General features: G+C 61.1%; 47 protein-coding genes, 1 tRNA gene and 6 pseudogenes (1 of these 54 only partly in view). 25 read left to right on the top strand and 29 right to left on the bottom strand.

Annotation, left to right across the window (positions count from 1 at the left end):
* Nucleotides 1–188: 188 nt before the first annotated feature.
* A pseudogene (locus tag HHJ18_RS19190) lies at nt 189–857 on the bottom strand (IS6 family transposase).
* 60 nt (nt 858–917) lie between these two features.
* Here HHJ18_RS19190 and HHJ18_RS19185 point away from each other — a divergent pair.
* Nucleotides 918–1159: pseudogene (locus HHJ18_RS19185) on the top strand (hypothetical protein); the annotation flags it as partial.
* Nucleotides 1160–1379: 220 nt separating this feature from the next.
* Here HHJ18_RS19185 and HHJ18_RS19180 read toward each other — a convergent pair.
* Nucleotides 1380–2243, bottom strand: a pseudogene (locus HHJ18_RS19180) (IS3 family transposase); the annotation flags it as partial.
* A 294-nt stretch (nt 2244–2537) separates the two neighbouring features.
* On the opposite strand from HHJ18_RS19180, the gene HHJ18_RS19175 reads away from it, so the two are divergent.
* From HHJ18_RS19175 to HHJ18_RS19165, 3 genes are read left to right on the top strand one after another with little or no spacing between them, the layout of a single operon-like run.
* On the top strand, nt 2538–3434 hold the full coding sequence (locus HHJ18_RS19175) for a tripartite tricarboxylate transporter substrate binding protein (protein WP_296917840.1): 897 nt from the start codon (nt 2538–2540) through the stop codon (nt 3432–3434).
* Nucleotides 3435–3467: 33 nt separating this feature from the next.
* Nucleotides 3468–4238 carry an SDR family NAD(P)-dependent oxidoreductase gene (locus HHJ18_RS19170; protein WP_296917838.1) on the top strand — a complete coding sequence of 257 codons (771 nt, stop codon included), beginning with the start codon at nt 3468–3470 and terminating at the stop codon, nt 4236–4238.
* 4 nt (nt 4239–4242) lie between these two features.
* Nucleotides 4243–5745 carry an aldehyde dehydrogenase family protein gene (locus HHJ18_RS19165; protein ID WP_296917836.1) on the top strand — a complete coding sequence of 501 codons (1503 nt, stop codon included), beginning with the start codon at nt 4243–4245 and terminating at the stop codon, nt 5743–5745.
* A 29-nt stretch (nt 5746–5774) separates the two neighbouring features.
* Here the strand turns inward: HHJ18_RS19165 and HHJ18_RS19160 are convergent, their stop codons facing one another.
* Together HHJ18_RS19160 and HHJ18_RS19155 are read right to left on the bottom strand one after the other, a co-directional pair.
* Nucleotides 5775–6932, bottom strand: a complete 1158-nt coding sequence (locus HHJ18_RS19160; protein WP_296917834.1) for an SNF2-related protein — start codon at nt 6930–6932, stop codon at nt 5775–5777.
* Between the two features lie 241 nt (nt 6933–7173).
* Nucleotides 7174–7263 (bottom strand) — tRNA-Ser (locus tag HHJ18_RS19155).
* A 284-nt stretch (nt 7264–7547) separates the two neighbouring features.
* Between HHJ18_RS19155 and HHJ18_RS19150 the strand changes: the two genes are divergently transcribed.
* From HHJ18_RS19150 to HHJ18_RS19140, 3 genes and pseudogenes are all read left to right on the top strand, one after another.
* Nucleotides 7548–7916: an IS66 family insertion sequence element accessory protein TnpB gene (locus HHJ18_RS19150; protein WP_296917832.1), complete on the top strand. Its 369-nt coding sequence runs from the start codon at nt 7548–7550 to the stop codon at nt 7914–7916.
* Nucleotides 7917–7988: 72 nt separating this feature from the next.
* Nucleotides 7989–8252, top strand: a complete 264-nt coding sequence (gene tnpB, locus HHJ18_RS21025; RefSeq protein ID WP_366558863.1) for an IS66 family insertion sequence element accessory protein TnpB — start codon at nt 7989–7991, stop codon at nt 8250–8252.
* A gap of 148 nt (nt 8253–8400) precedes the next feature.
* Nucleotides 8401–9921 (top strand): annotated as a pseudogene (locus tag HHJ18_RS19140) (IS66 family transposase).
* Nucleotides 9922–10576: 655 nt separating this feature from the next.
* Here HHJ18_RS19140 and xseB read toward each other — a convergent pair.
* The 4 genes and pseudogenes from xseB to HHJ18_RS19120 form a co-directional block, all read right to left on the bottom strand.
* Nucleotides 10577–10852, bottom strand: coding sequence for an exodeoxyribonuclease VII small subunit (xseB, locus tag HHJ18_RS19135; RefSeq protein WP_296917828.1), 276 nt, complete (start codon nt 10850–10852; stop codon nt 10577–10579).
* A 9-nt stretch (nt 10853–10861) separates the two neighbouring features.
* Nucleotides 10862–11101: an exodeoxyribonuclease VII large subunit gene (locus tag HHJ18_RS19130; RefSeq protein ID WP_296917825.1), complete on the bottom strand. Its 240-nt coding sequence runs from the start codon at nt 11099–11101 to the stop codon at nt 10862–10864.
* Nucleotides 11102–11256: 155 nt separating this feature from the next.
* A protein-coding gene (locus HHJ18_RS19125) for an IS6 family transposase (RefSeq protein WP_296917823.1) occupies nt 11257–11974 on the bottom strand; the annotation gives its coding sequence in 2 pieces (ribosomal slippage) (nt 11257–11898 and nt 11900–11974; 717 coding nt in all).
* Between the two features lie 489 nt (nt 11975–12463).
* A pseudogene (locus tag HHJ18_RS19120) lies at nt 12464–12613 on the bottom strand (transposase); the annotation flags it as partial.
* A gap of 48 nt (nt 12614–12661) precedes the next feature.
* Here HHJ18_RS19120 and sulP point away from each other — a divergent pair.
* The 9 genes from sulP to fusA all read left to right on the top strand — a co-directional run bounded on the left by sulP (nt 12662) and on the right by fusA (nt 24939).
* Nucleotides 12662–14452: a SulP family inorganic anion transporter gene (sulP, locus tag HHJ18_RS19115; RefSeq protein WP_296917822.1), complete on the top strand. Its 1791-nt coding sequence runs from the start codon at nt 12662–12664 to the stop codon at nt 14450–14452.
* A gap of 331 nt (nt 14453–14783) precedes the next feature.
* A complete protein-coding gene (locus HHJ18_RS19110) occupies nt 14784–15794 on the top strand; it encodes a sulfate ABC transporter substrate-binding protein (RefSeq protein WP_296917820.1) in 1011 nt (336 codons plus the stop codon).
* A 507-nt stretch (nt 15795–16301) separates the two neighbouring features.
* Complete coding sequence (locus HHJ18_RS19105) at nt 16302–17606, top strand: aminotransferase class I/II-fold pyridoxal phosphate-dependent enzyme (RefSeq protein WP_296917818.1); 1305 nt, start codon at nt 16302–16304, stop codon at nt 17604–17606.
* Between the two features lie 542 nt (nt 17607–18148).
* Nucleotides 18149–18739, top strand: coding sequence for an alpha/beta hydrolase (locus HHJ18_RS19100; protein ID WP_296917817.1), 591 nt, complete (start codon nt 18149–18151; stop codon nt 18737–18739).
* Nucleotides 18736–19737 carry a sulfate ABC transporter substrate-binding protein gene (locus tag HHJ18_RS19095; protein ID WP_296917815.1) on the top strand — a complete coding sequence of 334 codons (1002 nt, stop codon included), beginning with the start codon at nt 18736–18738 and terminating at the stop codon, nt 19735–19737. Before HHJ18_RS19100 ends, HHJ18_RS19095 begins: the two co-directional genes overlap by 4 nt.
* 14 nt (nt 19738–19751) lie before the next feature.
* Nucleotides 19752–20636 (top strand): sulfate ABC transporter permease subunit CysT, encoded by an 885-nt coding sequence (gene cysT, locus HHJ18_RS19090; RefSeq protein WP_296917813.1) that lies wholly within the window; start codon nt 19752–19754, stop codon nt 20634–20636.
* The gene (gene cysW, locus HHJ18_RS19085) at nt 20633–21646 is read left to right on the top strand and encodes a sulfate ABC transporter permease subunit CysW (protein ID WP_296917811.1); all 1014 of its coding nucleotides are present in this window, start codon (nt 20633–20635) and stop codon (nt 21644–21646) included. Before cysT ends, cysW begins: the two co-directional genes overlap by 4 nt.
* 11 nt (nt 21647–21657) lie before the next feature.
* Entirely contained in the window at nt 21658–22734 is a 1077-nt protein-coding gene (locus HHJ18_RS19080; RefSeq protein ID WP_296917809.1) for a sulfate ABC transporter ATP-binding protein, read from the top strand.
* A gap of 150 nt (nt 22735–22884) precedes the next feature.
* Complete coding sequence (gene fusA / locus HHJ18_RS19075) at nt 22885–24939, top strand: elongation factor G (RefSeq protein WP_296917807.1); 2055 nt, start codon at nt 22885–22887, stop codon at nt 24937–24939.
* Between the two features lie 53 nt (nt 24940–24992).
* Here fusA and HHJ18_RS19070 read toward each other — a convergent pair whose 3' ends face one another.
* The 8 genes from HHJ18_RS19070 to pssA form a co-directional block, all read right to left on the bottom strand.
* Nucleotides 24993–25706: an aspartate/glutamate racemase family protein gene (locus HHJ18_RS19070; protein ID WP_296917805.1), complete on the bottom strand. Its 714-nt coding sequence runs from the start codon at nt 25704–25706 to the stop codon at nt 24993–24995.
* Nucleotides 25707–25775: 69 nt separating this feature from the next.
* Complete coding sequence (locus tag HHJ18_RS19065; RefSeq protein WP_296917804.1) at nt 25776–27041, bottom strand: FAD-binding oxidoreductase; 1266 nt, start codon at nt 27039–27041, stop codon at nt 25776–25778.
* A 56-nt stretch (nt 27042–27097) separates the two neighbouring features.
* Nucleotides 27098–27823, bottom strand: a complete 726-nt coding sequence (locus HHJ18_RS19060; RefSeq protein WP_296917802.1) for an amino acid ABC transporter ATP-binding protein — start codon at nt 27821–27823, stop codon at nt 27098–27100.
* A 43-nt stretch (nt 27824–27866) separates the two neighbouring features.
* Entirely contained in the window at nt 27867–28511 is a 645-nt protein-coding gene (locus HHJ18_RS19055; protein WP_296917801.1) for an amino acid ABC transporter permease, read from the bottom strand.
* Between the two features lie 2 nt (nt 28512–28513).
* Nucleotides 28514–29173, bottom strand: coding sequence for an amino acid ABC transporter permease (locus tag HHJ18_RS19050; protein WP_296917799.1), 660 nt, complete (start codon nt 29171–29173; stop codon nt 28514–28516).
* Between the two features lie 109 nt (nt 29174–29282).
* On the bottom strand, nt 29283–30119 hold the full coding sequence (locus tag HHJ18_RS19045) for an ABC transporter substrate-binding protein (protein ID WP_296917798.1): 837 nt from the start codon (nt 30117–30119) through the stop codon (nt 29283–29285).
* Between the two features lie 22 nt (nt 30120–30141).
* Entirely contained in the window at nt 30142–30678 is a 537-nt protein-coding gene (locus HHJ18_RS19040; RefSeq protein ID WP_296917796.1) for an Lrp/AsnC family transcriptional regulator, read from the bottom strand.
* Between the two features lie 461 nt (nt 30679–31139).
* Nucleotides 31140–31766, bottom strand: coding sequence for a CDP-diacylglycerol--serine O-phosphatidyltransferase (gene pssA, locus HHJ18_RS19035; protein WP_296917794.1), 627 nt, complete (start codon nt 31764–31766; stop codon nt 31140–31142).
* Between the two features lie 170 nt (nt 31767–31936).
* Between pssA and HHJ18_RS19030 the strand changes: the two genes are divergently transcribed.
* From HHJ18_RS19030 to HHJ18_RS19020, 3 genes are all read left to right on the top strand, one after another.
* Nucleotides 31937–33553 carry a spermidine synthase gene (locus tag HHJ18_RS19030; protein ID WP_296917792.1) on the top strand — a complete coding sequence of 539 codons (1617 nt, stop codon included), beginning with the start codon at nt 31937–31939 and terminating at the stop codon, nt 33551–33553.
* 137 nt (nt 33554–33690) lie between these two features.
* On the top strand, nt 33691–34578 hold the full coding sequence (locus tag HHJ18_RS19025; protein WP_296917790.1) for a tetratricopeptide repeat protein: 888 nt from the start codon (nt 33691–33693) through the stop codon (nt 34576–34578).
* 277 nt (nt 34579–34855) lie between these two features.
* Entirely contained in the window at nt 34856–35335 is a 480-nt protein-coding gene (locus HHJ18_RS19020) for a hypothetical protein (RefSeq protein WP_296917789.1), read from the top strand.
* A 213-nt stretch (nt 35336–35548) separates the two neighbouring features.
* Here HHJ18_RS19020 and HHJ18_RS19015 read toward each other — a convergent pair.
* Both HHJ18_RS19015 and HHJ18_RS19010 read right to left on the bottom strand, forming a co-directional pair.
* Nucleotides 35549–35788 (bottom strand): annotated as a pseudogene (locus HHJ18_RS19015) (amidohydrolase family protein); the annotation flags it as partial.
* Nucleotides 35789–35817: 29 nt separating this feature from the next.
* Nucleotides 35818–36213, bottom strand: a complete 396-nt coding sequence (locus HHJ18_RS19010) for a VanZ family protein (protein ID WP_296917787.1) — start codon at nt 36211–36213, stop codon at nt 35818–35820.
* Nucleotides 36214–36393: 180 nt separating this feature from the next.
* Here HHJ18_RS19010 and HHJ18_RS19005 point away from each other — a divergent pair, with 180 nt between their 5' ends.
* The 3 genes from HHJ18_RS19005 (at nt 36394) to HHJ18_RS18995 (ending at nt 39152) form a co-directional block, all read left to right on the top strand.
* On the top strand, nt 36394–38043 hold the full coding sequence (locus HHJ18_RS19005; protein WP_296917785.1) for an AAA family ATPase: 1650 nt from the start codon (nt 36394–36396) through the stop codon (nt 38041–38043).
* A 4-nt stretch (nt 38044–38047) separates the two neighbouring features.
* Nucleotides 38048–38740: a general secretion pathway protein GspB gene (locus HHJ18_RS19000; RefSeq protein ID WP_296917784.1), complete on the top strand. Its 693-nt coding sequence runs from the start codon at nt 38048–38050 to the stop codon at nt 38738–38740.
* A 250-nt stretch (nt 38741–38990) separates the two neighbouring features.
* Nucleotides 38991–39152: a helix-turn-helix domain-containing protein gene (locus HHJ18_RS18995; protein ID WP_296917782.1), complete on the top strand. Its 162-nt coding sequence runs from the start codon at nt 38991–38993 to the stop codon at nt 39150–39152.
* A 37-nt stretch (nt 39153–39189) separates the two neighbouring features.
* On the opposite strand, the gene HHJ18_RS18990 is transcribed toward HHJ18_RS18995, so the two are convergent.
* Nucleotides 39190–40653 carry a bifunctional aminoglycoside phosphotransferase/ATP-binding protein gene (locus HHJ18_RS18990; RefSeq protein ID WP_296917780.1) on the bottom strand — a complete coding sequence of 488 codons (1464 nt, stop codon included), beginning with the start codon at nt 40651–40653 and terminating at the stop codon, nt 39190–39192.
* 336 nt (nt 40654–40989) lie between these two features.
* On the opposite strand from HHJ18_RS18990, the gene HHJ18_RS18985 reads away from it, so the two are divergent.
* A complete protein-coding gene (locus tag HHJ18_RS18985; protein ID WP_296917778.1) occupies nt 40990–42171 on the top strand; it encodes a fumarylacetoacetate hydrolase family protein in 1182 nt (393 codons plus the stop codon).
* A gap of 16 nt (nt 42172–42187) precedes the next feature.
* Here HHJ18_RS18985 and HHJ18_RS18980 read toward each other — a convergent pair whose 3' ends face one another.
* The 4 genes from HHJ18_RS18980 to HHJ18_RS18965 are packed head-to-tail and all read right to left on the bottom strand — an operon-like array spanning nt 42188 to nt 46082.
* Nucleotides 42188–42955, bottom strand: a complete 768-nt coding sequence (locus tag HHJ18_RS18980; protein ID WP_296917776.1) for an ABC transporter permease — start codon at nt 42953–42955, stop codon at nt 42188–42190.
* Nucleotides 42952–43893: an ABC transporter ATP-binding protein gene (locus HHJ18_RS18975; protein ID WP_296917774.1), complete on the bottom strand. Its 942-nt coding sequence runs from the start codon at nt 43891–43893 to the stop codon at nt 42952–42954. Before HHJ18_RS18975 ends, HHJ18_RS18980 begins: the two co-directional genes overlap by 4 nt.
* Before the next feature lie 13 nt (nt 43894–43906).
* Nucleotides 43907–45106 carry an ABC transporter permease gene (locus HHJ18_RS18970; protein WP_296917772.1) on the bottom strand — a complete coding sequence of 400 codons (1200 nt, stop codon included), beginning with the start codon at nt 45104–45106 and terminating at the stop codon, nt 43907–43909.
* Between the two features lie 49 nt (nt 45107–45155).
* Nucleotides 45156–46082, bottom strand: coding sequence for an ABC transporter substrate-binding protein (locus HHJ18_RS18965; protein WP_296917770.1), 927 nt, complete (start codon nt 46080–46082; stop codon nt 45156–45158).
* 242 nt (nt 46083–46324) lie between these two features.
* Between HHJ18_RS18965 and queC the strand changes: the two genes are divergently transcribed.
* Entirely contained in the window at nt 46325–47065 is a 741-nt protein-coding gene (gene queC, locus HHJ18_RS18960; RefSeq protein WP_296917768.1) for a 7-cyano-7-deazaguanine synthase QueC, read from the top strand.
* A gap of 556 nt (nt 47066–47621) precedes the next feature.
* Here queC and HHJ18_RS18955 read toward each other — a convergent pair.
* From HHJ18_RS18955 to HHJ18_RS18940, 4 genes are read right to left on the bottom strand one after another with little or no spacing between them, the layout of a single operon-like run.
* On the bottom strand, nt 47622–48554 hold the full coding sequence (locus HHJ18_RS18955; protein ID WP_296917766.1) for an isocitrate lyase/PEP mutase family protein: 933 nt from the start codon (nt 48552–48554) through the stop codon (nt 47622–47624).
* Complete coding sequence (locus HHJ18_RS18950; RefSeq protein ID WP_296917764.1) at nt 48551–49069, bottom strand: hypothetical protein; 519 nt, start codon at nt 49067–49069, stop codon at nt 48551–48553. Before HHJ18_RS18950 ends, HHJ18_RS18955 begins: the two co-directional genes overlap by 4 nt.
* Nucleotides 49062–50348: a 3-isopropylmalate dehydratase large subunit gene (locus tag HHJ18_RS18945; protein ID WP_296917763.1), complete on the bottom strand. Its 1287-nt coding sequence runs from the start codon at nt 50346–50348 to the stop codon at nt 49062–49064. Before HHJ18_RS18945 ends, HHJ18_RS18950 begins: the two co-directional genes overlap by 8 nt.
* A 52-nt stretch (nt 50349–50400) precedes the next feature.
* Entirely contained in the window at nt 50401–51381 is a 981-nt protein-coding gene (locus tag HHJ18_RS18940; RefSeq protein WP_296917762.1) for a tripartite tricarboxylate transporter substrate binding protein, read from the bottom strand.
* 210 nt (nt 51382–51591) lie between these two features.
* On the opposite strand from HHJ18_RS18940, the gene prpR reads away from it, so the two are divergent.
* The gene (gene prpR, locus HHJ18_RS18935; RefSeq protein WP_296917760.1) at nt 51592–53559 is read left to right on the top strand and encodes a propionate catabolism operon regulatory protein PrpR; all 1968 of its coding nucleotides are present in this window, start codon (nt 51592–51594) and stop codon (nt 53557–53559) included.
* A 143-nt stretch (nt 53560–53702) separates the two neighbouring features.
* Here prpR and HHJ18_RS18930 read toward each other — a convergent pair whose 3' ends face one another.
* On the bottom strand, nt 53703–55313 hold the full coding sequence (locus HHJ18_RS18930; protein ID WP_296917759.1) for an MFS transporter: 1611 nt from the start codon (nt 55311–55313) through the stop codon (nt 53703–53705).
* Nucleotides 55306–56134: the 3' end of an ABC transporter ATP-binding protein/permease gene (locus HHJ18_RS18925; protein WP_296917757.1), read on the bottom strand. 1037 nt of this gene lie beyond the right edge of the window; the window shows 829 of its 1866 coding nt (coding positions 1038–1866); the start codon falls outside the window, past its right edge; its stop codon occupies nt 55306–55308. The genes HHJ18_RS18930 and HHJ18_RS18925 overlap by 8 nt, the downstream gene beginning before the upstream one ends.

Raw genomic sequence — 56134 nt, 5'->3', positions numbered from 1 at the left:
CCTACCTTCGATTTGTGTTCGAAGGACCAACGGTAGCCCCGCCTCCCGGACCCGCCCGGTGTAGGCCTCTAACCGGCCAACATAGTTGTCGTCAACCGGCCAGGGTAATTGTCGTCAACCAGCCACCGCGGGTTCTGTCGCGTTATCCACTGATGAACGTGATTTTGACGGGGACGAGTGCCAGTCCCTCAAACAAGACGGATTTTCCCTGCCAACGCATAAAACTGGTCGGCAAACGACAACTCGCTGCAGCCTTGCAGCAGGAGCTGACCTTTACGGATCATGTGCATGAGTTCGATGCCGGCCAGGATATTTCTGGCTGCCCGAAATGACTTGAAGTTGAGCATCGGCTTCGTGATGGGTTTGATGGTTCGGTGATCCTGCTCAACGATGTTGTTCAGATATTTGACTTGCCGCACGATGATGCGCGTTTCGCCTCTGCCATTGATTTCACCCACGGCCGCCTTGTTAGCACCGCTCTTGTCCATCGTGACCTTTTCGAGAACACCGCGGGCCTTCATGGCTTTCCTGTCGCGCCCGGCCGTCAGCAATAAGTCAACCGTCTTGCCTTCCTTATCCACGGCTCGGTACAGGTATTTTCAGGCGCCCTTGACCTTGATGTAAGTCTCGTCTGTGCGCCAGCTGCCGCCCACCGGGCGCTTGTGCTTGCGAAAGACCTTTTCAAGCAAAGGCAGAAACCGGATCGCCCAGCGGTTGATCGAGGAATGGTCGACAAACACGCCGCGCTCCTCCATCATCTCCTCGAGATGGCGGTCGCTCAACGGATAGACCGCGTACCAACGGATGCACACCAAAATGATGTCGATTGGAAAGCGCATTCTTTTGGCAGTCAGCATCGTGTTTCAAGCCTTTTCAGTCAAACACTCAGCATAGTCGAGCGAACTGCTTGACCGCCAATGCGACAGAACTTCCGACAATCCGGGCCATGCTTAATTTCCGCAAGTTCAGTCAACAGCGCCTTGCGTAAGGTCTTCAAACGGTTTCACTACCCCCTCGAAGTGATGCTGACGTGCGTGCGCTGGTATGTGGCCTATCCGTTGAGCCTGCGCCATGTTGAGGAAATGATCGCCAAGAGCGCGGTGTGTTCGTTGATCACTCCACCGTGCATCGCTGGGCTGTTCATATGTTGCCGGTGTTGGCTGCCGTTTTGCAGCGGCGCAAACAGTGGCGCCACCAAAACCATGCAGAAGGACAGCACACTCAGGGTGCAGAACAAGGCTCCTGTAAGGTCACTTGCAGCAGGCCCGGCATTGCCGAGATGAGCACTGCAGTAGGCCGACAGGTCAACGCAAAGGCATGATGCCAATCCCAGCACGGGTCAGGCCAAATGCAGCGCTCAAGGAGATCTTAAATTGAGTGTCCCAGCAGTTGGCACGCCGGCTCAACGAACTGGTGATGCCGTTCTGCTTGAGCACGTCCTTGAAGGCGTGACTGGCGTACTGGCTGCCCCGGTCGCTGTGAGACAGCACCCCGGCGTGCTTGCCTGGGTGGCGACTGAACAGGTCAATCTCCACGGCCAGGTAGAGCCAACCTTCGTCTGTCGCGATGTAGGTCATGTCCCCCACCCAGACCCTGTCGGGCTCGGCCACGCTGAACTCGCGGTTGAGCAATTTAGCCGAGATTGGCAGCTCGTGCCGGCTGTCGGTCGTCACTTTGAAATGCCGCTTGCCCGGGGCTTTGACGCCGTGCAACTGCATGAGCTTTTGCACCCGCTCCTTGCCCACTGGGATACCGCGCGCCACCAGTTCGCGCATTCGGCGTACAGGGCCTTGATGTGCACCAGCAGCGCCTCGTCGCTAAGGTGGCTCCGTTTTGCATCGCTGACACGGCGCACCAAGTGCGCGTGGTACCCGGCCGCACTGACCCGAAGCACCCGGCATTGCACCGAGACAGGCTAGGCATGCCGGTGGCGCTGAATGAAGGTGTATTTCAAATCGATCCTCTTGCGAAGTACGCCGTCGCTTTTCCCAGAATATCGCGCTCCATCTTCACCCGCGCCAGTTCGGCCCTGAGCCGGCTGATTTCCATCTGATCGACGTCCACGGGCTTGCTGTCAATGCCCTTGAGTTTGCCCTGGCGCTGGGCCTTGACCCAGTTAAACAGCGTCTGATCGACCACGCCCAACGTCCGGGCCACCGCTGCGATGCTTTGGCCACCTTCAGGAGCCTGACCGCCTCTTGCTTGAATTCGAGCGTGTAGCACGCCCTTGATGTTTTCGTCATTTCCGTTCACCTCGTCTGAATTGAAACACTAGCAAGGAATACGTTTTTCAGGGCCAAGGTCAGTTGCGACTCTTCGAAAATCCGAATACGCAAGGTTTAATCCCATACCAGTTTCGTATGATTTCGATAAGAAACAATATTAGACGAATCAAATAGAGCTGCATAAGATGCTTTTTCCAGCTGATCGGACCACCGAATGAACTATTACAACAGAGACAACACATGACCTCGACACGTAGGGCGCTGCTAAAGTGCATCCCTTTATCTCTCGTCCTCGGTGTCTCCGGCCAGGCAATGGCCCAAGACTACCCCCTTAAACCGATTCGAATCATCGTCCCTTTTAGCGCCGGCGGCGGCACGGACGTGGTGGCGCGCGTCTTGGCCGCGCGCGCCGGCGCCAAATGGAAGCAACCGGTCGTCGTGGAGAACAAGCCCGGCGCCAACACCATGATCGCAGCTGATTACGTGGCGCGCTCGCCCAAGGACGGCTACACGCTACTGTTCACGATCAACTCGCATGTGCTGTCCACGCTGATATACCAGAAGCCGAGTTACCAGATCAAGGACTTCACCCCCATCTCCAACGTGGTGGACAACTACCTCGTGTTGTTCACCAACAAGGCATCCTTAGGCAACGGGACCGGGCAGGAGGTGATCGCCAGGATGCGTACCCGTCAAGTTTCGTACGGCTCATTCGGCGTAGGCTCATTCGCGCACCTGTACGGCGAGCAGATGAGCAAGACCGGTAACTTCAATATGCTGCACGTTCCTTACAAGGGAGAGAGCGATGCCGTGAACGGCTTGCTCAGCTCGCAGATCGACGCGACCTTCCTAGGGCCCCAAGCCTCCACACGGATGCAAAAGGATAAAGCCAAGATTCTGGCGGTGGCCTCGCCGCGCCGGCTGGAGACCCTGCCGGACGTTCCGACCCTGGCCGAGGTGGGCCTTCCCGGGCTTGACCGCGGCACCTTCCTCGGCCTGCTGGCGCCCGCCGGCACACCTAGAGACGCCGTCCAAGCCTGGGAAATGGTCATCAAGGAGATCGTGAGCGAGCCCGATTTCCGCCAGCGCATGAAGGCGCTCTACATGGTGCCCGTGGGCAGCAGCTCCGAGGAATTCGCCAAGACGCTCGACGACGACCTGAAGTTCTGGGCGCCCCTGATCAAAACCCTGAACCTCACCCTGAACTGAAACACCCATGCACTATTACTGGAGCCCACACCCATGAGACTTAAAGACAAGCTGGCCATCATCACGGGCGCCGCCTCGGGCATGGGGCGCTCCGGCCTGGAACTATTCGCCCACGAGGGCGCCACCGTGGTTGCGGTGGATATTGATGCTGCCCGCCTCGACGCCGTAGTGGCCGACACGCGCTCGCGGTATCCTCGCGTGTATGCCCTCGCAGCCGACCTGACCCAGCGCGACCAGATGCGCTCCATCATCCACAAGGCGGCCGCCCTGATGGGCGGGCTGGACATCCTCTGGAACAACGCCGGCATGGCCGGTCCGGCCGAGGTCGAAGGGCTGGATGATGCGGCCTATGACCGCTCCATCGAGCTCAACGTAACGTCTGGCATCCTGGGGTCGGCCGAGGCCGTGCCTTACATGCGAAAGCGCGGCGGCGGCTCCATCGTCTTCACCTCTTCGGTGTCCGGCGTGGTCGGATCGCAACTAAGCCCGACCTACTCGGCGGCAAAGTTCGCCGTCGTCGGGTTTGCAAAGTCGCTGGCGCTCCGGCTCGCTGAGGAGAACATCCGTGTCAACGCGATCTGCCCCGGCATGACGGAAACGGGAATGCTGAGCACCTTCATGGACCGCAACCACGACGCTGAGACCGTGGCACGCAACACCAAGGCCTTCATCGCCAGCACGCCGCTGGGCCGCATCGCGCGCCCAGAGGAAATCGCACATGCCGCCCTCTGGCTTGCATCCGACGATGCATCCTTCATCACCGGCGTCGCCTTGTCGGTCGACGGCGGCCTCTCTGCTAAGTAAGCATATGATTAATGCTGATGTCACCGCACAGGCCGAAGGCCTGCTGCGCAGCCTGCACCGCTCTTGGATTGACGGCCGCGAGATGGAATCCGCTGGCGGCCAGATGGGGCACCGCAACCCTGCCGACGACAGCAGCCTTGGCGACACCGAGCTAGGCGACGCAGCTACCGTCGATGCTGCGGTAGCGTCCGCGCGCGCATGTTTCACAAAGGTCTGGGGCCGCTTCAGCGGCAAGGACCGGCGGCGCCTGCTGCTGGCCTTTGCCGACAGGATCGCGGCGTACGCGGAGCAGCTTACGCTGCTGGAGATGCTGGAGGTCGGGCGTCCGCGGGCCGACGCTGCAGCGCTCAACGCTACCGCTGCCGATCTGGTCCGCAACTACGCCAACACGATCGAGAAAATCCACGGCGACCTATTCCGGGCGGAAGACAGCCGGCTTGGCGTGGTGTGGCGGCGCCCGCGGGGTGTTGTCGGCGCCATCGTTCCGTGGAACGTGCCGGTCTTGAACGTATTGATGCGCGTGGCACCTGCGCTGGCCGCCGGCAACACCATCGTGGTGAAGCCTTCCGAGAACTCCCCGCGCTCGGCGCTACTGCTGGCGCGGCTGGCTAGTGAAGCCGGCATTCCGGAAGGTGCCTTCAACGTGGTCCTGGGAACCGGCCCGTTGGCCGGCCGCGCCCTCGCTGCGCATCCGGGCGTCAACATGATCACCTTCACTGGCTCCACCCGCACCGGCCAAGCCATCGCCCAAGCCGCGGCTCAGAGTACGCTGAAGCCCGTGCTGCTGGAATGCGGCGGCAAGTCTCCGCAGGTGATGCTGGACGACATGTTCGACGATCCGGCGGTCTGGCGTTTCATTTTCTTTTCGGCATTCTGGAACACGGGACAGTGGTGTGTCGCCAAGACGCGGCTGATCTTGCCGCGCGGTCGGGAGCAGCAGGCGGTAGACGGGCTGCGCGCGGCAGCGGCGGCGTGGACGGTCGGCAATCCGGCAGCAGCGGAGACCCGGCTCGGCCCCGTCGCCAGCCGCGCCCAGCTGGATCGCGTAAATGGCTACTTCGACTTGGCGCGTGGCCTCGGTGAGGTAGTAGACCTCGGTTGTCCCCGCAAGGCTTGTGACCCACGCGGCTACTTCGTCTCTCCCAGCGTGGTCACCGGGCTCGCCGCTGGCACCGCGATCTCGCGCGAGGAAGTCTTCGGCCCCTTGCTGACAATCGAAGCCTTTGACGACATTGACCACGCCATCGCGCTCGCGAACGACACGGAATTCGGACTGTCCGCCAGCATCTGGTCCGCGCGTTCCGACCTGAGCTACAAGCTGGCGCGCTCCATTGAGGCGGGTGGCGTCTCGGTCTATTCCTCGGTCACCGCAGCGGCGCAAGGAGGTCCCGAACTTGGTACCTCCCGCTATTTCGAACCGCGCAAGCAGTCGGGCTACGGGGTGGAGGGTGGCGCGCCCGGCTTCATGGCCTACACCTCGGCGCAGTCGGTGGCGTTCTTCAATTAAGCTGTAGTGGTCAAGCTATTTCGGACAGATCAAACTTGTCCACCACAGTGTCTATGAAGCCGGCAGCAGTCCAGCGGAATTTGACTGAGTGAGACGTGCCGGCGGTCGTAACGCGTTTCATTGCCTTGGCGCGGCGATTTCTTATTGCGGAAGTTGTGTGATTCGTCGATGACCACAAGGTCGTAATTGCCCCAATTGACGTGAGCCAGGTCGATGTCACCCGAAGCACCATCGTCACGCGACAGGTCGGTGCGGTTGAGCACGTCGTAATTCAGCCGGTCGGCGGCCAGCACATTGCGCTTGTCATTGCTTTTATAAATTGTCCAGTTGTCGCGCAGGCGCTTGGGCGCCAGCACTAGCACGCGGTCATTGCGCAGCTCGTGGTACTTGATGATGGCCAGCGCTTCAAACGTCTTGCCCAAGCCCACGCTGTCGGCAATGATGCAACCGCCAAATCGATCCAGCTTGTCGAGGGCACCCACCACACCGTCACGCTGAAATCTGTAGAGCTTTTTCCAGACAACAGTATTGCGGATGCCGGTGGCGGACTTGACGATGCGGTCTTCGTCCATGCCGTCGCCACTATTGGCAAACAGGCTGTACAGGATGAGCGCGTAGATGCCCGTTGGGTCGCGGTGCGCGGCCAATTCGTTCAGCTGAGCCACCAGCACAGCCTTGGCATCGGGTTGGGCTTGCAGGTTGCTCCACTGCTGGTCGAACCACTGGCTGAGCATCTGCGTTTCGGCCGGATTTTCGGCAGCTTGAATCAGGCTTAAGGGATTGCCGGGGGTGATACCCAGGCCGTCCGTACTGCAACCGAAGGAACCGAGAACGGCTTGCAGTGGCTGATTGAGCGAGTCACGCATGACCATCGCGCCTTGGGGGATGGCGCCTTTTGCGCGGCGCACCTCGGCTTTGGTGTCAATCCAATGGGCGAACTGGCGTGCCAGCCAGGGAACTTGCAGGCGGTTGCGGGCTGCGCGGTCTGCAGGGGAGCCCAACAAGGCGAGGTCAGCGGCTTCTGGGGGCGTAAGGGTGTGTGCCAGATGGGAAGTATCACTCTGAATCTCGGCGTAGGCGAACAATGAGTAGACAGGAGAGACGATGTCCAACCGGTGACCAGGCATCAAGCCCGGACGAAGCAAATCGATGACACGCTCTTGCCCAGCATTGCTAACGAACTTCATGGATAACAGTACTCTAGTGATTCAACTTTTGGTTACATTGAACTATACATGGGAGATTGGGAGTTGATTTCCCCTCGTTGTCAGTCTGTGCAAAATCTATCCCTGAACGTCTAAGCCATGCCCGCGTTGATCCAACCCAAGTAGCAAGCTTTGGTAGTTCGCTTTGTTTGTTAGTCGATTTGATAGTCGAAGCGCGTAGACGAAAAAAAGCCCATGATTCGAATGGGTTTTTATAAATTCCTGGCGGAAGCGGTGAGATTCGAACTCACGGAGGACTCACATCCTCGGCAGTTTTCAAGACTGCTGCATTCAACCGCTCTGCCACGCTTCCGAGCCCGGAGTTTAACCGTTCGGCGGAAAAGCTTTGGCGTCTGCCGTAAAAAACAGGGATCATTCCATTGTTTGTATGCATTCGGCCTCAAATAAGGAAACCCGTTCTAAGGGGCGAGGTATTGGAAGAAGGCAAGCTGGCGATCTTCGTGTAGCTTGCTGTGTTCAGTACCTTGGCTCTTGACGTACTTCCCAATCATGCTTTGTAAGCGGCTAGCGAAGTCATCTTAAGACCTGTCGAAGAGTTGGCCAACATGGTGTCCACGATACAAACAGGTGGACACGATGGAAACCAAGAAAGTGATGCGCAGAAAACACGGCGCTGAGTTTCGAGCCGAGGTGCTTCAGGCCTGCCGCCAAAGTGGCGCATTCGTTGCCGCGATAGCGCTGAGCAGCGGGCTGAACGCCAACGTGGCGCACCGATGGTTGAGTCGAGATGGGCGAACGCGTGATGGCGGTGGCGGCAATCGTGGCGCGGTGACTCGCAACTCCGGCACGGAATTTTTGCCTTTGCAGTTGCCGCAGCCAGCTGTGGCGACTCCCTCGCCAGACATTCGCGTCGAGGTGCGCCGAGGCGCGTCGAGCGTTACGGTGAATTGGCCACTGCAAGCCAGTAGCGAGCGTGCCGCCCGGCTGCGCAATAGACTGCGGTGATTCGCATTGACGCGCTGTGGCTGGCGGCGGAACCGGTGGACATGCGAGCAGGCCGAGCGCTTACTGGCCCGGGTGGTTCAGGTGTTCGGCTGCGCCCAGGCGCATCACGGCTACCTGTTTACCAATGCGCGTGGCAGGCGCATCAAACTGCTGGTGCATGACGGCTTTGGTGTGTGGCGCGCAGCCCGGCGTTTGAATCAAGGCCGCTTTGCATGGACGCGCGAAGCGTCTGGTGCAACGCCCCCGATGACGCTGACACAGCCACAATTCGACGCCCTGATGCTGGGCCTGCCCTGGCCGCGGCTCGAGCAAATGCAGGCAATTACGCGCATGTGACGGCCGAGGTTTTTTTGCTGCCAAAGTGCAATCAGCACATGCCCCAATGGCGGTTTGAGAGGCTGCTTTGCACAATAGGCGCATGCTCAACGTGCACGAATTCAAAGCCCAGGATGTGCAGCGTCTGAGCTTCGGCGCACTGGCCGAAATGGCCGCACAGATGCTGGAGCACATCGCCCGGCAGAGCCAACAAATCGAATCCCAGACGCAGGCCACCAAATTTCGCGACGTCAAGATTGAGCGCATCACGCACGAGCTGGCACGCCTGAAGGCCTGGCGCTTTGCCGCCAGGGGCGAGCGCATGAACGCCGAGCAGAGGCAGTTGTTCGAAGAAACGCTGGCCGCCGACCAGGCCAGGCTGGAGGCGCAGCTCGAAGCCTTGCAGGGGCCAGGCAGCGCGCAGCGAGAGAGCGCTGCCGTTGAACCGCGGCGTCAGCCCAAACGCCAGGCGCTGCCCGAACACCTGCCGCGCGTTGAGCATCGTCACGAGCCCGAAAGCACCACGTGCGATTGCGGCCAGCCGATGGTGCGCGTGGGCGAGGACGTCAGCGAGAAGCTCGACATCGTGCCGGCCCAGTTCTTCGTGCATCGCCACGTACGCGGCAAATGGGCCTGCAAGTACTGCCAGGCGCTGGTGCAGGAACCCGTCGAGCCGCACATCATCGACAAAGGCATGCCCGCTGAGGGCTTGCTTGCCCACGTCCTGGCAAACCGATTCATCGACCACCTTCCCTACTACCGCCAGGAACAAATCAATGCGCGTTCGGGCGTGCACACGCCGCGCTCGACGCTGGCGGCCTGGTCGGGCCGGGCTGGCGCCGGTTTGATGCCGCTTTATGACGCACCGCACGTTTGTGCTTGGCGCTGCTGTCCTGCACGCCGATGAGACGCCGGTGAACATGCTTGACCCCGGTTCGGGCAAGACCAAACGCGCCTACGTCTGGGCCTATGCCCGCAGCGCTTTTGACGCGCTGCCGGGCGTGGTGTACGACTTTTGCATTGGCCGGGCAGCAAAGTACCCGATTGCCTTTCTCAAGGGCTGGTCGGGCGCGCTGGTGTGTGACGACTACAAAGTCGTACGACAGCGTCTTCAAGCTCGAAACGCGAATCGAAGCAGGATGCATGGCGCACGCCAGGCGCAAGTTCGACGAGTTAATCAAGGAAAACCAGAGCCCGGTAGCCACCCAGGCCGTGCAGCGCATCGCCTGGCTGTATCGCATCGAGCGCGAGGCCAAAGAACTGCCGGCCCAGGAGCGTCTTGCCATGAGGCAGGCCAAGGCCAGGCCACTTTGCGAGGAACTGCATATCTGGTTGCGGCTGGAGCGCCAGCGTGTGCCCGATGGCAGCGCTATCGCGAACGCTATCGACTACAGCCTGAACCGCTTGGGCGGCGTTGACCGCCTACTTGCTTGACGGGAACGTGCCCATCGACAACAACCACGTCGAAAACCTCGTGCGGCCCTGGGCCATGGGCCGCAAGGCTTGGCTGTTCGCAGGCAGTGAACTCGCCGGCCAGCGCGCCGCTTTTGTCATGAGTCTGGCGCAGTCCGCACAGATGCATGGTCATGAGCCGTGGGCGTGCCTGAAGGACGTGCTCATAGGGCTGCCCACCCACCTGAACAGCGGCATCGACGAGTTGCTGCCGCATCGCTGGCAGCCTGCAAGCTGAGGATGGAGGCAAGGCAACTTTGGCGACCATCCGGTTTGTTTTGACGGCATATAGGCGTTTCGCATTGACGTGGGGCGGGCCGCCCGGGTTGAGTGCGCCAAGCCCGGTAAGGACTTGCTGCTGCTGCTTGGTGGTGACAAGGACGATGCGAAAATAGATCGCGTCTGCGATCAGTGGCAACACGGAGAACAGGAAACACAGGTCTTTTCTGGCACCTCAAGAAGTTATTTTGGGTGTTGGCCGCTGACGATATCTGCTCAAAACTTGTAAGTTCTAATCTTTGCCGAAAAGCCCATGAATCCAGGCTCAAAAGACACTGAAACTGGTTTAAAGGCTGGCCGGAAGTGAGTGCACTAACCGCCACGTACGACCGCTGACTGACAAGACAAACTCAACATCCAGAAAGCTGCCGCTGGCGAGTAGCCGCAAACGCTGCACTGCCGTCATTCACGCTGAAATCGTCACCGTCGCCATTGAGCACTAAGCGGTCATCTGAATCAAGACATCTGTCCACTGACTTTGGTCATCAGCCGTTGAGCCGGATGCGTTTACATGAAAATAATTCCTAGAAATCACAGTCAAGTTCTCTACCTGTGCAGCTTCGAACCAACATGCCTGCCGCCTCGTGCCAGGGAACGGTCAAATGCGTCTTCGCCTAAAACGGAATATCGTCTGAGTTAACGGTTGAGGCTGTCGGTGGCGGCGTCTTTGCCCCATGCGCGATTTCCTTGGGCGCAGCACCCGTGTCACTCAACGCTTTCTCCAAAGCTTTCTCGACCGCGTCAATCCGCTCTTGACAGGTTTTGTACGCTGCAACAGATTCCGTGACGATGGTCAGCAGGTCATCAATATTGGGTTCCTGCTGGTCTCGCCGCGTTTGCGCATGTTGCTGCAGTACGCCATAGGCTTCTTTGAAAGTTTTCGTCGCCATTTGAATCCCTTAACTATGTTTTCCAGACGTGGCAGAGACCCGACCATCCTGGAACTGAATCTCGATTTCAGCGTTGTCAAATACATGCGCCGCACGGGTGAGGGGCTCGCCGCTTGGTGTCCGCACAATGGCAAATCCTCGACTCAGCGTCTTCTCCGGTCCCTGACCCGCGATTTCCCGCATCAACGCTTCTGCGCGGGTCGCACCTTTTTGAATCAGCATTCGGGCCGAAGTGCTGACTCCGACCAATGCGTCTTCGGCTGCCTGCTTTGCGCGCTATGCGTCCCGCGGGGCTCTCTCCAGAACAGTTCCCACCAAAGCGTCACCGTCTCTCGATGCCGTCCGAAGGGTTTTGTTGCGATAGTGGAGCCGAGGCGAAAAGAGTTGCGCGGTCGGCCTGTTGATCAAGCCGTCAGGCTGTAGAACTGCTGTGCCGCGGACATGGTTTGGCCCTCGAGGCAGCCCAACTGCCCCTTGCGGATCATGTGCATGATTTCGATTCCGGCGATGATGATCCTGGCGCTCCAGAATGACTTGAAGCCCAGCATCGGCCGGGTGATCCGCTTGATGGCCCGGTGGTCCTGTTCGACGATGTTGTTGAGGTACTTGTTTTGGCGCATCAGGATGTCGACGCAGGCGTCGGCTTTGACACTTTCAATGGCGGCCGTGTTGGCGCCGCTCTTGTCCATGGTGATCTTCTCTGGCACATCGTGCAGGTTGATGGCGCGCCACAGGAACCGCCGGGCCGCAGCCAGATCCCTCTTGGCAGTGAGTAGAAAATCCACGGTGTCGCCGTCGCGATCGACGGCGCGGTAAAGATATTTCCACTGGCCTGAAACCTTGATGTAGGTTTCGTCCATGCGCCAGCTTCTACCCACGGGGCGTTTACGTCGGCGGAACACGGCAGCCAGAACCGGTAGCACCTTGATCGCCCAGCGGTGAACCGTGACGTGATCCACGAAAACACCGCGCTCCTGCATCATCTCCTCGATATGGCGAAGGCTCAGCGGGTAGGCCACATACCAGCGCACGCAGGTCAGCATCACCTAAGAGGGGGTAGTGCAACCGTTTGAGCACCTTGCGCAGGGTGCTGTTGATCAGACTTTGGCGAAAATCAAGCATGGGCAAGATTGTCGTTTATGCTTACTGCAATAGAGCCCGTAAAGCTGCTCTCTGGTGACTTGCCCATTGGCGGCAGGCGAAGGCATTGCAGGGCTTGGGATGGGATCAGTCATCACGGATTCCTATCCGAGGCATCTCAAAACACCGCGTTGGATGTCCGCTTCGGGCACGTAAGCGTCGACCACGAAAGGCTGGTTTCCGTCAGCCCAAATCTTCGGTTTTGGCAAGCTAAGTCTCTGTCAGACTCAATCCCGGGGTTCAATGCTGTAAAGTCGTTTACGACTTTAATTCGGTGCGTTGTCAATTTGCCACGCGGCAAACCCGTATGAATGCTTGGGTGCTATTTACGACTTTAATTGCCCAGAATATTTTTATTCCGACCAATTATTCCGCGCGATTAAAATCGTGGTTCTTCGTTGAATTCACTGTGAATTTTTATTTGGCTATCGCCAAGTCCAGATTCCCACAACGAGACAGAATCCTTGCACGTTAGTCGGCGAAGTTGCGAAGCCCACAGGCGTTGGCCTTGATGAGTTGAATTGCACTGTTGAAGCCTGCTGCGCACGCACTGCTAATTCTGTGCTGGCTGAAGTTCTGCAGTCCTTTCTCGTAACGCCACACATGGTGCAAAAGTAGTTCGGCGCCTACACTCGCGCTCTCACCTTCAAAGTCCGGCAGATTTCATTCATGAGTGATTTGACGCCTCCCTCGGCACCCGTGGAGCCAGTTCGCGCGGTGCGCGCAGGCCGCGCCGGGCAAGCGACCGGCTGGATGCGCTGGATGCCAGGTTTGCTGGCGCTGCGCAGCTATCAGATGGCGTGGCTGCGCCATGATCTCTTGGCCGGCCTGGTGTTGACCAGCGTGCTGGTGCCGGTCGGCATTGCGTATGCGGTTGCGTCTGGCCTGCCGGCCATTTCTGGTCTGTATGCGACCATCTTTGGGCTGCTGGCCTACGCGCTGTTCGGGCCAAGCCGGGTGCTGGTGCTAGGCCCCGATTCTTCGCTCGTCGCCCTCATCCTGGGCGTCGTGTTGCCGCTATCTGCAGGTGATCCGCAGCGCGCATTGGCTCTGGCGGGGATGATGGCGGTGGTCAGCGGGATCTTGTGCATCGTGGCTGGCTCGGCACGTCTGGGTCTCGTCACCGAACTGCTTTCCAAGCCCATCCGCTACGGCTACATGAACGGCATCGCACTGACCGTGCTGATCAGCCAATTGCCTGCGCTCTTCGGTTTCTCGGTCAAGGGCGACGGCCTGCTGCACAAAACCCTGGGGTTTGGTGAGGCGGTACTCGCTGGCGAGACCAACTGGACCGCGGTGCTGCTCGGCTCGGGCACGCTCGCGGTGATTTTTTGGCTCAAGCGCAGCAAACGCCTGCCCGGCGTCCTGATTGCCGTGGTGGGCGCGACCGTAGCGGTCGCCGTCCTGAACCTTGCCACGCGTGCGGGCGTATCGGTCCTTGGCTCACTTCCCCAGGGCCTGCCGGCCCTGGCTTTTCCCCTGATCACTTCTAACGACATCATCCCCGTGCTGCTCGGCGGACTGGCCGTGGCGCTGGTGTCTTTCGCTGACACCAGCGTGCTGTCGCGCGCGTATGCTGCGCGCGCAGGCTCCTTTGTTGATCCCAATCAAGAGATGGTGGGGCTGGGGGTGGCGAACCTGGCTGCTGGCATCTTTCAGGGCTTTCCGATCAGCGCGAGCGCTTCGCGCACACCGGTCGCCGAGACGGCAGGCGCCAAGACCCAGCTGGCGGGGATCGTGGGGGCACTGGCTGTGGCCGGGCTGTTGATGGTGGCGCCAGACCTGCTCAAAAACCTGCCCACTGCCGCGTTGGCCGCAGTCGTGATTGCCTCGGCCGTGGCATTGATCGAGATCAAGGACCTGCGCCGCATCTACCGCATCCAGCGCTGGGAGTTTTGGTTGTCCATCGGCTGCATGGCGGGCGTTGCAGTTTTCGGTGCCATTGAGGGCATCGGCCTGGCGATTGCGATTGCCATCATCGAGTTTCTTTGGGATGGCTGGCGCCCGCATTGCGCCGTCCTGGGCCGCGTTGATGGCGTCAAGGGCTACCACGACATCACCCGGTATCCGGACGCGCGCATCATCCCAGGGCTCGTGTTGTTCCGCTGGGACGCGCCCCTGTTCTTCGCCAACGCCGAGCTGTTTCGGGATCACGTTCTCGACGCTGTATCAGCATCTTCGACGCCCGTGCGCTGGCTCGTCGTTAGCGCGGAGCCGGTCACCAGTGTTGACGTTACCGCCGCCGACATCCTGGAAGAACTCGACGACACCTTGCATGCCGCCGGTATCGACCTGTGCTTTGCTGAATTGAAGGATCCTGTCAAAGACAAGCTCAAGCGTTTCGGCCTTTTCTCCAGGCTCGGTGAGCAGCGGTTTTTCCCGACCTTAGGGCAGGCCGTAAGCAGCTATCTCAAAACCAATCAAGTACCGTGGGTGGACTGGGAGGACCGAAGCCGGTGAAGCGCAAATTTCTCCGTATTCCGGGATTGCGTTGACCCATGCGTTAGCCTGACGATGCGTTGTCAGTAATTGGGTTTCAGGGTTATGAGCTGGGCCTGACCAACGTCGGCACTTGGGTTAAAAAGCCGTCTGAGCCAACTGTCACAAACCGTTTGCTGCATGTGGTGTTCCACTGGCGCACCCGACACACCGCATCGCGAGCGCACTTGCTTCAAATCTTCTTGGATGATTTGGTTATTTAGAACTGAGATATCAATATTTCCAGTTTTAACGTCTTGCTTCCAGAATCCAGTCCATCCCAGATTTCTGGACTTAACAAGGAAGCACACCCATGCAGCAACGCCGCCACTTTATTCAATTGTCACTGGCCGCCGCCCTTACAGGCACTGGCCTGCTGGCCTATGCGCAGCCAGCCGTGACGCTGCTGAACGTTTCCTACGACCCGACGCGCGAGCTCTACGCCGAATACAACCTCGCCTTTGCCAAACACTGGAAGGCCAAGACAGGTCAGGACGTGAGCTTCAAGCAATCGCACGGTGGCTCGGGCAAGCAGGCACGCTCCATCATCGATGGCCTGGATGCCGATGTGGCCACGCTGGCGCTGGCGGGCGACACCGATGCGCTGGTCAAAAATGGTGGCTGGCTCGCGGCTGACTGGCAAAAACGGCTGCCGCACAATTCGTCGCCCTACACCTCCACCATCGTGCTGGTGGTGCGCAAGGGCAACCCCAAAGGCATCAAGGATTGGGACGACTTGGTCAAGCCCGGTGTCAGCGTCATCACACCCAACCCCAAGACTTCCGGCGGCGCGCGCTGGAACTACCTGGCCGCCTGGGAATTTGCCAAGCGCAAATTCGGTGGCGATGCCAAGGCCAGGGAATTTGTCGCCAGGCTTTACGCCAACGTGCCGGTTTTGGACAGTGGGGCAAGGGGCTCGTCAGTCACCTTTGCGCAACGCAACCAGGGCGACGTGTTCATTTCGTGGGAGAACGAGGCTTATTTGCTGAAGAAGGAGTTTGGCGACAAGTTCGAGGTCGTGGCGCCTTCGATCAGCATCCTGGCAGAACCGGCCGTGACTGTGGTCGACAAGAATGTCGACAAAAAGGGCACGCGCGCCGTCGCCGAGGAATACCTCAAGCACCTTTACAGCGAGGATGCGCAGGACATCATTGGGCGCAACTTCTACCGCCCAACTTCGGCACAGGCTCTGGCCAAATACGCCGGGCAATTCCCCAAGCTTGTACTGTTCAAGATCGACGATGCCTTCGGTGGCTGGGCCAAGGCTGACAAGGCGCATTTTGCCGACGGCGGCAGTTTTGACCAGATTTACACCAGGAAGTAAATCCTGCTGGGTTTTTAACAGCGATCTTGTGACGCTTCGCCCGCAGCTCGGCTGAGGGGCTGCAACCCACAAATTACCCTTTTGGTGATGGATGAAGCGACGGCGCAAGCGGCAAGGTACCGGCAGCGCTCCCGACAATGTTAAGGTGCTATTGTTTTGATAGCTACTTACGCCCGTCCCATATGGGCTATAAACCGATTTAACACCAGTAAAACGGCGTCAGGACGGCTTGCCGGCCAAGCATCAAGTCCCGGGCCCTCCGGTTCACCCTATCACCCATTCGATCCCTTCAACTTTTCAAACACGAAAACGCCAAGAGCCCGTATACCAACCTGATCGTCGTGCGCCAAACAAGACAAAAACAAACCCTGGGAGGCCAAGCTGCTCAAGGCCGACCAATCCGAAGTAATCCGCGAGTTTGTGCTGGCAGAATTCAAGGGCGCTTTGGTCATCGGCTTCTGAAGCGGGTGCACCCGGTGCTATCACTTTTATCGAAAGAGTCATCCTATGTCTGAATCCCTGAAGTTTGAAACCCTGGCAGTCCATGCCGGCTATTCGCCCGACCCCACCACCAAGGCGGTGGCGGTGCCGATCTACCAGACCGCCGCCTATGCCTTTGACAGCGCGCAACACGGCGCCGACCTGTTCGACCTGAAGGTGCCGGGCAACATTTACACGCGCATCATGAATCCGACCCAGGACGTGCTGGAAAAGCGCGTGGCTGCGCTCGAAGGCGGCATCGCCGCGCTGGCCGTGGCTTCGGGCCAGACGGCCGTGACCTACGCCATCCAGACCATCACCGAAGCCGGCGACAACATCGTGGCAAGCACCGCGCTGTATGGCGGCACCTACAACTTGTTCGCCCACACCCTGCCGCAGTTCGGCATCACGACGCGTTTCGCCGAGCCGCGCGACCCGGCCAGTTTTGAGGCACTGATAGACGACAGGACCAAAGCGGTGTTCATCGAGTCGCTGAGCAACCCGCAAGGCAATGTCACTGACATTGCACGCATCGCCGAAATCGCGCATCGCCACGGCGTGCCGCTGATTGTCGACAACACGGTGGCCACGCCTTACCTGCTGCGTCCCTTCGAGCATGGCGCCGACATCGTGGTGCATTCGCTCACCAAGTACCTGGGCGGCCACGGCACGTCTCTGGGGGGCGCGATTGTCGATTCAGGCAAGTTTCCGTGGGCTGAACACAAGGCCAGATTTAAACGCCTGAGCCAGCCCGACCCCAGCTACCACGGCGTGGTCTACACCGAGGCGTTCGGGCCGGCGGCCTACATAGGCCGCGCTCGCGTGGTGCCCCTGCGCAACACCGGCGGCGCCATTTCGCCGTTCAACGCCTTCCTGATCCTGCAAGGCATTGAGACACTGGGACTGCGCATGGAGCGCATCAACGACAACACGCTCAAGGTTGCGCAATATTTGCAGCAGCATGCCAAGGTGAGCTGGGTCAACTACGCGGGCCTGGCCGATCATCCCGACCATGCACTGGCGCAAAAATACTTGGGTGGCAAGGCCTCGGGCCTGCTGACCTTCGGTGTCAAGGCGCCGAAATCCCAGGGTCGCGCGGCCGGCGCCAGCTTCCTCGATGCACTCAAGCTGTTCACGCGGCTGGTCAACATCGGCGACACCAAGTCGCTGGCCACCCATCCGGCCTCGACGACGCACCGCCAGCTGTCACCCGAAGAACTGGTCAAGGCCGGTGTGCCCGAAGACGCGGTGCGGCTGTCGATAGGCATCGAGCACATTGACGATCTGCTGGCAGACCTGAAACAGGCGCTGGCGGCGGTGTCAGCGTCCTGACCCCCTGACCCCCTGAGTCCCTGGCCGACAGGGCCGGCACCGGCCCTGTCTCAGGCATCACCAAGCGGCGACCAGCTGCTGGAAGTCATGATGCGCACCCTCGGCCAGCAAACTGCGGGAATTCCTGTGGACCGGAGTCGGGCCCGTGCAAGCCCGCAGCACCGAACGATGCATTTCTTATGAGCGTTCTTGAAGTGACGCAGAAAAGCGGCTGCAGGCCAAGCCAATCATGCGCAAAACGCTATAACTTTAATAGCAAACAACGCCCGGGGGAAGGCGATAGTGCGCGGGGCTTGGCTGTTGCAGGCTGGCCTGGCACTTCGACGGTCGCGGCGGGATCCCCGCAGCAGCTTCGTTGATATTCCATTACGGTAATAAAGAAATTATGAATAAGTTGTTTGAGTTTTAAAGGACGCCACTCACAATTCGCTCCACGCTGTAATTCACTGTGACTGGTGGCTTTCAGAACATCCGAGTCTTAGGCTTGTTTCGGGTCCTACTCTGTAAACAAGTCAAAAATATTCCAACCTTCCCGCACCTTCATGACCCGCATCATCATTGTTCCCGGCTGGCGCGATTCCGGTCCTGGCCACTGGCAAAGCCTGTGGGCCGAGCAGTTGCCCGGCGCGGTGCGGGTGCAGCAGGACGACTGGATCACGCCGTCGCGTAGCGCCTGGCTGACCTCCATAGGCCGGACCATTTTGGAGCAGCCCGGCCCGGTGGTGGTGGTGGCGCACAGCCTGGGCTGCATTGCCACCACGCACTTGGCGCCCGAGGTGGCAGCCCGTATCCAGGGGGCGCTGCTGGTGGCCCCGGCCGACCCCGAGCGCCGCGGCGTGCTGGCCGACTTTTCTCCGGCGCCGTCTCAGGCGCTGCCCTACCGCAGCATCATCGTGGCCAGCAGCAACGACCCGTTCTGCCCGGTCCGCGTTGCTGGCGCTTATGCCCGCGCCTGGGGCAGCGAGTTCGTGCGGCTGCAAAAAGCCGGGCATATCAATGTTGATTCCGGCTTCGGTGCCTGGCCGCTGGGGCTGGCGTTACTGCAATCTTTGACCGGTCCAAGCCCTGTCGCTTCTTTTATCGCTACTTCACCCCTTCCATTCGTTTCAACCTCTCTGACTGAACCTGCATGAAATTTAAACAAAAAGTGACTCTAGCCCTTGCCGGTATTGCGCTTACAGCTACTAATTTAGTAGCAGCGCAAACCACCTTGCTGAACGCTTCGTACGACGTGGCGCGCGAGTTCTACAAGGACTACAACAGCGCCTTTGTGGCGCACTACAAAAAGAGCGCCGGCAAGGATGTCAAGATCGACCAGGCGCATGCCGGCTCAAGCGCCCAGGCGCGCGCCGTCAACGACGGGCTGGAGGCCGACGTGGTGACGATGAACACCACCACTGACATCGAGTTTCTGGCCGGTACCGGCGTAGTGGCCAAAGACTGGGCCAAGCGCTTTCCCGGCAACGCCTCGCCCACCAGTTCCACCATGCTGTTCCTGGTGCGCAACGGCAACCCGAAAAATATCAAGAACTGGGACGACCTCATCAAGCCCGGCATTCAGGTGATTGTGGTGAACCCCAAGACGGGGGGCAACGGCCGCATGGCCTATCTGGCGGCCTGGGGCTATGTGCGCAAGACTGGCGGCACCGATGCGCAAGCGGCTGAATTCGTCGGCAAGCTCTACAAGAACGTGCCGATATTGGCAAAAGGTGGACGCGACGCCACCACCGTCTTTTTGCAGCGCAACATTGGCGATGTGCTGGTGACCTTCGAGTCTGAAGTTGTGTCGGTGGAGCGCGAGTTCGGCGCCGGCAAGGTAGACGCCGTTCATCCCTCAATCAGCATCGTCACCGAGAACCCGGTGGCTGTGGTGGAACGTACGGTAACCAAAAAGGGTACGGCCGAACTGGCCAAGGCTTATCTGGACTACCTGTATTCAGACGAGGCCCAGGAGATCGCCGCCAAACACGCGCTGCGTCCACGCTCGCCAGCCCTGCTGAAGAAGTACGCCGCCACCTTCAAGCCGATCCAGTTGTTCACCGTCTCGGAGTATTTTGGCTCGCTCAGTGAGGCCCAGAAGGTTCACTTCAACGACGGTGGCCAGTTCGACAAGCTGTACACGGTCAGGTAGGCAGCCGTTCCTCGATGAGCGCTCTTTTTGCGTCCTCTGCTTCGCTTTCGCCCCGCGCCCCCGCATTAAAGCGGGCGTCCCGGCGCGTGCTGCCCGGCTTTAATCTGACGCTGGGCTACACGGTGCTGTATCTCAGCCTGATCGTGTTGATCCCGATCTCGGCGCTGTTGTTCAAGACCTTCACCCTTACCTGGGAGCAGTTCTGGCTGGCCGTGACTTCGCCGCGCGTGCTGGCGTCTTACCGCCTGACCTTTGGTGCCTCGCTGATCGCCGCGCTGGTCAACCTGGTGTTTGGCCTGCTGCTGGCCTGGGTGCTGGTGCGCTACCGGTTTCCGGGCAAGAAACTGGTCGACGCCCTGGTGGACCTGCCGTTTGCGCTGCCGACCGCAGTGGCCGGAATTTCGCTGACGGCCTTGCTGGCCGGCAACGGCTGGATCGGCCAGTACCTGGAGCCGCTGGGCATCAAGCTGGCCTTCACGCCCGCGGGCATCGTGATTGCGCTGATCTTTATCGGGCTGCCGTTTGTCGTGCGCACCGTGCAACCAGTGCTGGAAGACGCCGAAAAAGAACTCGAGGAAGCGGCCATGTCGCTGGGCGCCACGCGCTTGCAGATATTTACCAGGGTGATTTTTCCGCACATTGCGCCGGCCCTGCTGACCGGCTTTGCCATGGCGTTTGCGCGCGCCATCGGCGAGTACGGCTCGGTGATTTTCATTGCTGGCAACATGCCCATGATCTCTGAAATCACGCCGCTCATCATCATCGGCAAACTGGAGCAGTACGACTATGCAGGCGCCACCGCGGTGGCCGTGGTGATGCTGGTGATGTCCTTTGTTCTGCTGCTGGTCATCAACGCCCTGCAGGCCTGGCAGCGCCGCAACACGGGAGCCGCAGCATGAAGAAGGCCCCCACGCTTGTCGCTTCGCCTACTGCGCTTCCCCCCGAGGGGGCTGTGCTTGCTCGGGGCGGCCCAGCGCTGCGCACGCTAGCCCCCACGCTTGTCGCTTCGCGCACCTCCAATCGATCGGGGACAAGCGAAGCGCCTTGGGTGCGCTACACCCTGATTACGATCGCGCTGCTTTTTGTGCTGCTGTTTCTGGTGCTGCCGTTGGCCGCTGTCTTCACCGAAGCCCTGCGCAAGGGTTTTGGCGCCTACCTCGCTGCCCTGCGAGAGCCCGATGCCTGGTCGGCGATCCAGCTCACGCTGCTGACCGCTGCGATTGCCGTGCCGTTGAATCTGGTGTTTGGCGTGTCCGCAGCCTGGGCCATCGCCAAGTACGAGTTTCGCGGCAAGTCGTTTCTGACCACGCTGGTGGACCTGCCCTTTTCGGTGTCGCCTGTGGTGGCCGGCTTGATGTATGTGCTGATCTTCGGCGCTCAGGGCTGGTTTGGGCCGTGGTTGCAAGCGCATGACATCAAGATCATCTTCGCCGTTCCCGGCATGGTGCTTGCGACTGTGTTTGTGACCTTTCCCTTCATCGCCCGGGAACTGATTCCGCTGATGCAAGCCCAGGGCAACGATGAAGAGCAGGCCGCCATTGTGCTGGGTGCTACCGGCTGGCAGACTTTTTGGTACGTCACGCTGCCCAACATCAAGTGGGGGCTGATTTACGGTGTCATCCTGTGCAATGCGCGCGCAATGGGTGAGTTTGGCGCGGTGTCGGTGGTCTCGGGCCACATTCGCGGGCAGACCAACACCTTGCCGCTGCATGTGGAAATTCTCTACAACGAATACCAGTCGGTGGCCGCGTTTGCCGTGGCTTCGCTGCTGGCCATTCTGGCGCTGATCACGCTCGCCATCAAATCCGTGGCCGAGTGGCGCCATGAAGCTGAAATGAAAGCCGCAGTCCAGTTGCCGCCCGAGCGCCCGCAGTCGACTGTCGGCGCGGCCTTGGCCGCAGTTCGCTAAAGGAAAACATCATGGGTATAGAAATTCGCAAGGTCAGCAAGAGCTTCGGCAGCTTCCAGGCGCTGGGCGATGTAAGCCTGGACATCGAGGCGGGCGAGCTCGTCGCCTTGCTGGGTCCTTCGGGCTGCGGCAAGACCACGCTGCTGCGCATCATCGCCGGCCTGGAAACGCCAGATCAGGGCAGCATCCTGTTTGGCGGAGAAGACACTACCGAGGTGCATGTGCGCGAGCGTCAGGTCGGTTTTGTGTTCCAGCATTACGCGCTGTTTCGGCACATGACGGTATTTGAGAACGTCGCCTTCGGCTTACGCGTCAAGCCGCGCGGCCTGCGCCCCAGCGAAGCGCAGATCAGGGAAAAGGTGCATTCGCTGCTCAGCCTGGTCCAACTTGACTGGTTGGCCGAGCGTTTCCCGTCGCAATTGTCGGGCGGCCAGCGCCAGCGCATTGCACTGGCCCGCGCGCTGGCCGTGGAACCCAAGGTGCTGCTGCTCGACGAACCCTTTGGCGCACTTGATGCCAAGGTGCGCAAGGAGCTGCGCCGCTGGCTGCGTCGCCTGCATGACGACTTGCATGTGACCAGCATTTTTGTCACGCACGACCAGGAAGAAGCGCTGGAAGTGGCCGACCGGGTGGTGCTGATGAACGCCGGCAAGGTTGAGCAGATTGGTTCACCGCAAGAGGTGTGGGACCATCCGGCGAGTCCGTTTGTTTATGGATTTTTGGGTGACGTGAACCTGTTTCATGGCCGCGCCCACGAAGGCGAGGTGCAACTGGAGGGCATACGCATCGATTCGCCCGAGCATGCCGGCGCACAGGATGCCAAGGCCTTTGCCTATGTGCGGCCGCACGATCTGCAGGTGGAGCGTTACGTGCCCGGTGCAACGGGCATTGTCGCGACGCTGGAGCGGGCCATCGTGATCGGGCCGATTGCGCGGCTGGAGCTCAATCGGGTCGATACCACGCAGGGCGGCGCGACCGAATTAATTGAGGCGCAGATTCCCGCGCAGGAGTTCAGGGACTTGGGACTGCATGAGGGTGAGACGCTGGTGCTGACACCGCGCAAGGCGCGTGTCTTCGTGCAAGCCTGAAGGCACTTCTCTCGACGGGTGGGAAAGCGGTTCGCCACCTATTTGGCCTGGCTCCATGCCCAGAGTTTTGACGCAAAGCGCTGTCAGGATTTGCGCGGCCACTTCGCAAGCGTAAACTTCCCTGCACGGCCACCAATTCAAGGGACGTGTATGAGCTTGAACTTGTCAAACAAAATCCGCACGGTGGCCCTGCTTGGGCACGGCGCTGTCGGGAAAACAACGCTGGTGGAAAGCCTGCTGGCCGCCACTGGCGCCATTGTCAACCGAGGCTCGGTTGAAAAGGGCAACACCGTATGTGACTTCGACCCGGTGGAAAAGCAGTTGGGGCATTCTTTGCAATCGGCGCTGGTCAGCTTGACCACCGCCGATACCCGCATTCACCTGATCGATACGCCCGGATACCCGGACTTTGCCGGGCAGGCCATTAGCGCGTTAGCCGCAGTCGACACGGCGCTGATCGTTATCAACGCACAAACCGGTATTGAGCTCATGACCGAGCGCATGTTCGTCGCTGCCGGCGAGCGCGGCCTGTGCCGCATGCTGGTGATCAACAAGATCGATGCCGACCACATTGACCTGGGCGCGCTGGTGAACGATGTCCGTGAGCATTTTGGCAAGCAATGTTTGCTGTTGGACCTGCCCACGCAGCACGCGCGAGAGGTCGTGGAGTTGCTAGGCCACACCGATGGCGACAGCGACTTTGCCTCGGTTGCCGCTGCACACCGCGCCTTGATCGACCAGCTGGTTGAAGAAGACGATGACCTGATGGCACGCTATCTGGAAGACGGCGCCGACCCCAGTCCGCACGAGTTGCACGTATCGTTTGAAGCTGCGTTGCGAGCCGGTCACCTGATTCCGATTCTCTTTGTCTCTGCAAAAACCGGCGCGGGCGTGCCGCAGCTGCTGGATGCGCTCGCCAAACTGGCGCCCAATCCGGCCGAGGGGAACCCGCCGCCGTTTTACCGCGGCGAGCCGGGCCTGGCGCCCGTGCCCTTTGCCGCCCAGCCTGATGACGCCCTGCATGTGCTGGCCCATGTGTTCAAGGTGGTGGTGGATCCCTTTATTGGCAAGTTGGGCGTGTTCCGGGTACACCAGGGTACCGTCCGCAAGGATGCGCAGCTGTATGCAGGCTCGGCCAAACGGCCTTTCAAAGTCGCACACCTGTATTGCCTGCAAGGCAAGGACTACGTGGAAGTAGCCGCATTGGTTCCTGGCGATATGGGCGCTGTGGCCAAGGTGGACGGGATTGAGTTTGACTGCGTGCTGCACGATTCGCATGACGAAGACAACATCCACCTCAAGCCGCTGGTGTTTCCGCAAGCGATGCAGGGGCTGGCCGTGCAAACCCGGCGCAAGGGCGACGAGCAGCGGCTGTTCGAGATCTTGCACAAGCTCGAACTTGAAGATCCCTGCTTTAAGGTCGAGCGCAACCCTGGCACTAACGAGACCGTGATCCGTGGGTTGGGCGACATGCATTTACGCGCCAAACTGGCACGCATGCAGCAGCAGTACAAGCTTGAGCTGGACACCAGCGAGCCGCAAATAGCCTACCGCGAAACCATCAACGGCAAGGCCGATGGCCACTGCCGCCACAAGAAGCAAAGCGGTGGTGCCGGCCAGTTTGGCGAGGTGATGCTGCGGGTGGAGCCGCTTGAGCGAGGTGCCGGTTTTGAGTTCGTCGATGTCGTCAAGGGTGGCGCCATTCCCGGGGTGTTCATGGACGCGGTTCAAAAAGGCGTGCGTCAGGCGCTGGCTGAAGGGGCGGTCGCGGGGTTTCCATTGCATGACCTGCGCGTGACGGTGTTTGATGGCAAAACCCATCCCGTGGACGGCAAGGAAGTGGCCTTTGTGGCCGCTGCCCGCAAAGCCACGCTGCAGGCTGTGCGCTATGCTGGCCCGGTGGTGCTGGAGCCACTGGTGACCGTCGAAGTTGTGTCACCTGAAACCAACATTGGCGACGTGACGGGCGACCTGGCCAGCAAACGTGGCCACATTACCAATACCCAGCCTCGCCCGGCAGGCGCGGTAGCCATCAGCGCCCTCATGCCGCTTGCCGAGCTCGGTGACTACCAAAGCCGCCTGAAGTCACTCACCGGCGGCCAAGGCTCTTACAGCGTCGCGTTTTCGCACTACGCGCAGGTCGGCGACGAGATGCAGCAGAAGCTGGTCAGTCTTTTTAAGCCCGACAACCCGGCGGAGGAGTGAGGCGGCCCAAGAAGGAGTTTTCGATGGTCAACCTTTAGCTGGCGACGCCACGGCTAGAGGCTTGAATGCAGGTAATTGATCATGGAAACGAAGTCAAATACCGGTAGGCCTGAATAGCGTCGAATCATTGCCGCGTAGGGGGGCAGATCTGTGCATTCAAGAACGAATGCACGTATGCCAGGATGCTCCTGCATTGCCCGAAGCGTGGTGTCCAAAACTTCCTGCTCAATCACTGCCAGGTCGACTTCGAGATCGGGTTCGGTGAACATCCGATTCCATTCCTCGCATCGCTCGAGACCCAGGATATGAAGGCCCTCGGTGCTGGCGATGCCAACCGATGAAAGGTGTTCCGGCCGAAGAGCCCTGGCGTTGGCGGTAAGGATGCAGATTTCGCTCTTGGGACCGTGAATCCGCGTGGCGAAAGGCACCTGCAAAAGACTGGAAGTAAAAACCGGCACGCTGACGGCCTCAGCGAGTTCCTGCTGGAAAATGGCATTGAACCCACAACTCGTCGTGATGGCCTTGATGCCCTCCGATGCCATCGTTCGGGCGTCAGCGATCATCGTGCGAAGAACAGCAGAGTCGGGGCTTTCAAGTATCGAATGAACATTGGCACCAGACACCGGATGGAAACGCACCGGAAAAGCATACGACGCAGGATTGGTGCTATTGCCAACGAGGGCCTCAAGCTGCCGGAGGCCCATTGGGACCTGCCCTGTTTCCCAGCACAGCATACCGATCTTCGCCACTTTGGTTTCGTTTGTCATGACGCTGCTCCAGGTATTTATGGGTTTTTCCAGGCGGCCAGTTCCGGCAGATGCTGAATCTGCTTTGCTTCAGAATCTGTCGATCCGATAGGGTGTCAAGTCAAATGGATCGGCACGACCGCCGACCATGCCGGCAATGAGCTGGCCGGTGATGGCGGACAAAGTCAGTCCCAGATGGCCGTGCCCAAAGGCATAGAAAACACGGTGGCAGCGTGGAGACCGTCCGATCACGGGTAATGAATCCGGCGTTGATGGACGATGCCCCATCCATTCGCGTTGAACCGTCTGAAAACGGGTGCCGGGCAGCACGCTGTTGACAAAAGGCAGGAGTGCACGGATACGGCGGTAGTCCGGCGGCGCATCCAGACCGGCCAGTTCGTCGCCGCTGACTACAGAAATTCCGTCATGCATGGGCGACAGGACACAATCTCTTTCGGGAAAACCGACCGGGCGACTCAGCAGATGCGTACCCGTCAGACCCAATGAAAGATGGTAGCCGCGCTCGGTATCAAGACTGACGCGATCACCTAGCTGTCTTGCGAATTGCTTCGACCATGCGCCCGTAGCAACAACTACCGAATCAAAGCGCCGTATGGTCTGGTCAGTTCGCACAGATATCCCGCCATCATTCACTCTTATTTCCTGCACGTTTTCCTGAACGTATTGGGCACCGCGACGAAGCGAACCTTCAAAGTAGGCTTGTGCCAAGCCCATGGGGTAGTTGACGAACCCGCTTTGGGGCTGAAATATGCCGCGGGTGTACGCATCCTTGTTGAGGTTGGGTTCAAGATCTGCGACCTCCCCAGCATTCAAAATAGAAAAATCGACGCCATGACGCGTCATCAATTCACGCTCAAATGCAGTCTTGGAAAATCCAGCCTCGGATCCGTACACCTTCAGCCAGCCCACCGTCCGGATGAAATCAAGGGCGTTGCTCAATCCGGCCAAGGTTCGGTGCGCGCGCATTGCGTTGGACACCAGCGGATGCAGCGCTGCAGCGATGCTCGCAACGCGCGCGGGTCGACCCGCTGCGATAAAGCGAACAAGCCAGGGAAGCGCTTGCAAAACGTAGGCAGGCCGCAAGACGGCGGCACCGTTGCGATCAAAAATATATGCTGGAATCGAGCGAATGACATCGGGCGTCGCCGTCGGCGTTACAGCTCCTTCCACGATGCCACCGGCGTTTCCAGAGCTGGTTCCCGCGCCCACCTCGCCGCGATCAATGACCGTCACCGCATAGCCTTCAGCAGCGAGCGCCAGGGCCGTGGCTGCCCCCACAATACCGGCCCCGACAACGGCAATCGAGCGTGGGTTTTTTGTTTCAGCTGTGTTCATGTGATTCGTTAGATATTTTGCAGAAGTGCGCGCATTGTTTTGTAATGTTGGTGGGCCTAGTGATGAAGAATTTTGCCAAGAAATTCACGCGTCCGATCATTCTTGGGGTCCTTGAAAAAGATATCGGGTTCGGCCACTTCAAGAATGGCGCCCTTGTCCATAAACACGATCCGGTCGGAAACCTTGCGCGCAAACCCCATTTCGTGCGTGACAACAATCATGGTCATTCCGTCTTTAGCCAACGCCACCATGACGTCAAGCACCTCGTTAATCATTTCGGGGTCTAGCGCAGAGGTTGGCTCGTCAAACAGCATGATCTTTGGCTGCATGCAAAGGCTTCGGGCAATTGCGACGCGTTGTTGCTGCCCGCCTGACAACTGATGCGGGTAAGCGTCGAACTTGTCGGCCAAACCCACCTTTTCCAAGGACTGGCGACCTCGGCTGATGGCATCCTTCTTCGGCAGCTTGCGCACATGAATGGGCGCAAGCGTCACGTTCTGAAGCGCCGTCATGTGAGGATAGAGATTAAATTGTTGAAAGACGAAGCCAAGTTCCATCCGGAGTTGCCGCAGCCGCGCTGCATGGGTGACGGAAACGCTATCGACGAGCAGCGCACCACTTTGAAATTTCTCCAGGCCGTTGACACAACGAATAAGGGTGCTCTTTCCTGATCCGCTCGGCCCGCACACGACCACCACTTCGCCTCTGGAGACCTCCAGATTGATGTTTTGCAGAACGTGGTTCGTTCCAAACCATTTGTTCAATTCGCTGAATTTGATCATTGGCAGTGCGGGATTTGATGCGTTAAACGCTGAGGGTGAAATGTCAATGCTTTTCCAGCCGCCGAGACAAGTGGAGTAGTGGGTAACAAATTAAAAAATACCCGATTCCTACAACGGAAAATACCAAAAAGCCATTGGGAATACTCTGCACGATCACCCAACCAGACCGTGTCAGATCGAAAAGTCCGATCGCCGAGACCACCGAGGAATCTTTGACCAGAAGAACAAATTGCCCCACGAGGGAAGGAATGATCATCCTAGTGGCTTGCGGCAGAACGATTAAGCGCATTTGCTGAAAGCGGGTCAGGCCAGCAGAAGCCGCGGCCTCCAGTTGGCCACGGGGTAGCGCGCGAATTCCGGAAGCAACAATTTCCGAAATAAAGCAGGCGGTGATGTTGGACAGTGTGATGGCACCCGCGGTGAAGGAATCGAGTTCAATACCCGCCGCAGGCAGGATAAAAAACACCACGAACACCTGAACCAGAACTGGTGTGCCGCGAAAGATGTCGGTATATGCGCCAATAAGGATACGCAGTGGTTTGTAGGCACTGGCGCGGCCAATACCCAGGAGAAATCCGCCGACCCCGCCCGCAACAATGCCTATGAAAGACAAGGCCAGCGTGATGCCAATCCCCTTCAAAATGACTGGGTAGTATTCGGCGATGCCAAGTAGATGCTCCAGGAACATAGTCACCGTTCAAGCGCAGCATGGCTCGCCATTGGGTGGTAGAGGCGACTCCATCCTCCCGCCATCAACTTGAGTCCAAAATAGATGATCAGGTAGCCGGTTGCGGTGGTTGCCAGTCCTTCGACCGGCATGAATTTGTCATTTGACAGGACTTGCCCGGCGCGCGTCAATTCCAGAACTGAAATGAGCGACAGCAATGACGAGTCCTTGACCAGCACGATGGCCTGCCCGATCAGCGGCGACACCATGGGACGCAATGCCTGGGGAAGAATGATGAGGCGCATTTGCTGCCAGTAGCTCATACCCGAACTGGCGCTGGCCTCAATTTGCCCTGCCGAAACAGAGATGATTCCGGAGCGGATGATTTCGCTGACGTAAGCGCCGCTATTGAGGGAAAGGGCAATGATCCCGACCAGGATTTCCGGCATCAATATGCCGAAGTTGGGCAAGCCGAAATACAGAAAATAAAGCTGCGCCAGCAACGGCGTTGCCCGTATCACGTCCACATACGCGACCGCTGGCGCTTGCATAAAACGAGAGGGCTGGAGGCTCATGGCACAGGCCACTATGCCTATCGCGAGGGCACCCGCAAAAGCGGCCAGAGAAATTGATAGGGTAGCGACGAACCCCGTCCAGAATTCTGGAAGGGTTTCGACGATCACGCGGAAGTTTAAGTCCAGTAACATCGATCCAGCAAGCTTTCAAGGAAAGTCGGGCGCAGGTATCGGCGTGGTGACCACAACGCCGAACCCGCCCGCATACTTCAGGTGATTAGTGCGCCTCTTTCCATTGGGTGGAGTTAACCCAGTAGTCCAGGTTCTTTTGCAGGCGTCCATCCAGGGTCGTCTGGTCGATGAACAAATTAACCCACGTCAAAAGGTCTAACGAGTCATAACGTGTTGCGTAAGCCAGAGCTTCTTTGGCCAGCAATTCCGGCATGACCTTGAAAGTTCCTTTGGGGTATCCGGCCGCCTGGCCCGCCACTGCCGAACTGTCATTGAGCAAACAGTCTGCCTGGCCGTTTTTCACAGCATCCAGCAGCAAGGTGCCGCCGCCTTTGTAGCTTTTGATCTCGCCGCTTGGAAACACGGTTTTTGCGAGCTTTTCACCGGTACTGCCAAACAGCACGGCAATCTTTGCCCCCGCCGCCTTGCAAGCATTCGTCGAGCCGAATTTGCTGCCCTCCTTGGTGGCAACCACAGGGCCGATGTAGATCCATGGTTTCGTAAATGCCACCTTGGTCGCCCTAGCCAGCGTGGGCGTCATATCGGCTGCCAACAAGTCCGCCTTGCCGGAAATCAGCGCAGGCAAAAGCCCATCCCAGTCCAGATCAAGAAAGACAATTTTGACGCCCATTTCCTGGGCCATCAACTTGGCAAGCTCTACGGAACTACCGGTGCGCTCTCCCTTTTTGTCCACCATGGAGAACGGGGGGCCCTGAGTTTGAACGGCTACCCTGAGTTCGCCACGTTTCACGATGTCATCAAGGGTGCCAGCAAGAGCTGTGGCCGTCGCCCCCAGAAAACCCGCGCAGGACAGCAGTATCGCGGGCAAGAATTTTGACAGTTTCATTGACTTTCTCCTTTGATAATCTCCGAGAAGGACCATCCTTCACGAAAGAACTTTTGCCTCACCTGGGCATCGATTCAGAGGGCTTGACAGGGGCCTCGGCCGAGCTACTGACGCCGATTTCCCAGCAACCACGAGATAAATTGCCCCATTTGTTATGCGATTTCATCACCACGAATGTTTCGCTGCGACTGACAACCCCAGGTCCCGCCACCCTGGGAAGAAGTTCACTGGTAAAGCGGTAAAGATCTTGAACATCCCCGGCCACCAGCACCTCTACGATCAGGTCAAACCGCCCGGTAACGATGCTCACGGAAGAGACAAATGGCAGCTCAGTAATCTTCTTCATTAGTTCGTCGAGATGCCCCTGCGCGTTGGCGTTGATGCCCACCACGGCAGCAATCAACTCGGGGCGCTCCGACAGGTTAAGCAGCCCGACGATCTTCAAAACATTCCTGTCGATCAATGACCGCAGGCGTGCCCGCACCGTTGGCGCACTCAACTGCAATTTATTTGCCAGTTGGCTCACGCTGTCCCGCGCATCGCTGGACAGCAATTTGGTCAGCCGACGATCGGTAGAGTCAAAAAATTCACGCATAAATAAAAAATAAACGGAATAGTTTTTTCAAAAATGAAAAAAGTTCCTGATTAAAAGTTTAAATAGAAAATTTTTTGGCGATGCTAACGTTTGTACCTAACTGGCCGGTGGCGTGGTATTTCGACCAGTTCAGAAAGAAGGCTCGGAACAGGTGATGCGAAGAACCACCCCGAATCGCGCCAGAACCGGCAAAACGATGTCGCAGCAATCTAGCGTCAACCCGGCTGGCGTGGGGTCGCCTTTTTCAGGCACACGCGATCGGTGACTACCCCTTTGAGGAGGACAACAAAGCCTTGTTTAAGCGCGTCGGGCCCAACCGCCCGATTTCAGAGTCAGCTGCAGAGACTGGGTTAATCACCCGTTTTTCTCGGGTTTGCTGGCTGGTCACTTTGAGATCGGTGCATCCGCTGATTTTCAGAGTTCGGCGCCAACACACCAAGGCTAATAAAGACGGTGGCAAGTCATAACTTGGGAAACCGTATGCGACTGACCATCAATGAGCCGGAGAGTGCAAACAACAGTGCCAGCGGGTGAAGTGTGAAGCCGCCCAACTTGACCTGACCGAACCACAGTGACTCATGCAGCGCGCCTTGCCAGGCCGCGACAAACATCACCATGACAAGCACCAGCGATGTTGGGATAGGCGTTCCTTCAAAATACTTTACTTTGTTGTCGGCGTCGGACAGCGACTCGGCCGTGACGTTGTAGCGCGCCAGGCGAGATACGCCGCACGCCACGAAACCGGTCAGAATGATGCGGTCGTACAGGCCCTGCATGCCGCAACCATAGCCAATCAAGGCTGGCGCTACGCCGAAAGAGATGATGTCAGCGAGCGAATCAAGCTCGCGACCCATGGCCGAAGTTTTTTGTCGCCACCGGGCAATCCGTCCATCCAGCACATCGAAGATTAAAGCGGCCAGGACCAGTCCACACGCAAAATAAACATGCCTGACGTCGTTGGTCTGGAGGTAGGTCATCATGGAGAACAATGCCCCGGTCCCACTGACCGCGTTTGCCAGTGTGAACCAGTCGGCAAGATGGAACTCGCGAATCATCGCGAAGGGCTTGTTCGGTTTAGGTGGCGTCATGACGGACAGCGTACCGCACTTTTCGAGCCGTGTGCAGGGTAGCGCAACGGCACATTGGCTGGCGAGGTCTTGCCAGCTTTCCGGTTGTGGTCGATTGCTATGATGTCCGCGCCGCTTGAGACTTCTCTCGCCATGCCCTCCCATGTCGACGCTAGAACAGAAAGGATTTGATGCCAAACGCCGCCCGCCCCACGCCCTTGCCCACGATACCCGCACTGGCCGAACACACCGGCGGCTTGCGCTGGTATCTGATCCTGACCGCCGCATTGTGCGGCGCGCTGGTGATGGTGATCCAGGTGCTGGGCTCGCGCGCCATCGGGCCGTTCTTCGGTGTCAGCCTGTTCGTCTGGACATCGCTGATCACGGTGACGCTGGTGGCGCTGGCGGCTGGCTATGCGTTCGGCGGCTGGCTGGCTGACCGCAGAAGCTCGCCGGATTATCTGTATGCCATCATCCTCATCGCCGGCCTGTTGACTGCGGCGACACCGCTGTTCAAGATTGCCGCCCTGAAGGCCTGCCTGCCGCTCGGGCTGCGCGTCGGTTCGCTGGCCAGCGCCTTCCTGCTGTTCGGCCCGGCGCTGTTTCTGCTCGGCTGCGTCTCGCCCTACGTGGTGCGAATCGCCGCGCGCGAGATCAAGAACATCGGTCGCACCGTCGGCAACCTGTACGCGATCTCGACTGCCGGCAGTTTCATCGGCACGCTGGCGACCGGTTTTTTCCTGATCGCCTACCTGGGCGTGAACAGGATTTTCATGCTGGCCGGCTTCCTGCTGATCGCGCTGAGTGTCGGCTACTTCGTGCTGTTTCGCCGCCAGTGGGCGCTGGCGGCGCTGCTGGTGGTGCCCTTTCTGCTGGTGCCGGCAGAGCGCGAGACCGCCAAGCTGCTGGCTGACGGCACGCGGGTACAACTGACGGCGCAACGCGACAGTTTTTACGGCGACCTGCGGGTGGTCGACTATTCCGGCCCGCAGCAGCGCACGCGCGAACTTCTGATCGACGGACTGGTACAGGGTGGGATCGATCTGGCCAGTGGCCAGTCTATCTACGAGTACGCCTACCTGTTGCAGTTTTTGCCGTATGCGCTCAATCCGGGCGGCAAGAACTGCCTGGTAGTCGGCCTCGGTGCCGGCATCGTGCCGTCCTGGTATGCGGCGCAGGGGATACAGACCGAGGTGGTTGATATCGACCCGAAAGTGGCCGGCCTGGCGCAACAGTATTTCGGCTTCGACAAGAACATTGCGGTGCACGTCGAGGATGCGCGTTACTTTCTGAATCGCAGCACGCAGCGCTACGACTATGTGGTGCTTGATGTCTTCAACGGCGACACCACGCCGGGCCATGTGCTGAGCCTGGAAGCGATGCAGCTCTTGAAAGCACGCATGACGCCCAACGGCGTGCTGGCCATCAACCTGATGGGCACGCTGGGCGAGCGCAGTTTCGTGACGGCCTCGGTGATCAAAACGGTGCAGGCCGTGTTTGGGCAGGTGCAAGTTCATCCGGTTTTTGCGGCCGACGCACCGGGTGCCGGCGGCAATCTGGCCATAGTCGCCTACGACGGTCCGGCGCGGGCGCCGCGCACAGACTTGCTGGCCGCGTTTCCGGTGCATCCGCTGGCGGAAGCCGGCGTGCGCCAGGGTTTGCAAAACACCTACCGCTTTCCCGCCGGTACCCCGGCCATGCTGTTGACCGACGACTATAACCCGATCGATTTCTACGACTTGTGGCTGAAGGAAAAGGTGCGCCGCACGATTCTGGAGACGACCGATTGGGATATCTTGTTGGGCTGAAGTGGGCCGACAGGCAGCATGCCATACCAATAGCCCTTGTTTTGGGGGGTCAGGTCACCATCTTTAAAAGAATAATCCGCTGTCCACATTCATGGGGCCGGTTTGCAAAACGACTGCAGTTTTAAAGAGAAACATCCATGCTGAGCAAAAACATCAAAAAATGGCTGACCGTTGTGGCTTTGCTGGGCTGTGGCCTGGCCATGGCGCAGTCTGAGCCCACCTTGAACCAGGTCTATGAAGCGGCGAACGCCGGAAAGCTGGAGCAGGCCCAGGTGATGATGCAGCAGGTGTTGGTGGCACACCCGGATAGCGGCAAAGCACACTTTGTGCAGGCCGAGTTGTCGGCGCGGCAGGGCAACTTGAGCCGTGCCCGCGAGGAACTTGCGCTTTCCGAAAAACTGGCCCCGGGGCTGCCGTTTGCCAAGTCCGATGCCGTGCAAAACCTGCGCAGCCAACTGGCTGTAAAAGGCAGTACGGAATCAATACGCAAGGCCGCCATCAATTCCCCGCCTCCTGTTCGTTCAACGGCACCGGCATCGGCCGCTTCATCATTTCCGTGGGGAATAGCCCTGGCCTTGGGCGGGGGCGTCATTGCGCTGGTCGTTTTTCTGACACGCAGGAAAACGCAAGCGCCGGCTCAGCCTCAACCCTTTGCGCAAGCCGCACCCGCGCAAGCGAGCGGCTTAAGTGGTCCGCAAACTTTCGGCGCTGGTCCGGGCTATAGCCAACCGGCTTATGGCCAGCCTGCGGGTAGCGGACTCGGTGGCAAGGTGATGGGTGGCTTAGCGACCGGTTTGGCAGTCGGTGCAGGCGTCATGGCCGCGCAGGCCATAGGCAGAAACCTGATGGGGAATAACGAAAACACGGTGCGTCCACCGGTCACTGCCGACAATGGCCCTGAACCGTTGGCCGGCAACAGCGACCTCGGCGGCCAAAACTTTGGTGTATCGGATGCAGGCTCATGGGACGACGCAGGTATTGATGTGGCTAACGACATGGATGGTGGCGGCGACTGGGACAGCTAACGCCGCAGCGGCGTCCTTTGCCTTAAAAAGCCGGCAGGGGACCCAAACATTTTGGTCTTTTGGAAACTGAAGGTTAGGGTGCGCGGGTCGCTTTTTTCTCCACGCCTACTCGCAAACCGTCAGTGAGAAGGCCGAGTTAACGCCTCTTCAGCTTCAAAAAATGGCAACGCTCACTAGGCAATCGCCTCTAAACGTTCGTATTTGTCTCAAAAAATAAGCACTCTTTGTGATTAATCCGCCATAATTGCTGCACCGCAACATTTTTTAAAAGGCAACCATGTTTACCAACACCCCATTCGAATCCGCAGCAAAAACCATGTTCGCTGGCGCCGAGAAGTTCAACTTCACGCCTGCCGCTGCGCAAGACGCGTTCAAGCCAGTCATGGACAACCTCAAGGTTTGGGGTGATTTGGTCAAGGCCCAAGCCCAAGCCACGCAGGCAGCTGCTGCTGAATCCGTCGAAGCCTTCAAAAGCATCAAAGAACCTCAAGCCGCTTTTGACGCGCTGAAAACCAGTGCCGAAAAGGGCATGGCGTTGGCAGCCAAGCATGTGCAGGAAGCTACCGCCCTCAGCGTTGAGCAATTCAACGCTGGCGTGGATGTGGTGCAAGAGCGTCATCCTGCGCCTGAGGCTTTTGCCCAGGTCGGTAAAGGCTTGAAAGCTGCCGCTTCATCGATTGAAACCGCTGTCGCCTCAACGCTCAAGGCTGGCGTTACTGCTACTGCCGCTGCTGGTAAAAAAGCGCGTACAGCCTAAGCCAAGGTCTTCTTTCCTACCAGCTTCGAACGGGATGGCCCGGCGGGTTGGTCCCAGACGGAAGAAATTACTAACGGCTCGCCGTTAAAAAGATTTACCCGGCCTTTGCGCCGGGTTTCTTGTTTGTGCCGCTGCGCTGCTGCTCGCGTTCCTTGCTGGCATGGGTAGATAACGAATCCACAGAGCGATGCCTTCCAGCAGCGTGCCGCTTTAAGTGACGCGTGGCAGGCTATAGCTGAGCGTTGCGTCCATGTGAAAGTGAGGATCGACAAAAAGGGGGGCTCAGCAACAGGCCTTGGGCGTCGATGACTTCATGTGTGGACGTGTCCAAGCCTGGCGCGGCTTCAAGGATGAGGCCGGCTCGCACCGCCAGCTACATGTCGGTTCGGCCACCGGAAGGGTAGCGTTTTTGGCAAGTGGATCAATGCGCGTCTCAAACTCCGCCAATAGCATGTCATACGCCTGAATCAGGGAGGCAAGCGTCAAGCCTCATAGTCCTGCTGGCGCCGTGTCATTTCGATCAAACTGCTAGCTTTCAATCGGCACCCACAGACCAATCCCAGCAACGCCCCCGTCATGTCGATGCCCACATCCATCAAGCGCGGATGTCGATCAACTGCAAAAAATTGCAGTCCCTCTGTCAATAGTGCCAGGCCCAATGTCAACAGGACCACTCGCCCAGCAGGCCAGGCGATCGGCCGCATCGACAGCACCAGGGCAATACTCGTGAAAAGCACAAGGTGCGCCAAAGACGAAAGAGGAAACGGCGCATGTACGCTGGTCTCTGCAGCGCTGCGCCAGGCGCCGGGCATCTGAGTGCCAACGATCAAGATGGGCACCTGCAACAGCACCAGGAACCAGGCAAAACGACGCGACATAAACCTATCCTTTTTTTTAAGCTTTCAGCGCAACGGTTCGCGACCTATCAGCGCTTGACGTACCTTAACTTCCGAATAACACTGACTCAGTCTACCGAAATTCGTTCACCTGGCGGCATTCAGCCAGCGCGGCGCGCGTTTAGCAGCCCCCTTGACCACGGTGCGGTATCCTTGGCGCCCATGTACGCGGCATTTTTCGGCTTGACACAGCCGCCATTTTCGATCGCTCCCGATCCTCGATTGCTGTTTATGAGTGAACGGCATCGCGAGGCGCTGGCGCACCTGCTGTATGGGCTGGGCGGCGGTGGCGGGTTTGTGCTGCTGACCGGCGAGATTGGCGCCGGCAAAACTACCGTGTGCCGCTGCTTTCTGGAGCAGATCCCAGGCAACTGCAACGTCGCCTATATCTTCAATCCCAAGCTCACGGCGGTCGAGTTGCTGCAGTCGATTTGCGATGAGTTTCACGTCACGGTGCCGCAGAAATACCAGCTACCGCCTACTGTCAAGGACTACCTCGACCCGCTCAACGCCTTCTTGCTGCAGGCCCATGGCGCCGGGCAGAACAACGTGCTCATCATCGACGAGGCGCAAAACCTGTCGGCCGATGTGCTGGAGCAGTTGCGTCTGCTCACCAACCTGGAAACCAGCGAGCGCAAGCTGCTGCAAATTATCCTGATCGGCCAGCCCGAGCTGCGCACCATGCTGCAGCGGCCCGAACTGGAGCAACTGGCCGAGCGCGTGATTGCGCGTTACCACCTCGGTGCGCTGACCCAGCTAGAGACCGCGCAGTACATCCAGCACCGCCTCGAAGTGTCGGGTCTGACACACGCGCTGCCGTTTGACCGTAAGACCCTCGCCCGCATTCACCGGCTCGCGCGCGGCGTGCCACGACGCATCAATTTGTTGTGCGACCGGGCCTTGCTGGGCGCTTTCGCGGCGGGTCAGGCCAGCGTCAGCCGCGCCCTTGTAGATCAGGCGGCCGATGAGGTGTTTGTGCGGCCGGCGCGCGCACCGTCGCTTTTAGGGCGCAACATTGCACTGGTCGGCTTGGCTGTCGCAGCGGGCGCCGGACTGCTCGTCATCGCCCGTCTTGCGACGCAGGCTGCACGAGCCCCCGAACTCGCAGCTATAGCGCCAGCCGTTTCCGCTGCACCCGCTAATTCTGCGGTGGCGCCGACCCTGCGTGTGGCGTCCGCCCCAGCCGCCAACGCAAGCGTCACCCGGACAACTGCTACGCCAACGCCGCCCACGCTGCTGCGCGACCAAGGCCAGGCCTGGCGTGAACTGGCGCAGGCCTGGAAATTCACGCCGGGGGAGGGCGATCCTTGCCTGGCGATGGCGCGCGAGCAACTGCGATGTTTGCGCAGCAACACCGGCCTGGCGCTGATCCGCCAACTCGGTCGCCCCGGCATCGTCACGCTTGACCGCGAGAGCGCCACGCCGGCCTATGCCTTGCTAACCGCGCTAACCAGCGACAGCGCCACTTTGCGCGCCGGGGGCACCGAGCAGACGGTGACCCTGAGCGCGCTGGCCGCACGCTGGCAGGGCGACTTTTCCACAATCTGGCGTTCACCGGCTGGCTACACCGGCCCCCTCTCCGATGGCCAGGGCGGCCCGGTCATCGAATGGGTCGCTGCCCGGCTGGCTGAGGCAAACGGCACGGCGTTGGCGGCGGGCCGGCCCGTGCTGGACGACTCACTCAAAGCCCGGCTGCGCGCTTTTCAGCTGGCCCAGGGGCTGCCCGCCGACGGCCGCCTCGGGCCTATGACTTTCATGCAACTCAATCGTACGGCCGGCGTGCAAGAGCCGCGCCTTCGCACCGAGCCCTGACACCATGTCCTTGATTCTTGACGCACTCCGAAAGGCTGACGCCCAGCGCGAGCGCGACCCGGCGCGGGGCATTCATGCCCGGCCGGTGCAGGCGTCGTCGCAGCCCAGGCAGCCTGAAGGCCATCAGTACCGGCTTTGGTTGTGGGGCGCTGTGGCGGCCTTAGCTGCTGGTTTGCTGGCTCTGGTTGCCTGGCGGCTGGCTGGGCCTGCCGCACCGCCGGTCGCACGCTCTACACCCGTCGCGCTTTCCCCGGCGCCGGCCGCGCCCCTCCCGCTGCCCGCGCCGCTGGCAGCGTCTGCCGGGCCCGCGAACGAAGTGTTGCCAGTGGCACCGCCAGCGCCAGCAGTTCCGCCAGTGCGCGCGGCGACGCCAGCCGCGCCGGTGGTGGCGGCCGCGGCGCCGGTTCGGGAGGCGCCCAAGCCAGCTTTGCCCGCCTCTACGCCGGCGTCCGCGGCGGCGGCGCCTGACCGTGTGCTGACCGTCAACGAGTTGCCGGCCGATCTACAGCGTGACTTGCCCAAGCTGGTCATCAGCGCCGGCGTTTACTCCGACAACCCTGCGCAGCGCCTGCTCATCGTCAACGGCCAGGCGGTGGCCGAAGGTGCAGCGCCAGCCCCAGGCGTGCTACTGGAGCAGATTCGTCCCAGGACCGCTGTGCTGAAGTACCGCGGCTATCGCTATTCGATGGGCTATTGATTGGGCCGCCGCTGTGGTGCTGCACGTCGCGTCACCACGCCGGTAACCAGATCCCGCACGCGCGGGTCACACTGATGAAAACCGGTCGCCCGGCAAGCTGAGGAAATTCAATGGGGCGGTCAACCGGGCAGCCTCCCCACAAGATGTTTGGTCTGCTGCACGATAGTTGCAAAATGCTATTAAATTAATAGCTGCTTGCGCCCGTATTCATTGGGCTACAGCCGTATCTGCTTCTGGGGGCCCGGCGCTGATGCAGGTGCAGCGTCTGATGGCGCGTGGCTATTCGGCCAGGGATTTCCATCTGCGGGTGTCGCGCGCAGAAATCGGCCGTTATCTGGGCATGTCACTGGAAACAATTAGCCGGACCTTCCCGGCTTTCGGGCTGCAGCGCCTGCTTGACGTAAACGAGTGACACAAACGCATTGAAGGCTCGCTTTCCGCTTTCCGCTTTACGCCTTCGTCGGCAGTGGCACGCACGGGTACACCAATGCGCGCTCGTCGTCAGTCAGTGGCTCAAGCTGCGCGCGCAAAAGCTCAAGCGCCGCGGCATCTGCCTCGGACGCATCGCCTCGACGCGCCAGCAGACGCGTTTGCAGCAGCGCCAGCGGCGCCTCGCAGGCCACAATGGAAAAGGGTACACCGAGTTCTCGCGCGAGTGTGTGGGCTTGGGCCCGCTCCGCGCGACGCAGAAACGCGGCATCGAGGATCACCGGGTAGCCGGCCTGCAGCGCGCTGCGCGCCGTCGCGAAAAGTTGGCGGTAAGTGCGCGCCGTGGCGTCGGCGCCGTACAGGTCCAGGCCCTTGCTGCGCGAATCCTCCAGCATGCCCAGCCCGAACAGGCGCTTGCGCTCGACATCCGAGCGCAGCCGCAGCGCGCCCAGCTGCTCCAGCAGGCCTTGCGAGGCAAAGGTTTTGCCCGACCCCGGCAGGCCATGCGTGATCAAAAGCCGCGGCTCGCCCGGCCGCGTCCAGTTCAGCGCCGTTTTCAGGTAGTGCCGTGCGGCTGCGCTGTCCGGCTTGCGCAGATGTTCCACCTGGGCCCGCACCAGTGCGCGGTAGACCACCGAAAAGCGCAGTGCGGGGAGGCTGCCGTGGTCGCCAGTCCGGTCAAGCCAGCCGTTCAGAAAACGAAACGCAAAGTCGTTGCGGCCGCTGGCAGAGAAGTCCATCACGACGAAAGCTGCGTCGTCCAGCACGTCGATCCAGCGCAGCGCCGGATCGAACTCGATGCAGTCGAAGGCCGCCACCTGGCCGTCCAGGCTCAGCACATTGGCCAGATGCAGGTCGCCATGGCATTCGCGGACGTGGCCGTCTGCCCGGCGCGCCGACCACAAGGGCGCCAGCCGGTCAGCCTCGGCTTGCAGCCAGGTCCGCAGCAAGGCGTGCTCGCCGTCGTTGTTGCCGGCCAATGGCCGCGTGCCGTCGCACGCCGCCAGCGCGCTGCCGCGCCGCCGTTCGACCGTGGCGAAGCCGTCCACCGCATCGGCGCGCGGAGCAAGCGCATGAAAGCCGGCCAGCAGCGCGGCCAGCTGGTCGGCGTCGCCGGCGTGCAGCGTGCCTGCGGCGAGTTGCTCGCTGAACAGCGCGCCCGGCGCGAAGCGGCGCATGCGCACCGCGTACTCCAGCACCGGCCCCGGGCCGTCGAGCCCGGGCGCCTGCGGTGTACCGGTGATGCGCGTGACGCCAAGGTACAGCGACGGCGCAAGACTTTGGTTCAGGCGCAGCTCCTCTTCACAGAAATGCTGCCGAGTTGCCAACGTGCTGTAGTCGACGAAGGGCAGCCGCACAGCTTTTTTGATCTTGTAGGCGATGTCGCCCGCTAACAGCACCCAGGAGATGTGCGTCTCGATCATCTGGGCGCCTAGCGTGCGGGCCAAGGTGCCAGCGAGGACGGCATTAACAGTGGTTTGCATGCTTTCAGGGTAAACCACAGCGGTGATCTGGCGCTTGATAACCATCAAGCCGTATTCGGGCGAGGACTTGCTTTACCAGGTTTGCAACCCCGCCATCGCTGCGTCAGCCCACAAAAAAATGTGCTTTCATGTTGTGACACTTTCGGGTCGCAGTAAATAGAGTGGGGATGAGAGGAGGGTGGCGCGGGCAATGTCAGGCAAGTCCTCATACCGGTATGTGAATCCGCGCGGGTGCTCATCATCAACGTCTTATTGCTGCCGCGTTAGTATGGGTGGCCCCAGCATTCTTGAACCCCCTTTTACACGGCATCAGTCACGGCGAAGTGCCGCATCCACATGAAAAATTCCCTGACCCTGCTTGCCTCCTTGCCGGTTGACGAAGCTGCCGCACTGCTGATCGGCCGGGTCTGGATAGACGGCAGCGGGCCGGTGCTGGTGCTGGTTACTGCCGCTGGCGTGTTCGACCTGTCCAGCGTGGCGCCAACCGCCAGCCAGCTGCTGGAATTGCCGGCGCCGGCACAGGCGGTGCGCGCCGCCGCGCCGGCGCTGCCGCGGCTGGCGAGTACCGACTGCGTGCTGGCCAATTCGGCGGCGGATGTGCGCAAGCCCGGCCTACCCTGGCTGCTAGCGCCCTGCGATCTGCAGGCCATCAAGGCTGCGGGCGTTACCTTTGTCGCGTCCATGCTCGAGCGGGTCATTGAAGAGCAGGCCGGCGGGGACGCCAGCAAGGCCGAAGCGGTGCGTGCCGCCGTGGTCGGCGTGATTGGCGACAACCTGGGCAGCGTCAAGCCGGGCTCGCCCGAGGCGGCGCAACTCAAGGAGGTGCTGATCGCCCAGGGTGTCTGGTCGCAGTACCTGGAGGTCGGCATCGGCCCCGACGCGGAGATCTTTACAAAGAGCCAGCCGCTGAGTGCCGTGGGCACCGGCGCCGAAGTCGGCCTGCACCCGCACAGCCGCTGGAACAACCCCGAACCGGAAATCGTGCTGGCCGTCAATTCGCGCGGCGAGGTGCAGGGCGCCACACTGGGCAACGATGTCAACTTGCGCGACTTTGAAGGGCGCAGCGCGCTGCTGTTAGGCAAGGCCAAGGACAACAACGCCTCGTGCGCGATTGGTCCGTTGATCCGACTGTTTGACGAATACTTCACCATCGACCATGTGCGCATGAGCGATTTGACGATGACGGTGACTGGCCCCGAGGGCTTTGAAATGACGGGCGGCAGCTCGCTGAGCATGATCAGCCGCGACCCGCTCGATCTGGTGGCCCAGGCGATAGGCGCCAACCACCAGTACCCCGACGGCTTCATGCTGTTTTTGGGCACCATGTTTGCGCCCACGCAAGACCGCCACGGTCCCGGCCAGGGCTTCACCCATGTGGTGGGCGACGTGGTGACGGTGTCCACGCCGCAGCTCGGCAGCCTGGTCAACCGCGTCACCACTTCGGACCAGGCCGCGCCCTGGACGTTTGGCCTGGCGGCGCTGATGCAAAGCCTGGCGCGACGCGGCCTGCTCAAATAAAAAACTCCTCACTGCGCTACGCCGCCTGCCAGCGTGCCAGCCGGCGCTCGACCCGTTCGAAAGCCAGGTCGGTCACCACCGCCAGCATGCCGACCAGCACCGCCCCCTGAATCACGTAGGCGGTGTTGAAGCCGCTCAGGCCCACGATGATGGGCAGGCCCAGCGTTTTGGCGCCAACTGTCGAGGCAATCGCGGCGGTGCCAATATTGATGATGACCGAGGTGCGCACGCCCGCCAAAATGACTGGGGCCGCCAGCGGCAGTTCGATGTACCGCAGCCTCTGCCACGCGCTCATTCCCAGGCCTTCGGCGGCTTCGCGCGCCGCTGCGGGCACGGCTTCGATGCCGGCCAGCGTGCCTTGCAACACCGGCAGCAGGCCGTACAGCGCCAGTGCGATCAGCGCCGGCGCCTCGCCAAAACCCACCAGCGGCACCGCCACGGCCAGTACTGCTACCGGCGGAAAGGTTTGCCCGACCGCCACCAGCGTTTCGATCAGCGGGCGAAACTCGCGCCCGCTTGCGCGGGTGGCAAAAATCCCCGCGGCAACGCCCACGATGACGGAAAAACCGCTGGACAGCACCACGATTTTCAGGTGTGCCAGCGTCAATCCCAAAAAGCTGTCCTGCTGATACACCGGCCGCTCCAGCGCCGGAAACAGCGCTGCAAACAGCGGTTTAAGCCAGCTGATGCCAAATACCAGTAGCAGCAGCGCGACCAGTGCCCACCACAAAGGATCGCGTGACCAGCGCTGTCGCCGGCTCTTTGGCGGCGCGGCGCTGCTCATGCGTGCCGGCCCAGCAGATCATGCAAGTCAATCGAGCCAATGCGTTGCCCCGCGCCATCGACGACGGCAAGGCGATCAACCCGGCGCGACAGGAAAACCGAGAGTGCCTCGCGCAAGCTTAGGCTGTCCAAAATGGGCTCGCCATCGGTCGGACTGCCCCGGGTGTCAGCCCGGATATGGTCGGCCACCCGCTGCAGCCCCAGCAGCTTGATGCCGACATCGCCGCGGCCAAAAAAATCCGTCACAAAGTCGTTGGCCGGGCTTGAAAGCATCTGCAGTGGCGTGCCGCTTTGCACCACGCGCCCGTGATCGAGCAGCACGATGCGCGTGGCCAGGCTAAGCGCCTCGTCAATGTCATGCGTCACCAGCACGATGGTCTTGCCCGATGCCTGGTGAATGCGCGCAATCTCCCCCTGCAGCGCGGCGCGTGTGACCGGGTCGAGCGCGCCAAAAGGCTCGTCCATCAGCAAGATCTCCGGGTCGCCCGCCAGCGCCCGCGCCACGCCCACGCGCTGCTGCTGACCGCCCGAAAGCTGGTGCGGGTAGCGCGTGCGGTACAGCGCCGGGTCCAGTTGCAGCAGCGTCATCAGCTCGGTGACGCGGCCCGCAATGCGCGCCTGGGGCCATTGCAGCAGCGCCGGCACGGTGGCAATGTTTTTTTCCACCGTCCAGTGCGGAAACAGGCCGACCGACTGGATGGCATAACCCATGCGGCGCCGGATGTCTTCGGGCCGAAAGCTGCGGATCTCGTCGCCGGCAAAAACAATGCGCCCGCTGTCGTGCTCGACCAGCCGGTTCATCATCTTGAGCAGGGTGGACTTGCCCGACCCCGAACTGCCCAGAATCACAGTGAACTCGCCGCGCGCAATGCCGAGCGAGAGGTCATCGATGACCGTCAGGCCGGCAAAGGCCTTGCTGACATGGTGCAGTTCAATCATTAAATTTTCGTCATTAAAATTTAGGCGCCAGCAGCAGCGTGACGGCCCTGAGCACGGCGTCCACCGCCAGCGCCAAGGCCACCACCGGCACCACACCGAGCAACACCAGATCGAGTGCGCCGCTGAGCAGGCCCTGGAACATCAGGGTGCCAAAACCGCCGGCACCAATCAGCGCCGCCACCATCGCCAGCCCGATGACCTGTACCGTGGCCACGCGCAGCCCCGAAAGAAAAATCGGCAGCGCCAGCGGCAGCTCAACCTTCCAGAAAATCTGCGGCCTGGTCAGGCCCATGCCCAGCGCGGCATCAATCACCGGCTGCGGCACCTGGCCCAGGCCGGCGGCGGTGCTGCGCACGATCGGCAGCAGCGAGTACAGCGTCAGGGCAATCACCGCCGGCGCCAGGCCGATGCCCTTGATGCCCCACTGCGCCAGCAGGGGCACGCCGGCTGCCAGCAAGGCCAGCGGCGCCATCAGCAGACCAAACAGCGCTATCGACGGCACGGTTTGAATGATGTTGAGGACGGCAAACAGCGGCGCGCGCACTGCCCGCCCGCGCGCCCTGACAGCAGCAATGCCCAGCGGCACGCCAATCAGCAGTGCCGGCAGCAGGCTGGCCAGCACAAGCTGCAGATGCTGCAGCAGGGCCGCATTGAAGATGCTTTCGCGGTTGGCATATTCCTTGAGCAGCGACAGCTGGCCGAGCGTACCCGCCGCCAGCAGTGCCAGCACTGGCGCGATGACGGTTGCGCTGGCGAGCAGGCGCCAAACCGGTTTCAAGGCCAGCCGCCCAATGGCGTCAGCGGCCACCAGCCAGCTCAGCGCTGCCAGCAACCAGAAAGCGCCGCCGAAAGAGGTGCGCGCAATACTGGACGCGCCAGCCGAGCCGGCCAGCCGATTCGCGTGGCTGGCCGCCAAGCCCACCAGTCCCATCAGCAACAGCGTGGCCGCCACGCCCAGCAGCGCATGCGCGGCGCGCGTCGGGCGCATGAAGACGCCCGCGACCAGCAGCAGCGCGGGTAGCAGTGTCAGCAAAAGAAACACGCCGTGAGCCGCTTGCAGACCGTCCAAGCTGCTGACGATTTCTGCCAGCGAAATGGCCGTGCCCGTGACCAGCCGGTTCGGCGCGTGTGTCAAAAAAGCCAGACCCAGCGCCGCTGCCAGGCCCGCCAGCAACAGCACGCCCAGCACGCGGTTTTTGACCCAGGCGCTCACCGCACGGCCGGCGGGATATATCCGAGTGGTGCCGCAGCGGCAAGGCACGTCACTTGATAAAACCTTTTGCCCTCAAATAGTCGGCCGACACCTTTTTGGCGTCCTGCCCCTCCACCGCTATTTTTGCGTTAAGCGCCTGCAGCGTCGGCGTATCCAGGGTCTTGAACACCGGCGCCAGTACGTCCTTGATCTTGGGATACTGGGCCAGCGTTTCGGCCCGCAGCACCGGCGCCGGCGCGTAGATCGGCTGGATGCCCTTGGGGTCCGCCAACACCACCAGTCCCAAAGCGGCAATGGCGCCGTCGGTGCCGTAAGCCATGGCGGCGTTGACGCCAGAGGTCTGCTCGGCCGCGGCCTTGATGGTGACCGTGGTGTCGCCGCCGGCCAGCGTCAGCAGCTGGTCCTGATTGAGCTTGAAGCCGTAGGCCGTCTGGAAAGCCGGCAGCGCATCGGTGCGCTCGACAAATTCAGCCGACGCCGCCAGCTTGAACTTGCCGCCGCCAGACAGCCACTTGCCCAGGTCGGCCAGCGAATTGACCTTGTTTTTGACCGCTACATCCTTGCGCAGCGCAATCGCCCAGGTGTTATTGGCCGGGGACGGCTCCAGCCAGACGATTTTGTTTTTCTCGGCATCGAGCTTTTTGATCAGCTCGTAGCCGGCTTTGGCGTTTTTCCAGGCCGGGTTCTTTTCATCCGAAAAGAAAAACGCGCCGTTACCGGTGTACTCCGAGTAAAGGTCAATCTCGCCGGCGGTGATGGCGCCGCGCATGATCTTGGTGTTGCCCAGCTGCACCTTGTTTTCGGTCTTGATGCCGTTGGCCTCCAGCAGCTGAATCATCATGTTGCCCAGCAACGAGCCCTCGGTGTCTATTTTTGACGAGACCCGCACGGGCGTTTGTGCCAGGGCCGAGCCCGCTGCAAAAAGAAAAACCGGGATGCAGCGAAACAGCCAGCGACGTGAAATAACGGTAATCATGGGATGCCTTTCAAAGAAGGTTGAGGGCGCTTTGCAGGCAGTGGCAAACGGAAGTCTTCATGCCCGGCAAAACCATCGTTCTTTCAGTTTATAGCGTGAATCCGCAGGCGGTACAGTACGCGCAAGCGCAAGGCCTGCATTTGTCTCGACCTCAGACCGTTTGTTGCCAGCTACGGCAGGGCCAGCCGGCGCCACTTTGCCAAGCGACAATACGGTTTAGTTTCCAGCCTTTTTTAGTTTCCATGAACACACCCGCAGCCACTTCCTTGCCCCAGCGCGCCCACAGCGCCGCCCTGGTGTTGTTTTCCGGCGGGCAGGACTCCACCACCTGCCTGGCGCAGGCGCTTTCCAAGTACGAGCGCGTCGAAACCATCGCCTTTGACTACGGCCAGCGCCACAAGGTCGAGCTGCAGGCGCGTCTGAATGTGCTGCGCGAAATCAAGACGCTGTTCCCGCATTGGGCGGCCAGGCTGGGGCAGGACCATCTGCTCGATCTGGCGGTGCTGGGCCAGGTCAGCGAAAGCTCGCTGACGCGCGACATGGCCTTCAAGATGGAGGGCTCCGGACTGCCCAACACCTTTGTGCCGGGGCGCAACCTGCTGTTCTTGACACTGGCGGCCGCGCTCGCCTACCGGCGCGACCTGCAGGTGCTGGTCACCGGCGTCTGCGAGACCGATTTCTCGGGCTACCCCGACTGCCGCGACGACACCATGAAGGCGATGCAGCTGGCCTTGTCGCTGGGCATGGACAAACGCTTTCTGATCGAGACGCCGCTAATGTGGATCGACAAATCCGAGACCTGGGCGATGGCCCATGCACTCGGCGGTCAGCCGCTGGTGGCGCTGATCATCGAGCACACCCACACCTGCTACCTGGGTGACCGGGTGCACCGGCATGCGTGGGGCTATGGCTGTGGACAATGCCCGGCTTGCGAATTGCGGGCGCGCGGGCATGCGCGCTACCTGTTGACGAATCAAGCCTGAAAAGTCAATGAAGGTGCCCACAATCATTGCCCACAGGTCGCTCCGGCGCAGGCGCGAATCCGGGCTCATCAGCGCGAGAAGGGCTGCGACGTAGCGGTCTGGTCTGCTGCGGATGGAAGGTCCGGCCGGCCTGGCTCCGGTCAGCAGCTGTAGAGGTTGAATGCCGCTATTGTTTTGGTAGCATTCATCTATATAGCCATTGGCGTGGTGGCCATTTTTAGATGGAAACTGCATTTCTGCCCTGGCGACCTGCCGGAGACGCTATTCCGGCAATCCTTGCTTAAGAAGGGCTGCCTACCAAGGGCATTCAGGCTTGTCTGCACTCCGGCTGGCGTAGCCTTCAAGTCTGCATTGCTCCCTTCGGTGCAACGTGATTTGTTACATGCAACAAGTCCGCACTTGCCAATTGATCAGGCAGACAAGCCATTTTTCTCACATCGGCGGGCCGGCCGTTTTCGACGGCGCCGCAGCCACTACATCGGGCCACAACTCTGCCATGCAGAATCCGGCTCACGCAGCCCTTCTTGCAAACGCTCTGATGGCGCTTGGTCCGGCCTTACTCCGGAAAGCGCGCCTCCCAGCCCTCTACCTCTGGCAACCCCAGGCAATCGCTGTACTCCTGGCCGCTGAGCATGCGGGGCTGCAGGGCCCGGGTGTTTCCGTCCTGCTTCAAATGCTGCAGCGCGTCGCGCATGGCGTAGCCCAGCGTGTTGCGCAGGAGGGCCGGGTAGATGGCCAGCGCAATGCCGTGGCGGTGCAGCTGCTCGCTGTGCAAATCCGCCAGCGGGCCGCCGGCGTCGATGTTGACCATGCACGGAATCGAGACGGCATCAGCGACGCGTCGAATGTCTTCCAGGATGCCCGCATGGCCCTTGAGCTCGACAAACACCGCGCCCGCCCCGACGCGCTCAAAAGCCTGCGCCCGTCGTATCGCCTCAGCCACACCGCAGGATGCGGCGCTGTCGGTGCGCCCGATGATGACAAAATCCGGGTCGTTGCGCGCCGACACTGCCGCCGCTATCTTGGCCACTGCCGCTGCAAACGGCAACACTTCGCGCGCACCGGGCAACTGCGCGCAGCGTTTGGGCGAGAGCTGGTCTTCGATGTGGATGGCAGCCACGCCGGCCGCTTCAAACTCCTGCACCGTGCGCCGCACGGCGACGATGCCGCCATAGCCGGTGTCGGCATCGCAGATCAGCGGAATGTCGATGCACGCGGCGACGTTCCTGGCGTGGCCCGCCATCAGTGACAAATCCACCAGTCCGACGTCGGGTCGGCCCAGCAGGCACGCTGACACGCCGTTGCCGGTCATGTAGGCCGCTTCAAAGCCGGACTGCGCCAGCATGCGCGCGCCGTAGCCGTCGTAAATGCCCGGTGCCACTAGCGCGGGCCCGTTGCGCCCGGCGTGGGCCAGGCGCTGCCGCAGGGCTTGCCGCAGGCGGCTGGCGCGGCTGCCGGACAGCGTGCTCGTGTTGGGGGTCGCGCTCATGCGGGTAACTCCCAGTTGGGGTATTTGGCCAAAAATGGAATCAGCCCGCCTTCGCGCAGGATGGCGCGAATGGCCGTCGGCAGCGCCGGCAGGAGGCGCGTGATCTGCTGCCCGGCCACCGTCAAGACCTGGCCGCCGAGGTCCAGCAGCAGCGCTTCGCCGTCAGCGATGCCGCGGGTGTCGCACTCCAGCACCGGCAGGCCGTTGTTGATGGCGTTGCGAAAAAACTGTCGCCCGAAAGACGGCGCCACAATCGCAGCCACGCCCATGCGGCGCAGGATGTGTACCGCCTGCTCGCGCGAAGAATTGATGCCGAAATGCTTGCCCGCTACGATCACGCCGCCGGACCTAAACCCGGCGGCAAAGCCTGGGGCCACGGCCTCGAAGGCCTGCGCCGCAATATAGGCTTCGTCTTTGCCCGGCAGGTATTTGCCCGAGCAATTGAGGTCGGTGTTGACGTCGTCGCCAAGCAAAAAAGCGCGGCCCTGGATGGAGTCGTTTGAACTGTCAAGCATGTGATGCCTCCCATTGACCACCAGCTACAGTGCGCGGGTCGGTGATGCAGCCGGTCAGCGCCGAGGCCGCCACGGTGGCGGCCGAACCGAGCCAGATCTCGGCGTCGTGGTTGCCCAGTCGGCCTTTGAAGTTGCGGTTGGCGCTGGAGATCACCACCTCACGGTCGCCTGGAATCAGGTGGTTGGTGATGCCGACGCAGGTACCGCAGCCTGCGGCCTCGACCGATGCGCCGGCTTCGGTCAATATCTCGAACAAGCCTTCGCGCAGGGCGGCCAGATAAATCTGGCGCGAGGCCGGTGTAACGATCATGCGCACGCCTTTGGCCAGGTGCCGGCCTTTCAATACGGCGGCGGCCTGTCGAATGTCATCGAGCCGCCCGTTGGTGCAAGTGCCAATCAGGGCAAAGTTGATCTTCTGCCCGACCACTTCAGAAGCCGGCACCACGTCGTCTACCGCATGCCGGCGCGCGACCTGGGGCGTCAGCGCCGAGGCGTCAATTTCAATACGTTCTGCATAGATGGCGTTGGCGTCGGCCGTCACCGGCTGCGGTGCCCTGGCACCGTGTGCTGCCAGCCAGGCGAAGGTTTTGTCGTCGGCCTCCAGCAGCGCGGCCTTGGCACCCAGTTCGGCCGCGTGGTTGGCCAGCGTCATGCGGTCGTCAATTTGCATCGCGCTGACTGCAGCGCCGACATATTCAATCGCGCGGTAGTTCAGGCCCTCGGCGCCAAATCGGCCCAGCATGTAAAGCGTCAGGTCCTTGGCCCAGACGCCGGGCTGCAGCCGGCCATTCAGCTGCACCCGCACCGATTCGGGCACACGCAGCCAGATCTTGCCGGTGGCCATCACGGCGCTCACGTCAGAGCCCTCGATGCCGGTGCCAAAGGTATTGAACGCGCCATAGGTGGTTGAATGCGTGTCGGTGCCGACGATCAGGTCACCGCAGGTCAGGTGCCCACCCTCGGGTAGCACCTGGTGGCAAATGCCGTCGCCAATGTCATACAGCACGCTGCCGTGCTCATCGGCAAAGCGCCGCATGGCGCTGTGCGTCTGCGCCGCCTCCACCGTTGGCGGTGGCGAGAAGTGGTCCAGCACCCAGGCGGTTTTGGCCGCGAAGGGCAGGCGCTGCGCGCCCATCTTGTCGACCATGCGTAAGGTGTTGGGCGCTCTGGCGTCATGGACCATGGCGAAGTCAACCTTGGCAATAACGATGTCACCGGACCGCACATGGGTCAGGCCCGCGTGCCTGGCCAGGATTTTTTCTGCAATCGTTGCGTTCATGAGGTGGATGTGTGAAAGAACCGGAGAAGGAATTGTTCTGCCATGTGCGCGGCTATTCGCCCTTGAGCCCGGCTTTGCGCACCAAACTGCCCCACTTATCGCTTTCGGTGCGGATGAAGCGGGCCGCTTCGTCGGACGTGGAGGGCATCGGGTCGAGTCCCAGCTTGCGTAGCTGGGCAACGACGCCCGGATCGGTCAGCGTTGCGACGATGGCGGCATTGAGGCGCTGGATGACCTCCGCCGGCGTGCGCTGCGGCGCCACGAATGCGTACCAGTTCGTCGTCTCGAAGCCGGGAAAACCCGACTCCGCAATCGTCGGCACCTGGGGCAGGACTTCCAGGCGCTTGCTGCCGGTGGTGGCCAGTGGACGCAGTTTTCCGGCCTGAATGAACTGCAAGGCATCCGTCGGGCTTGAGAAAATGGACTGCAGCACACCGCCCAGCAAGTCGTTCATGGCCGGCCCGCCGCCGCGGTAGGCGACATGCTGGTTGCGCAGCCCCGCGGCTGATTTCAGCAGTTCGCCGGCCAGGTGGCCGCTACTGCCTATGCCCGAGGAGCCGAAGGACAGCGGGGAATTGACCGCCTTGCCCTGGCGCACATAGTCATCCAGCGAGCGGATCGGACTGCTGGCATTCACCACCAGGATATTGCTGAACACCACGGCCATCGACAGGGCGACCATGTCGGTCACCGGGTTGTAGCTAAGCTTGTTCAGGTGCTGGTTGACCGCCAGCGAACCGATGGTGCCGAGCATCACGGTGTAGCCATCCGCAGGGGCTTTGATCAGGTAGTCGGAGGCGATATTGCCCCCGGCGCCGGGGCGGTTGTCGATGACTATGCTTTGCTTGAGCAACTCGGACATGCGGGGAGCCAGAATGCGCATCACGGTGTCGGAACTGCCACCGGCCGCAAAGCCCACCACGACCTTGATCGGTCGGTTGGGGTAGGCGTCCGCGTCCGCTGCTGAAGTGGACAAGCTGACAAGCGAAAGTGCGGCGCAGAACGCCGCTGCGAAGCGTCGACGAATATTCATGGCATGTGTCTCCTGGTCTTTTGATCGAAGCGCGGAAATGCTGCGCAAGCAATCAGTTAGCAATGCGCGTGCCACATCTCTTTGTTAAAACGGCCGCAGCCAGGAGCTATTGATTTCAAAGGTCTTTTTATCTGCGGGTAGATTTTTGCTTGGTTTATAGTTCATTAATTATTTCATTATTGAAATAGTATATTTTCAAAGTTGAAATTTATGGAAAATAACCTTATTACGTCCGGCCTGGGCCAGTCAGCCAGTCCGGGTCTCCTTGTCGATCGGTCGCGGCCGGTCATATGGGCCGTCAGTGGGCACCGGCTGGTGGACACCTTTCGGGCCATTGGCCACGACTTTGACGCCCGTGCGCGCATCGAGGTCGCGCACACGGCTTTTGATCCTGCTCTGGCTGCGCTGCGCCAGCAGATTGCGCAGCGGGCCTGCGATGTGGTGGTCGCTTCGGGCTCGAACGGCGCCTACCTGCGCAGCCATCTTGCGGTGCCGGTCGTTTTGGTCAAGGTGGGCGGTTACGACCTCATGACGGCGCTGTGCAACGCGCGCGCCCTTTCCAGCCGGATTGCCGTGGTGCTGCACCGAGCGGTGTCCCCGGAGCTGCGCCGCTTTGCCGAGCGCTTTGGTATCGGACTCGAATTTCGTTCCTACGAGACTGCCGATGACGCCCTCTACCGGATTCAGGAACTCGCCGCCCTGGGTGTCGAGGTGGTGGTGGGCGCCGGCATGGTGGCAGATCTGGCGCAGCGGGCTGGGCTAGCCGGCGTCTTCCTTTACTCCGCCGACTCGGTGCGCAACGCCCTGGAAGACGCCCTGGCCATTGCGCTGGCGCAGCGCGAGGAAAAATCGCGGCGCACCCAGCTCGATTCGGTGGTGCGCCATCTTAGTGATGGCGTGGTGGCGATTGACATGGCCGGCCGCATCACCACCCTCAATCCCGCCGCTGCCCGGCTGGTGAGCCGCTCCGTCGACGGCGCCCTGGGTATACCGTTGCAGCAGATTTTTGTGGGCCTTGAGCCCGGTGCGGTGCTGACGCAGGGCCAGGCCGAACTGGGCCGGGTCGATGAACTGCTGGGGCGCTCGCTGGTCGTCGACTGCGTGCCGCTGCACGACGCCGGCAGGCAGACCGGCGCCGTATTTACCCTGCACGCGCCGGGACCGCTGGAGAGCGCTGTCGGCAGGCTGCGGGCGCACAGCCACCGCCGGTCGCGCTCGGCGCGCTACTCGCTCGACCAGCTGGTGGCCGTCTCGCCCGCCATGAGCGAGCTGGTGCGGCGCTGCCAGGTGCTGGCCCGCTACAGCGACGCCACGGTGCTGATCCAGGGTGAAAGCGGCTCCGGCAAGGAGGTGGTGGCCCAGGGCATTCACTCGTCGAGCCGGCGCTGCCAGCAGCCCTTCGTCGCCACCAACTGCGGTGCCTTTCCCGCAAGCCTGCTGGAGAGCGAGCTTTTTGGCTATGAGGAAGGTGCTTTCACAGGTGCGCGCCGGCACGGCAAAGCCGGCCTGTTCGAGGCGGCCAATGGTGGCACCTTGTTTCTCGACGAGATCGGCGAGATGCCGCTGCTGCTGCAGACCCGGCTGCTGCGAGCCTTGCAGGAGAAAGAGATCACCCGCGTCGGCGGGCTGGACGCTATTCCCGTAGATGTGCGTATCGTCGCCGCCACCCATCGCGACCTGTTCGCCATGGTCGGCCAGGGGGCTTTTCGGGAGGATCTGTTTTACCGCCTGCACATCTTGCAGGTGGTGGTGCCGCCGCTGCGCGAACGCCCGCAGGATGTAGAGGCGTTGGCCGCGCGGCTGATCCCGGCAGCGCTAGAGCGTGCCGGGGTGGGCGAACTTGCCGCGCCCATCCTGCGCAATGCGTTGCCGGCGCTGCGCGGCCACGCCTGGCCGGGCAATGTGCGGGAGCTCGAAAACGTCGCTGAGCGCATCGCTATGGCCTGCCTTCTGGCTGGCGCTGCACCCGCGCCCGAGGAGATTGCCGCGCTGCTCGGTCATGCCAGTGCCAGCGCGACGCCAGCGCCGGCCGTGCTGGTCGCTTCGCTTCCCGTATTGCGCCGGCAACATGAAGCGCAGCGCGCGCATGCCGCGCTGAAGGCCTCGGGCGGCGATCGGGATGCCGCGGCGTTGGCGCTGGGTATCAGCCGCACGACGCTTTGGCGCAAACTTCGGTAAGGGGCACAGCGTCGGACGGGGGGCTGAAGACCTATTTGAAGGCGATATTCCTAGCTCGCCAGGTTTTGCAGTCAGTCTGCCAGCCGCCGCCTTTTCACTTCTTGCCTGCTGCCCCCCCCCCCGGCAGTTGAAGCCTTTCAGCGCTAAACCCGCACAGCCCCTTCCACCACGCAGCGCGTCACCAGCGGCGGCCCGTCGCCGAGATGAAAAGCCAGCTTGCGCTCGCGCAGCGCCACGTCGCTGGCCGTCACGCGGTCAAAACGCCGCAGGTGTTCGGTCCATGACTCGTCGACAATTTGCTCAATGAAGCGACCGGGCTGGTTCACGTCGCGCAGCAACTCCCACTCCAGCGCCCCCTGGCGCAGGCGGCTGCGCCGGCTCTCCTGCATCAGGGCGCGAAAGTCGTCGGCGCGCGCCGGATCGATCAGGTATTCAATCGTCACCACCATATTGCCCACGCCGGGCGGCGCGTTGGCCACCGGCGCCTTGAATTCGCGTGACGGCGTCAGGTCTTCCTCGATGCTCAGGTCGCGAACCAAGTACTGCGCCAGCAGCATGCTGACGCTGCCGCTCAGCGCCGCCACCTGCAGGCCGGTCGAGACGCTGGTGAGCGTGGCGATCTGGCCCCACAGGGCCGCGCCCAGCGCGCTGGCGCCCATGATGGCCATCTGGAAGGTCGACATGCCGCGCGCCCGCACCCAGTCAGGCAGCGACAGCTGGGCCGACACGCTGAGCGAATTGGCGCAGGTGATCCAGGCCATGCCGCTGAGCAGCATGGCCGGCACGGCGACGTAGACATTCGGTGCAAAGGCCATCACGGCGGTGGAGGCCGACTGCAGCAAGGTGGCGCGCAGCACCAGCGTGTCGCGCGTCATCATCTGGCGCAGACGCGGCAGATACATCGCGGCAACGATGGCGCCTGAACCCATGGCGGCCAGCAGCAGCGTGAAGGTCCCGGCATCGCCGCCCTGCAAGCCGCGCGCCACCAGCGGCAGCAGCGCCAGCAGGGCGGTTGAATGCAGGAAAAACAGCGCCACGCGCAGCAACACCGCACGCAGCCGCGCCGACTGGCGGACAAACTGCAGCCCGACGCGCATGGCGCTGAGCAGGCGTTCGCGGCCCAGCGGGCTGGGCACATGGTCGCGCCGCCAGCGCATGATGACAAAGCCCGAAACCACCGACAACGCGGCATTGAGAACGAACACCCAGGCGGTGCCGGCGCTGGCAATCAGCGCGCCGGCCACCAGCGGGCCGACGATGCGCGACGCGTTCATGGCAATGCCGTTCAAGGCCAGCGCCGCCGGCAGTTGCGCGCGCGCCACCAGCTCGGGCACGATGGCGGAAAACACCGGCCAGCGCATCGCCAGGCCGACGCCGTTGGCAAAGGTCAGCGCCAGCAGCAGTGCCGGCGTCATGGCGCCCGAGAGTACGGCGATGCACAGCAGCGTGGCCACCGCGGCGACCCAGAACTGCGTCACGATGAAGTAGCGCCGGCGGTCCAGAATGTCGGCCAGCGCGCCGCTCGGCAAACCGAGCAGGAACACTGGCAGGGTAGAGGCCGACTGCACCAGCGCCACCCAGATCGGCGTGGTGGTCATCGAAGTCATCAGCCAGGCGGCGGCCACATCGTTCATCCACATGCAGATGTTGGCGACCAGCCAGGTGCCCCACAGCAAGCGGAACACCGGGGACTTGAGCGGCCCCCAGGCCGAGAAGTCATGGAGTGCCGCGGGCTTGACCGCTTCTTTAGGCATTCAGCGGCCTTGCTGCTTCCTGAGGATTCTGGATAGGGCTTTCACGGACCCGGTACAGCGCGGGCGCGCCTTCCGGCAGTTTTTCCAGCTCCCACAGCTTGCTGTGAAACGCTGCTGCGTTGGGGCGGTGCGTGATGGAGACCAGGCTGCCATGCGCTTTTGAAACCAGTGCCAGCAGCTTTTCATACAGCGTTTTTTCGGCCACGTCGTCCAGCGCGCTGGTCGCTTCGTCGGCAAAAATCCAGGCGGGTTGCTTCAGCAGCACGCGGGCAATCGCCAGGCGCTGCTGTTCGCCGCCCGACAGCTTCTGGCTCCAGGCGTCCTGCTCGTCGAGCCGTCTGGCCAGCTGCGGCAGCAGCGCGTCAGTCAGGGCCTGGCGCAGTGCTTCGTCGCTGTACTGCGTCGCCGGCTGTGGGTAGGCCAGCGCGGCGCGCAGCGTGCCGTCGGGAAAGTAGGGGCGCTGCGGAATGAACATGGCGTTGTCGGGTAAATGCGTTTGCCCGCTGGAGAAGGGCCAGATGCCCGCCAGCGCGCGGAACAGCGTGGACTTGCCACTGCCCGACGGGCCTTTAAGCAGCACGCTTTCGCCCGGGCCGGCCTGCAGCGACAGATCGCTCAGCAGGGTTGCGCCAGTGGGCAGCTTCAGGCTCAGGCCGCTGGCCGCCAGAGCGTCGGCACCGGCCAGTGGATGGCTGTTGTTTGCTATCAAATTGCTAGCTGCTTGCGCCCGTCCCTGTTGGGCTAGAGCGCTTATATTGTCCTCAAAGCTGGTCAGGCGGTCGGTCGTGGCGCGCCATGCCGCCAGGGCGCTGTAGTTGTCG

The sequence above is a fragment of the Polaromonas sp. genome (assembly GCF_012927455.1).
GTDB lineage: Bacteria > Pseudomonadota > Gammaproteobacteria > Burkholderiales > Burkholderiaceae_C > Polaromonas.
This window is presented reverse-complemented; position numbering and strand designations above follow the sequence as displayed.

Excerpts from the sequence above, each read along its gene's own strand:
- HHJ18_RS19165 (WP_296917836.1), top strand. The coding sequence starts at position 4,243 with ATGATTAATGCTGATGTCACCGCACAGGCCGAAGGCCTGCTGCGCAGC.
- queC (WP_296917768.1), top strand. The coding sequence starts at position 46,325 with ATGAACACACCCGCAGCCACTTCCTTGCCCCAGCGCGCCCACAGCGCC.
- HHJ18_RS18930 (WP_296917759.1), bottom strand. The coding sequence starts at position 55,313 with ATGCCTAAAGAAGCGGTCAAGCCCGCGGCACTCCATGACTTCTCGGCC.
- HHJ18_RS18950 (WP_296917764.1), bottom strand. The coding sequence starts at position 49,069 with ATGCTTGACAGTTCAAACGACTCCATCCAGGGCCGCGCTTTTTTGCTT.
- HHJ18_RS19105 (WP_296917818.1), top strand. The coding sequence starts at position 16,302 with ATGTCTGAATCCCTGAAGTTTGAAACCCTGGCAGTCCATGCCGGCTAT.
- HHJ18_RS19010 (WP_296917787.1), bottom strand. The coding sequence starts at position 36,213 with ATGTCGCGTCGTTTTGCCTGGTTCCTGGTGCTGTTGCAGGTGCCCATC.
- HHJ18_RS19000 (WP_296917784.1), top strand. The coding sequence starts at position 38,048 with ATGTCCTTGATTCTTGACGCACTCCGAAAGGCTGACGCCCAGCGCGAG.
- xseB (WP_296917828.1), bottom strand. The coding sequence starts at position 10,852 with ATGGCGACGAAAACTTTCAAAGAAGCCTATGGCGTACTGCAGCAACAT.
- HHJ18_RS19110 (WP_296917820.1), top strand. The coding sequence starts at position 14,784 with ATGCAGCAACGCCGCCACTTTATTCAATTGTCACTGGCCGCCGCCCTT.
- HHJ18_RS18965 (WP_296917770.1), bottom strand. The coding sequence starts at position 46,082 with ATGATTACCGTTATTTCACGTCGCTGGCTGTTTCGCTGCATCCCGGTT.
- cysW (WP_296917811.1), top strand. The coding sequence starts at position 20,633 with ATGAAGAAGGCCCCCACGCTTGTCGCTTCGCCTACTGCGCTTCCCCCC.
- HHJ18_RS19040 (WP_296917796.1), bottom strand. The coding sequence starts at position 30,678 with ATGCGTGAATTTTTTGACTCTACCGATCGTCGGCTGACCAAATTGCTG.
- sulP (WP_296917822.1), top strand. The coding sequence starts at position 12,662 with ATGAGTGATTTGACGCCTCCCTCGGCACCCGTGGAGCCAGTTCGCGCG.
- HHJ18_RS18940 (WP_296917762.1), bottom strand. The coding sequence starts at position 51,381 with ATGAATATTCGTCGACGCTTCGCAGCGGCGTTCTGCGCCGCACTTTCG.
- HHJ18_RS19100 (WP_296917817.1), top strand. The coding sequence starts at position 18,149 with ATGACCCGCATCATCATTGTTCCCGGCTGGCGCGATTCCGGTCCTGGC.
- HHJ18_RS19020 (WP_296917789.1), top strand. The coding sequence starts at position 34,856 with ATGTTTACCAACACCCCATTCGAATCCGCAGCAAAAACCATGTTCGCT.
- HHJ18_RS19045 (WP_296917798.1), bottom strand. The coding sequence starts at position 30,119 with ATGGTCCTTCTCGGAGATTATCAAAGGAGAAAGTCAATGAAACTGTCA.
- HHJ18_RS18955 (WP_296917766.1), bottom strand. The coding sequence starts at position 48,554 with ATGAGCGCGACCCCCAACACGAGCACGCTGTCCGGCAGCCGCGCCAGC.
- HHJ18_RS18945 (WP_296917763.1), bottom strand. The coding sequence starts at position 50,348 with ATGAACGCAACGATTGCAGAAAAAATCCTGGCCAGGCACGCGGGCCTG.
- HHJ18_RS19150 (WP_296917832.1), top strand. The coding sequence starts at position 7,548 with ATGGAAACCAAGAAAGTGATGCGCAGAAAACACGGCGCTGAGTTTCGA.
- HHJ18_RS19055 (WP_296917801.1), bottom strand. The coding sequence starts at position 28,511 with ATGTTCCTGGAGCATCTACTTGGCATCGCCGAATACTACCCAGTCATT.
- HHJ18_RS19030 (WP_296917792.1), top strand. The coding sequence starts at position 31,937 with ATGCCAAACGCCGCCCGCCCCACGCCCTTGCCCACGATACCCGCACTG.
- HHJ18_RS19025 (WP_296917790.1), top strand. The coding sequence starts at position 33,691 with ATGCTGAGCAAAAACATCAAAAAATGGCTGACCGTTGTGGCTTTGCTG.
- fusA (WP_296917807.1), top strand. The coding sequence starts at position 22,885 with ATGAGCTTGAACTTGTCAAACAAAATCCGCACGGTGGCCCTGCTTGGG.
- prpR (WP_296917760.1), top strand. The coding sequence starts at position 51,592 with ATGGAAAATAACCTTATTACGTCCGGCCTGGGCCAGTCAGCCAGTCCG.
- pssA (WP_296917794.1), bottom strand. The coding sequence starts at position 31,766 with ATGACGCCACCTAAACCGAACAAGCCCTTCGCGATGATTCGCGAGTTC.
- HHJ18_RS19080 (WP_296917809.1), top strand. The coding sequence starts at position 21,658 with ATGGGTATAGAAATTCGCAAGGTCAGCAAGAGCTTCGGCAGCTTCCAG.
- HHJ18_RS18980 (WP_296917776.1), bottom strand. The coding sequence starts at position 42,955 with ATGAGCAGCGCCGCGCCGCCAAAGAGCCGGCGACAGCGCTGGTCACGC.
- HHJ18_RS19005 (WP_296917785.1), top strand. The coding sequence starts at position 36,394 with ATGTACGCGGCATTTTTCGGCTTGACACAGCCGCCATTTTCGATCGCT.
- HHJ18_RS19070 (WP_296917805.1), bottom strand. The coding sequence starts at position 25,706 with ATGACAAACGAAACCAAAGTGGCGAAGATCGGTATGCTGTGCTGGGAA.
- HHJ18_RS19095 (WP_296917815.1), top strand. The coding sequence starts at position 18,736 with ATGAAATTTAAACAAAAAGTGACTCTAGCCCTTGCCGGTATTGCGCTT.
- HHJ18_RS19065 (WP_296917804.1), bottom strand. The coding sequence starts at position 27,041 with ATGAACACAGCTGAAACAAAAAACCCACGCTCGATTGCCGTTGTCGGG.
- HHJ18_RS18985 (WP_296917778.1), top strand. The coding sequence starts at position 40,990 with ATGAAAAATTCCCTGACCCTGCTTGCCTCCTTGCCGGTTGACGAAGCT.
- HHJ18_RS19060 (WP_296917802.1), bottom strand. The coding sequence starts at position 27,823 with ATGATCAAATTCAGCGAATTGAACAAATGGTTTGGAACGAACCACGTT.
- HHJ18_RS19170 (WP_296917838.1), top strand. The coding sequence starts at position 3,468 with ATGAGACTTAAAGACAAGCTGGCCATCATCACGGGCGCCGCCTCGGGC.
- HHJ18_RS19175 (WP_296917840.1), top strand. The coding sequence starts at position 2,538 with ATGGCCCAAGACTACCCCCTTAAACCGATTCGAATCATCGTCCCTTTT.
- HHJ18_RS18975 (WP_296917774.1), bottom strand. The coding sequence starts at position 43,893 with ATGATTGAACTGCACCATGTCAGCAAGGCCTTTGCCGGCCTGACGGTC.
- HHJ18_RS19160 (WP_296917834.1), bottom strand. The coding sequence starts at position 6,932 with ATGAAGTTCGTTAGCAATGCTGGGCAAGAGCGTGTCATCGATTTGCTT.
- cysT (WP_296917813.1), top strand. The coding sequence starts at position 19,752 with ATGAGCGCTCTTTTTGCGTCCTCTGCTTCGCTTTCGCCCCGCGCCCCC.
- HHJ18_RS18995 (WP_296917782.1), top strand. The coding sequence starts at position 38,991 with ATGCAGGTGCAGCGTCTGATGGCGCGTGGCTATTCGGCCAGGGATTTC.
- HHJ18_RS18990 (WP_296917780.1), bottom strand. The coding sequence starts at position 40,653 with ATGCAAACCACTGTTAATGCCGTCCTCGCTGGCACCTTGGCCCGCACG.